Genomic DNA, 57171 nt, shown 5'->3' on the forward strand with positions numbered 1-57171 from the left:
GGTCCGCTGTGGCTGCGCCAGCAGCGCACCGGCGAGTTGGGCGAGCTGATGCTGGCGCATGCCGATGCGATTGAGAATTATTACTCCGGCTATCAGCCGGTCCGCATCGAAGTGGTGGTGGTGCCGTTGCTGATCGCCATCGCCGTGGCCTGGACCGACTGGGTGATCGCACTGATCCTGCTGTTCACCGCGCCGCTGGTGCCATTCTTCATGATGCTGGTCGGCTGGGGCGCAGAAGCGGCCGGCCGTGCGCAGCTGGGTGAACTGGCGCGGATGAGCGGTCACTTCGCCGATCGGATCAAGGGACTTGGCCTCCTGCGTCTTTACGGGCGGGGCGAGGCCGAGCTGGACGGCGTGGCGAGCGCGGCGGAAGGCGTACGCGAGCGCACCCTGAAAGTGCTGCGGATCGCCTTCCTCTCTTCGACGGTGCTGGAGTTCTTCGCCTCGGTCAGCGTCGCGATGGTCGCGCTGTACCTGGGCCTGAGCTATCTCGGCCTGATGTCGCTGCATGCGCAGGTGCCGACGCTGGGCGTGGGCATGTTCTGTCTGCTGTTGGCACCGGAGTTCTACGCGCCGCTGCGGCGATTGGCCGCGCACTATCACGACCGCGCCAATGCGCTGGCCGCCGCGGCGGAAGTGGAGCGCCTGCTCGGCGAACTGCCTGCCGCCGCCGTTGTCGATGACGCACCGCCCGCCACCGCGCGCGTCCCGGAGCTGCTCGAACAGCACGCGCCGCCGGTGGTCGTACGCGACGTGAGCCTGCGTCCGCTCGGTGCGCACCACGATGTGGTGCAGCACCTTTCGTTCCAGATCGAGCCGGGGCAACGCGTGGCGCTGGTCGGCCCCAGTGGCAGCGGCAAGAGCACGTTGCTGGAAGCACTGGCCGGATGGTTGCCACCCCGCGAGGGCAGCATCGTGCTGCGCCCGGGGCTGGACGTGGGCTATGCCGGGCAGCGCCCGTATCTGTTCCACGGCACCATCGCCGACAACCTGCGCCTGGCCGCGCCCGGCGCGACCGATGCGCATCTGCGCGCCGTGGCTGAAGCCGCTCAGGTGATGCGCTTCGCGGCCGCACTGCCGCAGGGTCTGGACACGGTGATCGGTGAGCGCGGCTTCGGCTTGTCCGGCGGCGAGGCGCGCCGCATTGGTCTGGCCCGGCTGCTGCTGCGCGATCCGCACCTGCTGCTGCTCGACGAGCCGACCGCCTTCCTCGATCCCGATACCGAAGCCGATCTGCTGCGCACCCTGGCGGCATTCGCACGCGGGCGCAGCGTGGTGATCGCCACCCACAGCGAGACCGCGATGCGCTGGGCCGACACCCGCCTGACCCTGACCGCCGGCGGCGCGCGCCTGGCCTCGGAGGTGACGCCATGAAAGCCGCCCACATCGATTCGCTGAAAGGTGTGTTCGCCCGGCATCGCGGCCGCCTGCTGCTGACCGTGCTGCTGCTGTGGACCACGATGCTGGCCGGCACCGCGTTGCTCGGGCTGTCCGGTGGGTTCCTGACCGCCGCCGCCTTGGCTGGGGCGGCCGGGCTCGGCAATGGCTTCAACTTCTTCTCGCCCTCGGCGGGCATCCGCGGACTGACCATGGCGCGGATCGTGTCGCGCTACTTCGAAAAACTGGTTGGCCACGATGTCACCCTGCGCATCGCGCGTGATCTGCGCGTGTGGTTCTTCCGTCGCGCGCTGCCGCTGGCACCGGCGCGCCTGGCAGGGGTGCGCACCGGTGAGCTGCTGGCGCGGCTGATGTCGGATATCGGCGAGGTCGACGGCCTGCTGGTGCGCGCGATCGGCCCGCTGCTGGCGCTCGGTGGCATCTCGCTGGTCGCGGTGGTGTCGGCCGGTATCATCTATCTGCCCGCGGCCGGTCTGCTGGCGGTGCTCGCCCTGCTGATCGGCATCGGCGTGCCGTGGTTGACCGTGCGCGGCGCAGCCGACCAGGAACGCGACCGCGCGCTGCACCGCGCGCAGCTGCGCACCCAGTCGTTCGAAGGGCTGGAAGGCGCGGCCGATCTCGCCGCGCTGCAGGCCCGCGAGCATTGGAACCAGCGCGTGCTGGTGGCGGCCAAGCAGCTGAAGTCGCGTGACAAACGTCGCCGCTGGCGGCTGATCAGTGGCAACGCACTGCATGGCCTGTGCGCTGCCGGTGGCCTGGTCGGGATGCTGTGGCTGGCACTGCATGCCTTCGAAAGCGGCCGTGTGGATGCCGCGCTGGCCGCTGCGCTGGTGTTCCTGAGCGTTGCACTGCTGGAGCTGTGGGCCGGCATCGGTCTGGCCTGGCAGTCGTGGTTGTCGGGCCGCGTGGCCGCGGTGCGGCTGGAGGCCATCGTGGATCAGGCGCCGGGCGTGGTGGAAGCCGACGCGCCCGTGGCCGTGCCGTCGGTGCCCGCGACGCTGCGGTTCGATCAGGTGGTGTTCCGCTGGCCCGGCCAGGCGCGCGTGCTGCTGGACCAGGTGCAGTTGCAGCTCGCCCCGGGCGAACGGATCGCGATCCGCGGCGACAGCGGCAGCGGCAAGACCACGCTCTCATCGCTGCTGCTGCGGCTATGGGATCCGGAGGCCGGCAGCGTGCGTTACGGTGATACCGATATCCGCCGCTTCGCCCAGGCCGACTGGCATCGCCAGATCGCCTGGCTGCCGCAGAATGCGCCCGTGTTCGCCGGCACCGTGGCCGACAACCTGCGGCTCGGCGATGTGCAGGCCAGCGACGCGCGCTTGTGGCAGGTGCTCGCGGAGGTTCGTCTGCACGCGTGGGCCGAGCAGATCGGCGGCTTGTCGGCGTGGGTCGGCGAGAACGGCGCGACCATGTCGGCCGGACAGGCACGGCGCCTGGCGCTGGCGCGCGCGCTGCTGCGTGACGCACCGATCCTGGTGCTGGACGAGCCGACCGAAGGCCTGGATGTGGATACCGCGCATGCGTTGTTGCATGACATGGTGGATGCGCTGGGAAATCGCAGTCTGTTGATGATCACCCACGACGAACTGCCGGACGGCATCGTGCATCGCAGTCATCGTCTGCGCGATGGGACGCTGGAAGGGTAACGGCGGACGCCATCCATGCCTGGCGAGGAAAGCCATCCATGCATGGCGTGGATCTACCCGAGGAGGCTGCCGTCGTGGATCAGCCATCCCAGGGCCACGAGGTTGATCGCCACTGTCGTCCAGAACACCTGCTGGAAGGAGGCTTTGCGGTTCTTGTGCCGCAACATCGCCTGGGCCATCAGCGCACCCGGCCAGCCACCCAGCAGGGCAAGGCCCTGCAAAGTGCTTTCCGGTGTCCGCTGACGATCGTGCTGCGCCGCGGATTTGTCATGCCAGTACCAGGCAAACGTGACCACGCTCAGGGCCAGGTAGATGCCCGGCACCCATGACGGCCAACGTTGCCACATCGCCACGGCAATGATGCCGGCAAGGAACACCAGCGCGATGGCCGTGCGTGGCAATCGATCCGGCCCCGCGCCGCGCGCTGCGGCCCGCGCGCCAGCATGTGCGCCAGAATGTGCGCCAGGACGTGCGCCATCACGGGCCAGCGCAAACCGCACTGCAGTCGCATTGCGGCGCCCCTGCGCATCGGTCTGCACGTCATAGGTGATCACATCGCCCAGCGCCGGCCGCCGATCGCGCGCGGAAAACGCACGGATGTGGACGAAACAGCGCTCGCCACCGCCATGGGGCTGCACGAAGCCGAAGCCGCGCGCGTCGTTCCACTCGCTGATCTTTCCTTGAAGGCGCATGCTCGAACTCAGAGTGAGGACAGGAAGCCGCTGACCGCCGGGCCAAACCGGGCGAAGTCGACCAGGAAGGCATCGTGGCCCTGCGGTGAATCCAGCCCGATGAACTGTGCGTCGGCGCCACCGGCGCGCAGGCCATCGGCGATCTGCTGTTGCTGCTGTACCGGGAACAGGATGTCGGTGTTCGCGCCGATCGCCAGCGCCTTGTCCACCTGGATTTTCGCCAGCCCGGCCATGACGTCGCCGTCGGCGTATTCGGCCAGGTCGAACCAGTCCATCGAGCGGCTCAGGTACAGATAGCAGTTGGGATCGAAGAAGCGCACGAAGCGGCGGGCATGGCCTTCCAGGTAGCTTTCCACCTGGAACTCCAGGCCGAACGGATCGTCATCGGCCTGGTCCGAATCCAGGCGCACGCGGCCGAAGCGGCCATCCCATTCCAGTGCGGAGCGGTAGGTGATCACGCCGAGCTTGCGCGCCATGCGCATGCCCGATTCCGGATAGGCCTGGTCGGTGTAGCGACCGCCATTCCACTGCGGGTCGAGCCGGATCGCCTCGCGTTGCAGCGAGCGGATCGCGATGGAGAACGGCAACGCCTGGGCACTGCCGGAAATATTGATATGGCTGCGCGCGATGCCCGGGTGCAGCAACAGCAGCGCCAGCGCGGTCATCCCGCCCATCGAGTTGCCGATCACGCAGGCCAGCTCGGCCACGCCCAATGCGCGCACCACCTCGACCGCTGCGCGTGCGCCATCTTCGATCGACAGTTCGGGGAAGCGCAGGCCGTACAGCTCCCCGGTGGCCGGGTCGATGCTGGCCGGACCGGTCGAGCCCTTGCAGCTGCCCAGCGAGTTCACGCAGATCACGAACCAGCGATCCGTATCGATCGGCTTGCCCGGGCCGACCATCGCCTCCCACCAGCCCGCGGCCGGATTGTCGGCGTTGGCCGCGGCATGCGCGTCCGGCGACAGCCCGGTGACGATCAACACCGCATTGCCGGCGTCCGCGTCGAGCGTGCCCCAGGTCTCGTAGGCGACATGCGCCTCGCGCAGTGCACCGCCGCGCTTGAACGCGAACGGCGAGGGCAGGGCGTGGTAGCGGGTGCCGGGGGGAATGAATTCAGTCATGCGCGCATTTTAGCCGGGCGCCGCGATGGCGCCGTGGTGGTGGGCGGCACGCTGCGTCGCGGCCGCGCACCGGTCATGGGCGATCGAATACCAGGGACACCGGCCCGGCATGGGGCAGGCGCACCCGTACCGGCGCGGTTTCCACATCGTCCGGCTGGCGGTTGGCTTGGCCCGAGCGCGACAGCCGTGCCACTACCTCGACCTCCTGCAGCTGCGACAGCGTGCTGGTCGGCATCGGGCTGTCGCCATCGCCGAGCGTGACCAGCAGGGGCAGCCGGCTGGCCGGATGCTTCTGCACCGCGACCGGCATCGGCGGGCCGTCCGGCGCGCGTGCGATCACGAAGACGGTCGCGTTGGCCCAGGCCGGATCCATCGCGGTTCCGGGCGCGAAGCGCACCTGCACGGCGAGGGCGTGGTCGCCCGCCGCGGCAGGGGCAGGCGTTTCCAGCCGCGGCGGCAGACCAGCAGCGCCACGTGCGATGGCGATCTGCTCGCGCAACGCACGCGCCGCGCCGGGTTCCAGCGTCGGCAGCAGGGCTTCCCAGGCCTTCGCGGCCTCGGCGTCCTGGCCGCGTTGGCGCAGGGCGATGCCGATCAGCCAGCCGGCCCGCTCGCTCTCCGGCGCCAGCGCGTTCGCATGACGCAGCCATTGCAGGGCCTGGTCATCGAACTGTTTGCCCGGCGCGGCCTGCGCGCGCGCCTGCGCCGCTTCGACCAGGATGCCGGGATCGTCCGGCGCGAGCCGCACCGCGCGGTCGAACGCGGCCATGGCCTCGGCCAGCTTGCCCAGTGCCAGCTGCGAGCGGCCGAGCAGGGCCCAGCCATCGGCGCGTTGTGGGTCTTTCGCCAGCGCCTGTTGCAGCGCCTGCACGCCATCTTCCAGCGTGGCCGGCTCGTCGCTGGTCGCGGTCCGCTCGGCCGCATCCGGCGTGCCGACCAGCAGGTACAGCGCGCCACCGGCTAACCCCAGCGCCAGCATGGCGATCACGAAGGGGCGGTGCGAACCGCCTGCACGCAGCGGCCGCAGTACGAGTGCAGCAAGGGCGGCCGCGAACACCGCGGCACTCAGGGCCATCCAAAGGCTCACCAGCGTTCCTCGCTCTTGTCCATCGGTTGGATCCCGTGGCTGCGACGGCGCACCACCCAGATCAGCACGCCCGCGCCGATCAGCAGCGCCACCGGCGGGCCGAACCAGAGCAGTGCGTTGCGGGCCTCCATCGGCGGCCGGTACAGCACGAACTCGCCATAGCGGTCGACCAGGAACTGCTTGATCTGTGCATCGCTGTTGCCCTGCTGCATCAGTACCAGCACTTCACGGCGCAGGTCGTGCGCGATCTGTGCATTGGAATCGGCCAGCGACTGGTTCTGGCATTGCACGCAGCGCAGCTCGGCGGCCAACGCATGGAAGCGGGCTTCCTCGGCGGCATCGCGGTACTGCAACGGGGTCGGGTCGGAGACGGTCTGCGCCATGACCGGCGAGGCCAATGCCAGCGCCAGCGCCAGCGCGATCAGCGCCACGCCGACCCGGCGGGTCATCCGGTTACGGCGAGGCCGGCAGCTGCGGCTGGGCATTGGCATGGGCACGCTCCACCTTTTCCAGTTCCGGAATCAGCTGGGTATCGATGACGCGCTGGCTGAGCGCGCCGCTGTACTTCCAGCGCACCACGCCACTGGCGTCGACCAGGAAGGTCTCCGGCGCGGCGGTGACGCCCCAGTCGATCGCGGTGCGGCCTTCGATGTCGCTGAGCACCAGCACGAACGGATTGCCCAGCTGTTCCAGCCAGCGCAGCGCATCGGCCGGCTCGTCCTTCCAGTTGTAGCCGATCACGCGCACGCGCTTGGTTTCGGCGAACCTGGTCAGGATCGGGTGTTCGTCGCGGCAGGCCGCGCACCAGCTGCCCCATACATTGAGCACATAGGGCGCGCCGCGCAGTTCAGTACTGCTGACCTTGATCTGCGGATCGTGCAGCACCGGCAGCTCGAAGGCCGGTGCGGCCTTGCCGATCAGCGCCGAGGGCAGCACGTCGCGGTCCGGCGCGCCGGATTTCATCACCCCGTAGATCATCAGCCCCAGCAGCCCGAAGAAGAACAGCACCCCGATGACAATGGCCACGGGCGGCAGCGGACGGGAGGCAGGGCGGGGATCGGACACGGGGAACTCCTAGGGACGACGGAAACGACGATCGGCGGCGGTGACGAAGCCACCCAGTGCCATCAGCAGCGCGCCCAGCCAGATCCAGCGGACGAACGGTTTGATGTGCACGCGCACGGCCCATGCATTGTTGCCCAGCGACTCGCCGAGTGCCACGTAAACATCGCCGTTGAGGCGGGCGTGGATGCCGGCCTCCGTCATCACCTGTCCGCCACTGGCGTACAGGCGTTTTTCCGGATGCAGCAGGGCCAGTTCACGGTCGTGCTGGAGCACGCGCAGGTGGCCGCGATCGGCGACGTAGTTCGGGCCCTGTTGATGGTCCACGCCTTCGAAGCGCACTTCATACGTGCCCACCACCAGCGACTGTCCCGGTGCGAGCGCGACTTCGCGCTGCACGTTCAAGGCTTCGACCAGCAGCGCACCGGCCAGGAACACGGCCACGCCACCATGGGCGAGCAGCATGCCGACCATCTCGGCGGTGAACCTGCCGTTGCCGCGCAGGCGGGTCCAGACGAAGCGCCCGGTACCGAACGCGACCCAGGCCGCCCCGGTGACGCCGGCGGCGGTCTTCAGTGCCCCCTGGGGCGCCATGAAGTAAGCGATCACACCGAGCAGCAGGGCCAGCCCGGCCCACGGCGCGAGCATCGCCACGCGGCGCGAGGCCTGGTCGCGCTGCCAGTTGACCAGCGGCCCGAACGGCAACAGCGCCACCAGCGGCGCCATCAGCACCACGAACAACGTGCCGAAGTAGGGCGGCCCGACCGAGACCTTGCCCAGCCCGAGCGCGTCGGCCAGCAACGGATACAGCGTGCCGAGCAGGACCATGCCGCAAGCGGCGGCGAGCAGCAGGTTGTTGGCCAGCAGCAGGGTTTCGCGCGAGGTCGGCAGGAAGCCGCGGCGCGGATCCTCGCTGGTCAGCGCGCCGGCCCGCAGCGCATACAGCAGCAGTGCGCCACCGATGACCAGGGCCAGGAAGATCAGGATGAAGGTGCCGCGCGAGGGATCGGCGGCAAACGAATGCACGCTGGTCAGCACGCCCGAGCGCACCAGGAAGGTGCCGAGCAGTGACAGCGCGAACGCCGCGATCGCCAGCAGCAGCGTCCAGCTGGCGAAGCTGCCGCGCTTTTCAGTGACGGCCTGCGAGTGGATCAGCGCCGCGCCGGCCAGCCACGGCATGAAGCTGGCGTTCTCGACCGGATCCCAGAACCACCAGCCGCCCCAGCCCAGTTCGTAGTACGCCCACCAGCTGCCCAGCGCGATGCCGAGGGTCAGGAAGCCCCAGGCCACGTTGGTCCACGGCCGCGTCCAGCGCAGCCAGCGCGCATCCACGCGGCCTTCCAGCAGGGCGGCGATCGCGAATGCGAACGGCACCGCAAAGCCCACGTACCCGATGTACAGCATCGGCGGATGGATGATCAGCCCGGGATCCTGCAGCAGCGGGTTGAGGTCGCGTCCTTCCAGCGGCGCCGGGATCAGCCGCGCGAACGGATTGGAGGTGAAGATCAGGAAGGCGAGGAAGCCGATGCTGATGATGCCGAGCACCCCGAGCACGCGCGCGGAGACGACGGCGGGCAGGCGCTTGGACCACCGTGCCACCGCGCCGCACCATACCGCCAGCACCAGCGCCCACAACAGCAGCGAGCCTTCGTGCGCGCCCCAGACCGCGGAATAGCGGTACGCCAGTGGCAGCAGCGAGTTCGAATTCTCCGCGACATAGCGCACCGAGAAATCCTGGGTCACGAAGGCCACCGTCAATACGCCGAACGCGCCCAGCAGCAGTGCCAGCTGGGCGTAGGCGGCCGGACGTGCCACCGCCATCCACGTGGCGCGGTCGCGATGGGCACCCCACAGCGGCAGCACCGTCTGCAGCAGTGCCATCAGCAGGGCGGTGACCAGCAGGATCTGCCCCAGTTCCGGCAGCACTCAGTACGTCTCCGGTGCCGGCACGGGCACATCGTGTTTGGTATGTGCCTGGCCCATCTTGTCGGCCACTTCCTTGGGCATGTAGGTCTCGTCGTGCTTGGCCAGCACTTCCTCGGCGACGAAGCGGCCATCCTGCAGGCGTCCGGTGGCGACAACGGCGGTGCCCTCGGCGAACAGGTCCGGCAGGATCCGCGAGGTGATCACCGGCAGCGTGGCGTCACCATCGGTGACCACGAAGTGCGCATCCAGCGAACCGGGCGCGCGCTGCAGTGAACCTTTGACCACCATGCCGCCGAGGCGGAACCGGGCGTGATCGCCGGCATCGCCGCGCAGCACTTCGGAAGGGGTGTAGAGGTAGGCGATATTGCGCTGCAGGGCCATCGCCACCAGCGCGGTCGCCAGGCCGGAGGCGAGCACCAGCAGCATCACCCAGAGCAGGCGGCGACGCCGGACCGGATTCATCGGGTCAGCTCCGGCGCCACTGGCGGCGTGCTGCCCGCCGCCGCGCGGGCCTGTTGGCGCTGCTGGCGGCGTGCAGCCAGGCGGCGTGCCCAGCGCAGCCGCAGCCAGGAGCCGATGGCATCACTGCCCAGCACCAGCACGAACACCGCATAGGCGGCGATCACATAGGGAAGGTGGGTCATGCGCGGTTGTCCTCCAGGGGCGCGCGGGTCCCTGCGGCGACCCAGGCCTTGCCTGCCTCGCGCAGAAGGTTGTCGGCGCGGGCCTTGGCCAGCAGCGAGCCGGCGAACCACAGCTTGGTACCGATCACCATCAGCCACAGGGGCAGCGCCATGCTGGCATCCAGGGTGGAGTCGCCGAACAGGCGGATGGTCTGGCCCTGGTGCAGGCTGCCCCACCATTCCACCGAATAGCGGATCACCGGCAGCAGGCTCACCCCGACGATGGACAGCAGGCCGGCCGCGCGCGCGGCGCTGCGGCGGTCCTCGATGGCGTAATACAGGCCGATCACACCCAGGTACAGGAGCAGCAGGATCAGTTCGGTGGTCATGCGCGGGTCCCAGTCCCACCAGGTGCCCCAGGTCGGCTTGCCCCAGATGCTGCCGGTGAGCAGGGTGATCAGGGTGAAGCCGGCGCCGAGCGGGGCGCAGGCCATCGCCAGGATTTCGCAGGTCTTGATCCGCCAGATCAGCGCGATTGCCGCGTACAGCGCCATCAGTGCGAACACGAACAGGCTCATCCACGCGCTGGGCACGTGGATGTAGAGGATGCGGAAGCTGTCCAGCTGCTTGGAATCGGCCGGCACCACCGCCAGCGCCTGCCAGATGCCGACCAGCAGCACCGGCACCGCCGCCAGGTAGAACACACGCGACCAGCGCGCGGCAAAGCGGTCGAAGGTAGGCGGCGAACCGAGTTGGTGGAACCAGCGGACGATCGGGTGCATGCGGCAGTGGCTATCCAACGAAGGGCGACGATGGAACGGACGTGGAGTGGCTCGGCAACGGGTGACGCAGATGCAGGTGACGCTCACAACGCAGCTCACGCCACCGACAGTACGCCATACCGCTCAACTCAGCGAGATGCGGATCGCGGCGGCCGTGGCCAGCGGGGCCAGCACCAGCGCAATCACCAGCCCGGCGCCCAGCATCAGCAGCGCGCCGATCGGATCCTGGCCGCGGGCGACCGCCGCCACGCTGCCTGCGCCGAACACCAGCACCGGCACGTACAGCGGCAGCGCCAGCAGCGCCACGAGAATACCAGAGCGCCGGATGCCGACCGTCAGCGCGGCGACCACCCCGCCGATCAGGCTCAGCAACGGGGTGCCCAGCAGCAACGATGCCAGCAACATCGGCAACTGGTCATGCGGCAGATGCAGCATTTCCGCCAGCAGCGGCGACATCACGATCAGCGGCAGGGCGGTGGTGGCCCAGTGCACCAGCACTCGCACCAGCACCAGCCAGGCCAGCGGCACAGGGGCCAGCAACCATTGCTCCAGCGAGCCGTCTTCGGCATCGCTGCGGAACAGGGAGTCCATCGCCAGCTGGCCGGCCAGCAGCACCGCCAGCCACATCACCGCCGCGGCCACGCGTGCCATCGCCTCCGGATCGCGGCCCAGCGCCAGCGCGAACAGCACCACCACCAGCAGCGCGAACAGCAGCGGCTGCAGGGCATCGCCACGGCGCCGCCAGAGCAGGCGCATGTCACGGGCGACCAGCGCCCGTGCGGTCTGCCACAGGCCCGGTTCGGTACCCGGCGCGATCATGCCGCCACGCCCAGGGTCAGCAGGCGCGTGCGCACCGGCGGGGCGGCATAGGCACCGTGGGTGGTGACAAGCGCAGCGCCGCCGCTGCGCAGGTGCGCGGAAATCATGCGGTTCACCAGATTGATGCCCTCTAGGTCGAGATTGGCGTAGGGCTCGTCGAGCAGCCACAGCGGCGCGGGCGAGAGCCAGATGCGGGCCAGTGCCAAGCGGCGCTTCTGGCCGGCCGACAGCTGCCGCACCAGCGTGTCCTCATACCCGGCCAGGCCGACGATCGCCAGCGCATTGCCGGGCATCTGGCGGGCGCGGCGACCGTGCAGGCCACACAGGAAATGCAGGTTCTCCAGCGTGTCCAGGTCAGGCTTCAACGCGGGCAGGTGGCTCAGATAGGCCACGTAATTCGCCCGTTCCTTGTGCCCGGCGCGCTTGCCATCGATCTCGACGTGCCCGCTCTCGGCACGCAGCAGGCCGGCCAGCACCCGCAGCAGGGTGGTCTTGCCGGCACCGTTGTCGCCCTGCACCAGCAGGGCTTCCCCGGCATCGACATGCAGGTCCAGGGGGCCGAAGACGGGTTCGTCGTTGCGACTGAAGCCAAGGCCATGCGCGGCCAGCAACGGAGGGGCGTTCAAAGGGCTCAGGCTTCACACCGGGAGGAGTGTTCATTGTATCGGGGACGGGCGGCGTCGTGCCGGCCCGCGGCCGGCACGACCGTCATGGCTTCGGGGGATTTCGTACACTTCGTCATCTACCCCCTCGATCCTGCCTGCCGATGCCACCGCAAACCAAGCTGCCCAAGGTGGGCACCACCATCTTCACCGTGATGTCCCAGCTCGCCGCCGAACATGGCGCGGTCAACCTGGGCCAGGGGTTTCCGGATTTCTCCGCACCGCAGCGGCTGATCGATGAAACCATTGCCGCGATGCAGGGCGGGCTCAACCAGTACCCGCCGATGACCGGCGTGGCGCCGCTGCGCCAGGCCATCGCGCAGAAGTCGCTGGATCTGTACGGCGCGCAGGTGGATCCGGATGCCGAGATCACCGTCACCAGTGGCGCCACCGAGGCGATCTTCAACGCCATCCACGCCGTGGTCCGCCCGGGCGAGGAAGTGATCGTGCTCGACCCGGCCTACGACTGCTACGAGCCGGCGATCGACCTGGCCGGCGCACGTGCCGTGCACGTGCCGCTGGACCCGCAGACCTTCGCGGTCGACTGGGACCGCGTGCGTGCCGCGATCACCCCGCGGACCCGGCTGTTGATGGTCAACACGCCGCACAACCCGTCCGGCGCAATGCTGACCGCTGACGACATGCAGGCGTTGGCCGATGTGCTGCGCGGCACCGACATCTACCTGATTTCCGATGAGGTGTACGAGCACATCATCTATGACGGCCGCCGCCACGAATCCTCGCTGCGCCATCCGGAGCTGCGCGAGCGCGCGTTCGTGATTTCCAGCTTCGGCAAGACCTACCACTGCACCGGCTGGAAGATCGGCTACGCGATCGCGCCGCCGGCGATGACCGCCGAGTTCCGCAAGGTGCACCAGTACAACACCTTCACCAGCTTTGGTCCGGCGCAGTACGGCTTCGCCGCGATGATCCGCGACGAGCCCGAACACCATCTGGAACTGGGCGCGTTCTACCAGGCCAAGCGCGACCGCTTCCGTGAGCAGCTGCTGACCACGCGCCTGCAGCCGCTGCCGGTGCCGGGCGGTTACTTCCAGCTGGTGGATTACTCGGCCATCAGCGATCTGCCCGACCACGAATTCGTGAAATGGCTGACGATCGAGAAGGGCGTGGCAGCGATCCCGCTGTCGCCGTTTTATGAGACCGCGCCCGCCGGCCAGCGCCTGGTCCGCCTGTGCTTCGCCAAGAACGACGCCACGATGGACGCGGCGATCGAACGTCTGCGGGCCCTGTGATGCGCGCCGCGACCGATCTGCAGGACCTGCGCGTTTCCCTGGTCCAGGGCGACACCCGCTGGCACGACCCGGCGGGCAACCGCGCGCATTACGGCGCACTGCTGGCGCCGTTGGCCGGACAGACCGATCTGGTGATCCTGCCGGAGACCTTCACCAGTGGCTTCTCCAACGACGCCATCGACAAGGCAGAAGGCATGGACGGCCCGACCGTGGCCTGGATCCGCGAGCAGGCCGTGCGCCTGGGCGCGGCGGTCACCGGCAGCGTGCAGCTGCGGGTGGGCGAGGGCGTCTACAACCGGCTGCTGTGGGCCACCCCGGAGGGCGAGCTGCGGTATTACGACAAGCGCCACCTGTTCCGTTACGGTGGCGAGCACGAGCGTTATGCCGCTGGCAGCGAGCGCCTGAGCGTGGAGTGGAAGGGGTGGCGGATCAATCCGCAGGTCTGTTACGACCTGCGTTTCCCGGTGTTCTGCCGCAACCGCTACAACGTGGAGCGCGCCGACCAGCTGGATTTCGATCTGCAGATTTTCGTGGCCAACTGGCCGTCGGCACGCGCCTATGCGTGGAAGACTCTGCTGCGCGCGCGCGCGATCGAGAACCTCTGCTATGTGGCGGCGGTGAACCGGATCGGTGTCGACGGCAACGACCTGCATTACGCCGGCGACAGCGCGGTGATCGATTTCCTCGGCCAGCCGCAGGTGGAAGTGCGCGAAACCGAGCAGGTGGTCACCACCACGATCTCGGCCGCGGCACTCGCTGCCCACCGCGCGCGCTTCCCGGCGATGCTCGATGCCGACAGTTTCAGCCTGCAGGAACGCAGCTGAAACGGTCGTGCCGGCCGCTGGCCGGCTCTGCACGCTGCTGGCGGTGCGCATTGCCGACCAGCGGCCGGCGCTCATGGGCGTTGCAGGATTGCCTGGAGCCGGCCAGCGGCCGGCACTACGCGGGCCGCTCGGGCTGAACGGACGCAGGATGCATGCGATGCGCATCATCCGCGCCACACGCGCACGCTGCTAGATTCGGCGCGTTCCCACTGCGTACGAGCGGACCTGCATGAAAAAGTTCTCCCTGGCATTGATCGCACTGGCCGGCATCTCGGCCGTCCCGGCCGCGCAGGCTGCCGGCAACATTGATTGCGAGCTGCACTACAACCTGGCGGGCTGGTCGGTGCTGTACAAGACCGCCTCCGGCACCGGCACCATCCAGTGCGACAACGGCGCGCGCATTCCGGTCAAGATCACCGCCAAGGGCGGCGGCCTCACCGTAGGCAAGTCCAAGATCGTCGACGGCAAGGGCAAGTTCTCCGGCGCCTACTCGGTCAACGACCTGATCGGTTCCTATGCCTCCGTCGAAGCGCATGCGGGTGCCGACAAATCCAGCAATGCCCAGGTGATGACCAAGGGCGATATCTCGCTCGCCTTGGCGGGCACCGGCAAGGGCTGGGACCTGGGCGTGGGTGTGGGCCGCTTCACCATCGAACGACGCTGAGGGGTAGAGCCACGCCACGCGTGGCTGCACCACCGTCTCCGGCATGACGCGCAGCCACCCCATGACGCGTAGCCACCCATGGGGTGGCTCTACAGGACCGGGTTGATCGCGGCCCGCGTGGACCCAACGAAAAACCCCGGCCTGAGCCGGGGTTTTTTGATCTCAGCGTATCAGTGATCAGCCGCCGCGCGGGCCGCCACCACGGTGACCGCCGCCACCCGGGCCGCGATTGCCACCGGGACGACCACCCGGGCCACCGGGACCGCGAGCACCGGGGCCACCCGGGCCACGGTTGCCGCCCGGACCACCCGGACCGCGGTTGCCACCGGGACCGCCGGGGCCGCGCGCACTGGCGCCACCCGGACCCCGTGCACCGGGGCCACCCGGACCACGGTTGCCACCCGGACCACCCGGACCGCGGTTGCCCGCCGGACGCGCGCTGCCGTACGGGCTGGCGCCCGGATTGGCGTGATCGGACGGGAAGCTCGGGGCATTGCCCGGATGGCCGTACGGATGGCGGGACGGACCCTGGCCACCCTGGGCACCGCGGTTGCCACCGCCGCCCGGACCGGCCGGACGGCCCTGGCCGCCGTAACCGCCGCGGCTTTCGCCACCGCCGGCATAGCCGCCGCGACCTTCAGCGCCGCCGCCGTAGCTGCCGCGCCCCGGGCCGCCTGCGCCACCCGGACCCTTCGGCTTGCCATACGGACGGCCCTGGCCGCCGGCACCGGCGCCGGCACCCGGACCACGCGCGCCGGGACCACGGGCAGCGCCCGGGCCGGCATTGCGGTGGCCGCTCGGGCCGGTGCTGACACCGTCCGGCACGTACCAGCTGCGGAACGCGGCCGGGTTGCCTTCCGGAAGCGCGCGGTTGCCCTTGTCCGGGCGGGCCTTGAACGGGCGCTGCGACTGCTTGGCAGCGGCTTCGCCGCTGACCGTCAGGCCACCCTTGAAGCCGCCACCCTTGCCACCGCGGCCACGGCCGCGCTCTTCGCGCACGTTGTCGAAACGACGCAGTTCGCGGCCTTCATCGGCCGAGTTGTGGCCGTTGACGTAGGCGTTGCCTCGGCCGCCGTCGCGCGAGACGCGCACGGTGGTCTTGGCGGCACGACGCTGGCCGATCACCGGCTGCAGGGTCAGCGCCGACGGCGCGCCTTCTTCCAGCTTCAGTTCGGCGCGCAGGGCTTCGACCTGCTTGGCCGGCAGCTCGACCGACTGGCCGCGCAGCAGTTCGCGCGGCAGGCTGACCTTGCCGTAGCGGGTGCGCTTCAGGCGGCTGACCTGGCAACCCTGCGATTCCCACAGGCGGCGGACTTCGCGGTTGCGGCCTTCCTTGACGACCACGCGGAACCAGTCGTGCGAATCGGTGCCGCCGATGCGTTCGATCTCGTCGAACTTGGCCGGGCCGTCTTCCAGCGCCACGCCGCGGGCGAGGCGGTCGACGATGCTGTCCGGCACTTTCTCTTCGCCTTCCGGTGCACGCACGCGCACGACGTACTCGCGCTCGACCTCGTAGGAGGGGTGCATCATCGCGTTGGCCAGCTCACCGTCGGTGGTCGCCAGCAGCAGGCCGGTGGTGTTGATGTCCAGGCGGCCGATCGCGATCCAGCGCGCGCCCTTGAGGGCAGGCAGCGCTTCGAACACGGTCGGGCGACCTTCGGGGTCTTCGCGCGTGGTCACTTCGCCTTCGGGCTTGTTGTAGGCCAGCACGCGGGAGGTTTCGGTCAGTGCGGTGGCGACGAAACCACGGCCGTCCAGCTCGACCTTGTCGCCGCTCTTGATCGACTGGCCGGTCTGCGCGACCTCACCGTTGACCTTGACCAGGCCATCGGCGATGCGCTGTTCGAGCGCGCGGCGCGAACCCAGGCCGGCCTGCGCCAGGACTTTGTGCAGGCGCTCTTCCAGCTTGGGCTGTTCGGAGGCGGTTTCGCGCTTGAGCGAAAGCTTGTTCAACGATGGCTTGCGGGGGGTGTCACTCATTTACTTGGCTCCGGCCGGCAACGGGTGCGTCGGCCTCTGGTTCGGGATCGGCTTCGTCAACAGCCACGGTCGTCTTCGCGACGGCGTTGTTTTCGGTTTCGTTCTGGGGCGCCGCGCGCTCTCCCGGCGCGGTATCGGGTTCGCCATCGCTGGCGGTCGTATCCGCGTCGTCGTCGGCAAGCGACAACGGCGCATGGGATGGGGTGTCGAAGGCGTCCGCATCGGCGGAAGCCTCGTTATTGTCCGGCTCTGCCGGTTGCTCCGCCAGCCGCGCCGAGGCCAGCGCCACGCGGGCAGCCAGGCGGGCGGCAGCAGGGTCCAGCGGGTCGGCCGGGTCGGCCGGTTCTGCAGGGTCCATCGCGTCGGCCAGGTCCGCCGGCGCCGGAGTGGCATCGTCATTGGCTGCGTCGCTGTCCAGCTCGGCATCCGGTGTCGCAGCACCGGCAGCCAGGCGACCGGCCGGTTGACCTTCGTTGTCCAGCGGCAGCTGCGGCTCCAGCTCACCCAGGTCGCGCAGCTCGGACAGCGGCGGCAGTTCGTCCAGGCGCTTGAGCCCGAAATAATCCAGGAAGCCCTTGGTGGTGCCGAACAGCGCCGGCTTGCCGGGCACGTCGCGGTGGCCGATCACGCGGATCCATTCGCGCTCTTCCAGTGCCTGGATGATGTTGCTGCTGACCGCCACGCCGCGCACCTGCTCGATCTCGCCGCGGGTGATCGGCTGGCGGTAGGCGATCAGCGCCAGCGTTTCCAGGGTGGCACGGGTGTAGCGGGTCTTGCGTTCGGTCCACAGCCGGGTGATGTAGCCATGCACTTCGCTGGTGACCTGGAAGCGGAAGCCGGAGGCCACCTCGACCAGTTCCACGCCGCGGTCCTGGCAGCCGTCGCGCAGCAGTTCCAGCGCGCGTTCGATGCTGCCCGGCGGGGCCGGTTCCTCTTCCGGGAACAGGCCCTGCAGCTGCGCCAGCGTCAACGGCTCGCTGGCCGCCAGCAGGGCGCCTTCGACAATACGGTTGATCAGCGGTTGATCCATGCGTGGGTCGGGTGCTCAGTCGGATTCGTTGGCGGCGTCGTTGTCATCGAACTCGCTGTTGAACTGCAGCGGTTCGTTGGTGTTGCCGGCGGCCAGGGACTTGACGTAGATCGGCGCCAGCGGAGCTTCCTGGACGATGTCCAGCAGCTGTTCCTTGGCCAGTTCGAGCAGGGCGAGGAAGGTGACCAGCACCCCCAGCTTGCCTTCTTCGGCGGTGAACAGCGTTTCAAACCGGTAGAACCTGCCGTCTTCCAGACGACCCAGCACATCGCCCATCCGCTGGCGCACGCTCAGCGCCTCGCGTTTGATCGCGTGGCCGGTGAACAGCTCGGCGCGCTTGAGCACGTCGTGCAGCGCCATCAGCATTTCCTTCAGGTCCACCGGCGGCGGCAGCTTGACGGCCGCGCGGTCGGGGACGAAGGCATGGACCACGGTGGTGTCGCGGTCCTGGCGGGGCAGGCTGTCGATGTCCTCGGCGGCCTGCTTGAAACGTTCGTACTCCTGCAGCCGGCGCACCAGCTCGGCACGCGGATCGGCTTCCTCGCCCTCGATGCTGGGCGGCCGCGGCAACAGCATCCGCGATTTCACTTCGGCCAGGATCGCCGCCATCACCAGGTACTCGGCCGCCAGTTCGAAGCGCAGCTCCTGCATGACGTTGATGTACTCGACGTACTGGCGGGTGATCTCGGCGACCGGGATGTCCAGGATGTCGAGGTTCTGCCGGCGGATCAGGTACAGCAGCAGGTCCAGTGGACCCTCGAAGGCATCCAGGATGACTTCCAGCGCGTCCGGCGGGATGTACAGGTCCTGCGGAATCTGCAGGACCGGCTGTCCATGCACCACGGCCAGCGGCATTTCCTGCTGCTGTGGGGCGGGCACTCGGGTTGGCGGGTTCGCGTCGAGCGCGAGTTCGGCAGTCATCAAATAGACGTCAGTATTGCAACGGACCGGTCGCCGCACCATGCCAGCGTCCGGAACGGTGCCGGGCGGCAGGATGGCAAGCCATGACACGCCTGGGTCGGCGCGATTCCACACTTCAAACAGCAAGGCGCGCCGCGATGGGCAGCGACAGAACTACGGGGAGGTCGTCTACGTGTGCTGGTGTGGGGCAGTGGGTCGGTCGTCGGCTGGCGGTGGAGCCGGGTGCCGACGGGGCGCTGCGTCCAGCCACGTGCAATGGACATAAGACTACGGGGTTGCCGCGCCAGTGTCCAGCCAGCCCCGCTAGAATGCCCGGGTTCGATTCAACAAGACCTCGGAGTTGCCCGTGTGGTATGTGATTGAAGGCTATGACGGCACCGATGTGCTGGCCGCCCGTCTGGCATCGCGCCCGGCTCATCTGGCCCGGCTGCAGGCCCTGCAGGATGAAGGTCGGCTGCTGCTGGCCGGCCCGTGCCCGGCCATCGACAGCGAAGACCCCGGCCCGGCCGGCTTCAGCGGCAGCGTGGTCATCGCCGCGTTCGATTCGCTGACCCAGGCCCAGGACTGGGCCGCCGCCGATCCTTATGTAGAGGCGGGCGTCTACGTGCGCGTCCAGGTCCGCCCGTTTCGCAAGGTCCTGCCATGAACCGGGTCGAGCGCATCCGCGAGGCCCTGCAGCAGGCGCTGGATCCCGAGCTGCTGGAGGTCAAGGACGACAGCCACCGCCACGCCGGCCACGAGGGCGCGCGGGACGGCCGCGGCCATTTCAAGGTACACGTGGTCAGCGCGGCCTTCGAAGGAAAGCTGCCGCTGGCGCGCCATCGGGCCGTCTATGCGGCCCTGGGGACGATGATGGAGACCGATATCCACGCGTTGTCCATCCGTGCCGAGACACCGGTCAAAAACCGCTGAAACCCTTGTCCCGCCTTGTCCTGGCCAGTCCCGAAAGGGGCCGCCATGGACAGCTTTTGGTTACCGCCGTACGACATGAGGCTAACGTAGTGTTTACATCCGGGTTTGAAAACGCTTACATTCCGCGCCAAGCCCAGATCTCTAAGCCGTGGAGGGCGGCGAAGTGAACAAGGCAGCGATCACTATCAAAGATGTCGCCCGTGAGGCCCGTGTCTCTGTTGCCACGGTCTCGCGCGCACTCAATGGCCATGAAAATGTTGCCGAGCCCGTGCGCAAGCTGGTGCTGGAGGTAGCGGCGCGACTGCGCTACACCCCGCACGCAGCGGCCCGGAGCCTGAGCAGCCGACGGACCAACACCATTGGCGTGGTGTTGCCCGATCTCTATGGCGAATTCTTCTCCGAACTGATGCGCGGCATCGATGGGGTGGCCCGCGAGCGTCGCCAGCATCTGCTCGTGTCCAGTTACCACGGTGACCAGGAGCAGCAGGGCGCGGCCCTGCGTGCCATGCGCGGTCGTGTCGATGGGTTGCTGGTGCTCTCGCCGTATGCCGAGAGCCCGGGCTTCCTCACCGACAACCTCCCGCAGGCGCTGCCCACGGTGCTGATCAACACCTATCTGCCCGAGCAGGATCATCCGGTGCTGAGCATCGATGACCATGCCGGTGCGATGACGATGACCCGCCACCTGCTGGATGTCGGGCATCGACGCATCGCCTTCATTTCCGGTCCGGACCTCAACTACGACGCCCGTGAGCGCCTGCGCGGTTTCCGCGATGCGCTGGCGGCCTTCGGCGATGCTGCCCAAGGTATCGAGTTGCCCGGTGACTTTGACGAAGCTTCCGGCCATCGCGCCGGACAGGAGTTGCTGGCAGCCGGCACGCTGCCCGATGCGGTGTTCGCCGCCAACGACATGATGGCGCTGGGGTGTCTGTATGCGTTCGCGCAGGCAGGTGTCCGCGTGCCGACCGATGTCGCCTTGGCGGGTTTCGATGACATTCCGCTGGCACGTTTCGTTCACCCGTCGTTGACGACGATGCAGGTGAGTATCGCCGACCTCGGCGATAAGGCCGCGACGCGCCTGTTGCAGTTGATGGATGGCAACAACACAGAAGGGGCCGGCGACAAGCAGACGCTCGTGCCGACCCTGATCGTGCGTGATTCGAGCAAAGCCAGAACCGAGCAGTAGGTCGCGACCGTTGGTCGTGACGCCCTAAAACAACGCACCACATAAAACGACAGGGGCCGCAAAGACGGCCACCACCACCCGGAGAGTTACATGACGTATTCCAATCACCGCAACCGCGCGCCCGCACGCAGTCTGTTGTCCAGCGCGCTGGTCACCTGCCTGATGCTGGGCGCCGCCCCGACCGTGATGGCACAGTCGGCCACCTCGTCGCTGCGCGGCCAGGTCGCCGAGGCTGCCGCCGGCACCGAAGTCACCGCCACCAACGTGGCCAGCGGCACCGTGCGCCGCGCCACCACCCGTGCCGATGGCAGCTACTCGCTGATGGGCCTGGACCCGGGCACCTACAACGTCGTGGCCAATGGCCAGACGCAGAAGGTGACGGTCACCGTGGCCTCGACCGCGACCCTGAACTTCAGCGGCGCGCCGGCCAACGGCAGCACCGCCAACGCCACCAACCTGGACACGGTCAACGTCATTGCGCCGACCCTGCTGCAGGAAGTGCGCACCTCCGAAGTGGGCAAGACCGTCAGCCTGCAGCAGATCCAGACCACCCCGCAGGTGTCGCGCAACTTCCTGGAATTCGCCGACGCGGTTCCGGGCCTGATCTTCACCCGTGATGCCAAGGGCAATACCTCCCTGCGTGGCGGCGCCACCAACTCCGATGGCACCAACGTCTACATCGACGGCGTGGGCCAGAAGAGCTACGTCAAGGGCGGCGGCGTCGCCGGCCAGTCCGGCAGCGCCGGCAACCCGTTCCCGCAGCTGGCGATCGGTGAATACAAGGTCATCAGCGGCAACTACAAGGCCGAGTACGGCCAGGTGTCGAGCGCGGCCGTGACCGCGGCCACCAAGTCCGGTACCAACGAGTTCAAGGGTGAAACCTTCTACCGTTACACCAACGAAGACATGCGCGCCAAGACCCCGGCCGAGCGTCAGGCTGGCCAGACGAAAGAGGCATCGGCCGAGAAGGAATACGGTTTTGCATTGGGTGGCCCGATCATCCAGGACAAGGCCCACTTCTTCGTGACCTATGAAGCCAAGCGCTTCGACCTGCCGGTCACCATCGCGCCGGACGGCGCGGTGAGCAGTGCCGCCGGCCTGCTGCCGGCCGACGGCGCCGCAGGCCTCGGCCCGGCCAGCCAGCCGTTCCAGCAGGATCTGATCTTCGGCAAGATCGACTTCGAGCCGACCGACAACGATCGCATCGAGCTGACCTTCCAGGACCGTGATGAAACCCAGTCGCAGTTCAGTGGCCAGACCGCGCCGGAAGCCGGCCGCGAAGTGGTCAACACCGACCGTCGTTACGCCCTGCGCTGGAACCACAGCGGCGAGCGTTACTACAACGAGCTGATGGTCACCCACGAAGATTCGTTCAACAACCCGACCCCGCTGACCCTGGCCAACGGCATCACCTACACCGCACCGGACGGCACCGAAGACCGCACCGTGGTGAAGATCGGTGGCGCATCGGCGCTGGATTCGCAGGTGAAGGGCCAGAAGGGCTGGTCGATCGAAGACAACCTGACCCTGGACGGCATCGAGTGGCAGGGTGACCACACGATCAAGATGGGTGCCAAGTACAAGCAGATCGACCTGTACGCATCCGATGCCGCGCAGATCAATCCGACCTTCACCTACAGCCTGGGTGATCCGGACTTCCCGTCTTCCATTCCGTACAAGGCGCAGTTCGTCAAGCCGGTGACCGGCGTGTCGGGCGTGTCGGGCGAAGTGCGCTCGAAGTCCAAGCAGATCGGCCTCTTCATCCAGGACGATTGGCAGGTCAACGACCATCTGCAGCTGAACCTTGGCCTGCGTTGGGACTACGAGAAGACCCCGTCCTACCTGGACTTCGTGACCCCGCAGCAGGTGGTCGACGCGATCTACTCGCAGGATCCGCGTGCGGCCGCTGGCCAGACCTACGCCGATTCGCTGGCACTGGGTGGCCTGAACATCGGCGACTACATCAGCAACGGCCACAACCGCAAGGCGTTCAAGGATGCCTGGCAGCCGCGCCTGGGCTTCTCGTATGACCTCAACGCCGACGAGCAGCACGTGTTCCACGGTGGTGCCGGTCGTTCGTATGACCGCGATCTGTTCGACAACCTGCAGCTGGAAACCACCAAGCTGGCCCTGCCGCAGCCGACCATCTACTTCCGCAACCCGGGCACCGGCACCTGCATCGACGGCCAGGCCGCCTGCTATGACTGGAACCCGAACCTGCTCAACGGCATCGGCAACCTGCAGGCCCTGGTCGGTTCGACCAGCAATGCCGGTCTGGAAGTCGACCTGCTGAACAACAACCTCAAGGTGCCGTACTCGGATCAGTTCAGCTTCGGCATGAGCAACCAGGTCGGTGACTGGCTGACCGATGCGACCATTTCCCGCACCCTGAGCTACGACGGCTTCGCCTTCACCCTGGGCAACCGTTACCCGACCGGCCAGTTCTTCGATGACCCGCGCCTGTGTGGCGGCACCGACCCGGGCCTGAGCCAGGCCTGGAGCTGCAACGTGCCGGGCTTCGGCAGCCTGATCATCGGCCAGCAGGGCATCAAGACCCGTGCGACCCAGGTCCTGCTGTCGGCGCAGAAGCCGTTCACCCAGGAAAGCGGCTGGGGCACCTCGGTGGCCTACACCTGGACCACCGCGCGCCACAACCGTGACATCAACGAGAAGTACGCGTTTGACCGCGGCCTGATCGAAGACTATCCGACCATCCGCTCCAACGGCGCGCCGCGCCACCGCCTGGTGGTCACCGGTTCGTACGCGGGCTTCTGGGGCATCACCTTCGGTGGCAAGGTCACCCTGGCCACCCCGACCGCCGTCAACGACTGGTACCCGGTGCCGCAGGCCAGTGGCTACAACCTGCCGACCCCGCAGGCAGCTGTGCCCAACGCCAATGGCAAGTTCCTGGTGGGTGGCAAGATCTTCGGCTACCGTTCGGTCGATCTGCAGGCGACGAAGACGTTCAAGATGCCGGGCGAGACCGAGCTGTACGCGCGCATCGACATCATCAACGTGTTCAACTTCGACAACTTCTCCACCTACAACTACGTGAAGACCAACGGCAAGCTGCAGGCCAGCTACAACGAGACCGGCGACATCATCGGTACTCCGCGTCAGGTCAAGGCCGAAGTCGGCTTCCGCTTCTGATGCAGCAACGGCCCCGTCCTCGGACGGGGCCGGTTTCATGGCAATGGCTGGCCCTCGGGCCAGTCCATTGTCCAGGCCGGTGCCACGGAGGGTGGCAGCGGCCTGGGCAATGACCCGCCGCTTTCGACCACGCATGCGTGGTTTTTTAAAGCGGCGTTCTGTAAACGATTTCAGGTCATTGGACGTTATGCTTCCCAGTCACGAACACCGCACAAGGAGTTGGCCCATGCAGGCACGCCACCTGTTGACCGCTGCGACGATCAGTCTCGCCGCCGCTGCCTGTCAGCCGCAGGCCCAGCAGGAGCCGGCCAAGCCGAAGCCGCCCGTGATTCTGGTCGAGGCGGATGTGCCGCCGCGGCCGATGAAGCCGGAGCTGCCGCCGCTGTTCGACGATATCGAACGCCGCACCTTCCAGTTCTTCTGGGATACCACCAACGAGGTCAACGGGCTCAGCCCGGACCGTTACCCGTCGCGTCCGTTCGCCAGCATCGCTTCGGTGGGTTACGCGCTGACCGCCTATCCGATCGGCATCGAGAACGGCTGGGTCAGCCGCAACCAGGCGATCGACCGCACCCTGCTGACGCTGAAGTTCTTCCGCGACCTGCCGATGGGCCCGCAGCGCACCGGCAAGGGCGGCTACAAAGGCTTCTACTACCACTTCCTGGACATGCAGGAAGGCCGCCGCTACGACAGCTGGGTGGAACTCTCCAGCGTGGATACCGCGCTGCTGATGATGGGCGTGCTGTTCGCGCAGTCCTATTACGACGGTGACGACGCGCGCGAAAAAGAGATCCGCGAGATCGCCGACACGCTGTACAAGCGCGTGGACTGGCCGTGGCTGCAGCAGCGTGCGCCGCTGATCTCGATGGGCTGGTTCCCCGAGAGCGGCTTCATCGATCACGACTGGATGGGCTACAACGAGGCGATGATGGTCTACATCCTCGCGCTCGGCTCGCCGACCCATCCGGTCAGCCCGGACGCCTGGACGGTCTGGACGCGTACCTACGACAACGACTGGGGCGTCTACCAGGGCCAGGAATACCTGTCCTTCGGTCCGCTGTTCGGCCATCAGTACACGCATGTGTGGGTCGACTTCCGCGACATCCAGGATGCCTACATGCGCGAGCGGGGCAGCACCTACTTCCTCAACAGCCGCTCGGCGGCCCTGGCGCAGCGCGAATACGCGATCGCCAACCCGATGAACTGGAAGGATTACGGCCAGAACGTGTGGGGCCTCACCGCCAGCGACGGCCCGCAGAACACCACCCAGGAATACCGCGGCGAGCAGCGCCAGTTCCGCCATTACTCTTCGCGCGGCGCCGGCCTGCGCGAGAACTTCGATGACGGCACCATCGCGCCGACCGCGGCGATCTCCTCGATCGTGTTCGCCCCGGAAGAGGTGATCCCGGCGGCGGTGGAGATGCACAAGCGCTACGGCGACTACATCTATTCCAGTTACGGCTTCCTGGATTCGTTCAATCCCAGCTTCAACTACGACATCCCGATCAAGACCGGTCGCCTGGTCCCGGATCGCGGCTGGGTGGCCAGTGATTACATCGGCATCGACCAGGGCCCGATCCTGACCATGATCGCCAACTACCGGAATGATTTCGTCTGGGATGTGATGAAGAAGAATCCGCACATCCGCAAGGGCCTGGAACGCGCCGGCTTCACCGGTGGCTGGCTGACGCCGGAAGGCGAGGACCAGCCGATGGAACTGCAGAAAGATGAAAAGGCCGCCTCGGCGCGCTCGGTCGGCATCGCCGAATCGCGCGCGGCAGCAGCCCAGGAACAGAAGAACAATTCCAATTCGAACCGCAACCAGCAGCAGGGGAAGTAAGCAGTGCCATCGTCGTCGCGCCCGAAGCTGGGGTTGAGTCTGTTGCTGCTGATCGTCGGCAGCCTGTTGTTGAGTGCCTGCCGGAAGGAACCGGAAGGAGTGACCGTGCGTTTCTGGGCGATGGGTCGCGAGGCTGAAGTCGTCACCGGTCTGGTTCGCGAGTTCGAGGCCGAAAACCCGGGCATCCATGTCGATGTGCAGAACATCCCCTGGACGGCCGCGCATGAAAAGCTGCTGACCGCGTTCGCCGCAGAAGGGCTGCCGGACGTGTGCCAGCTGGGCAATACCTGGATTCCCGAATTCGCCGAACTCAACACCCTGACGCCGCTGCAGCCCTACGTGGCGCAGTCGAAGGTGGTGGACCCGGCCGATTACTTCCAGGGTATCTGGGATACCAACGTGATCCATGGCGAGCTGGTCGGCGTGCCGTGGTACGTGGATACGCGCCTGCTGTACTACCGCAAGGACCTGCTGGCCAAGGCCGGCTATGACCACCCGCCGCGCAGCTGGGACGAGTGGAACGACATGATGGCGGCGATCAAGAAGATGCAGGGTCCGAACCGCTACGCGGTGCTGATGCCGATCAACGAGTTCGAGCAGCAGCTGTCCTTCGCCCTGCAGCAGCCCGATCCGCTGCTGCGCGATGAGGACACCCGCGGCAACTTCAGCAGCCCGGGCTTCCGCAGGACGCTGGGCTTCTACGAGAACATGTTCGCGCAGGGCTGGGCCCCGCGCATGTCCGAGACGCAGATCTCCAACGTCTGGGACGAGTTCTTCCGGGGCTTCAATGTGTTCTACGTGTCCGGCCCCTGGAACATCCGCGAGTTCAAGAAACTGCAGCCCAAGGAGCTGGAAGGGCAGTGGGGCACGGCCGCGCTGCCGGGTCCGGATGGCCCGGGTGCGGGCATCGCCGGCGGGACCAGCCTGGTGATCTTCCGCGATTCGAAGCAGAAGGAAGCCTCGTGGAAGCTGATCGAGTTCCTGTCGCGCCCGGCGATCCAGGAGCGCTTCCATTCGATCATCGGCGATCTGCCGCCGCGGCGCAGCACCTGGGAGTATCCCTCGCTGGCCAACGATCCACTGGCGCAGCCGTTCCGCGACCAGCTCGAGCGGGTCAAGCCGACCCCGAAGGTGCTGGAGTGGGAGCGGATCGCCCAGGAAATGCGGATTACCACCGAACAGGTGGTGCGTGGTGGCCTTGACCAGGATCAAGCAGTGAAAGAGCTGGATGCACGCGTGGACAAGGTCCTCGCCAAACGCCGCTGGATGCATGAGCAGCACCGCCAGGAATCCTCCGGGGTGAGCGACAGGCAGCACTCCAGTGCCGTGGCCACGGAGGCGGCACCATGAAGCAGCGTTCGCTTGCCGGCTGGATGTTCGCCGGTCCGGCCATCCTGGTCATCGCCGTGTTCTTCGGCCTGCCGGTGTTCTCGGCGCTGGCCCTGAGCATCACCGATTTCGACCTGTATGCATTGTCCGATGGGGACAATCTGCGCTTTGTCGGCCTGGGCAATTACATCGATCTGCTGCAGACCCCGATGTTCTGGAAGTCGCTGTGGAACACGACGTATTTCGTGATCGTCGGCGTACCGCTGTCGATCGCGGTGTCGCTGGGCGCGGCGATCCTGCTCAACGCTCCGGCCGCACGCTTCAAGGCGCTGTTCCGCACCGCGCTGTTCGCCCCGGTGGTGACCACCCTGGTGGCGGTGGCGGTGATCTGGCGCTACCTGTTCCATACCAGCTACGGCCTGGTGAACTATGGCCTGGGCCATCTGGGCATCAGCCCGATCGATTGGCTCGGCGACCCGAACTGGGCGATGCCGACCATCATGCTGTTCGCGGTGTGGAAGAACTTCGGCTACAACATGGTGATCTTCCTGGCCGGCCTGCAGGCGATCCCGCATGACCTGTACGAGGCCGCCCGCATTGATGGCGCCTCGCGCTGGAAGCAGTTCCTGCACATCACCCTGCCGATGCTCGGCCCGGTGCTGCTGGTGGTCGGCGTGATCACCGTGTCCGGCTACTTCCAGCTGTTCGCCGAGCCTTACGTGATGACGCGTGGCGACCCACTGCAGAGCACCGTCAGCGTGCTGTACTTCATGTTTGAAGAAGGCTTCAAGTGGTGGAACCTGGGCCGCGCCTCCGCGGTGGCGTTCCTGCTGTTCCTGATCATCCTGGGCGTCACCAGCATCATGCTGCGTTTCGGCCGCAAGAGGCAGTTGGTATGAGTCGTGAAATCGGTCAATCGCGCTGGCATGCCTGGTGGGTCAATGGCGGCCTGCTGGTGCTCGCGGTCCTGAGCCTGGCGCCGTTGCTGTGGATGCTGTCGGTGTCGTTCATGCCGACCGGCGAGGCGGCGCATTTCCCGCCCCCGCTGCTGCCGTCCTCGCTGACGACCGCGAACTACCATGAGTTGTTCGCGCGTACCGGCATGGCCAACAACTTCGTCAACAGCCTGATGGTCTCGCTGGCGATCACCTTCGGCTCGCTGCTGCTCAACACCATGGCCGGCTATGCCTTCGCCAAGCTGCGCTTCGCCGGCCGCGAGCGCATCTTCCAGCTGCTGCTGGCCGCGCTGGTGATCCCGGCGCAGGTGGCGATGCTGCCGCTGTTCCTGCTGATGAAGCAGCTGGGCCTGGTCAACAACTTCGGTGGCGTGATCGTGCCGGCGCTGGCGACGGTGTTCGGTATCTTCCTGGTCCGCCAGTACGCCCGTTCGATCCCGGACGAGCTGCTTGAAGCGGCCCGCATCGACGGGGCAGGGGAGCTGCGGATCTTCTTCCAGATCGTGCTGCCGATGCTCAAGCCGGTGCTGGTGACCCTGTCGATCTTCACCTTCATGGCCGCCTGGAACGATTTCATGTGGCCGTTGATCGTGTTGACCGATCAGGAGCACTACACTCTCCCGGTGGCCCTGGCCACGCTCTCGCGCGAGCACATCATGGACGTTGAAATGATGATGGCCGGCGCGGTGGTCACGGTGGTTCCGGTGCTGCTGCTGTTCCTGGCATTGCAGCGTTATTACATCCAAGGTCTGTTGCTGGGGAGTGTCAAAGGGTGAAGCATGCCGTCGTCGCGGTGGGTCTGGGTCTGGTCTGGTCACTGGCGGCCTCGGCCGCACCGCCGGCGACGCCGGTGTTGCCGGCACCCAAGGTGCTGGACAGCTTCGACGACATGAGTCCGTGGAAGCTGGTCGTCTCCGACCAGGTCAGCGGTTCGCTGCGCAGCGTCGCCGGCAGTGGCGGCGGCCGCGCGCTCTGCCTGGACTACGACTTCCACAACGTCTCCGGCTACGTCGGCATCCGACGCGAGCTGGGCATCCAGTACCCGGAGAACTACCAGTTCGGCTTCCAGCTGCGCGGTGATTCCCCCGCCAACGATCTGCAGTTCAAACTGATCGACGCCAGTGGCGACAACGTGTGGTGGGTCAACCGGCCCGGCTACGCGTTCCCCAAGGCGTGGACGCCGGTGCAGTACCGCAAGCGCCAGATCGACAAGGCCTGGGGCCCGGAGACGGACAAGACGCTCAAGCGCAGCGCTGCGATGGAGTTCACGATCTACAGCAAGGTGGGCGGCAAGGGCACGGTCTGTTTCGACCGGCTCACGCTGCAGGGACTGCCGCCGGCCGATACCTCCTCGCTGAGCCCGTCGGTGATCGCCGATACCGCCACCGCGCTGCAGAACCGCATCGTCGATGGCAAGCCGGACACGGTGTGGATCAGCGGCGGCGTGGCCGAACAGACGATCAGCCTGGACCTGCACAAGGTGCGCGAGTTCGGTGGGGCGGTGATCGAATGGCTGCCCGGGCTGGAGGCCACGCGCTACGTGGTGCGTTCCTCGGCCGACGGTCGCGCCTGGAACACGGTGCGCGAGGTGACCGCCGGCGGCGGTGGCCGTGACTGGCTGGCCCTGCCCGATACCGAAGCGCGCTACCTGCGCTTCGACCTGAAAGGCGGCCCGAGCTGGCGCTACGGCATCCGCGACATCACGCTGAAACCGCTCGAGTTCGCCGCGACCCCGAATGATTTCGTCCGCTCGGTCGGCGCGGAGCTGCCGCGCGGCTCGGTGCCGCGCGGTTTCACCGGTGAACAGCCGTACTGGACGCTGCTCGGCCTGGATGGCGGCCGCGAGCAGGCCTTGATCGGTGAAGACGGCGCGCTGGAAGTGGCCAAATCCAGCTTCAGCGTCGAGCCGTTCGTGCTGGTCGACAACAAGCTGCTGAGCTGGGCCGACGTCACCACCCGCCAGTCGCTGCAGGACGACTACCTGCCGATCGCCAACGTCGGCTGGACCCACGACAAGGCCGGCCTGCAGGTAACCGGCTTCGTGCAGGGCACGCCGGACAACGCGCAGCTGGTCGGGCGCTACACCCTGCGCAACCCGGACAAGGTCGCCCACGAGTACACGCTGGCCCTGGCCGTGCGCCCCTGGCAGGTGAATCCGCCGACCCAGTTCCTCAACACCGTCGGCGGCGTCAGCCGGATCGACAACCTGTCGTTCGACCCGACCCACGTGGATGTCAACGGCAAGCCGCGCCTTTACCCGGCGCAGGCACCCGATGCCGCCTTCGCCACCGCCTTCGACAGCAAGCTCGATGTGGTCCACCTGGCCAGCGGCAAGCTGCCGGGCACCACAGAGGTCAAGGACGGCACCGGCCTGGCCTCGGGCGCACTGCTCTACCGCTGGAAGCTGGAGCCGGGCCAGAGCCGCGAGGTGGCCATCGTGCTGCCGCAGACCGGCAACTGGACCATGCCCTCGGCCTTCGACGCGGCCAAGGCGCAGCAGCAGGTCGCCTCGATGTGGCGGACCAAGCTGGACCAGGTGACGCTGCAGGTTCCCGCCGCCGGCAAGCCGCTGGCCGACACGCTGCGCACTTCGCTGGCGCACATGCTGATCTCGCGCATCGGGCCCAGCCTGCAGCCGGGCACGCGCTCGTATTCGCGCAGCTGGATCCGCGATGGCGCGATGATTTCCGAAGGCCTGCTGCGCATGGGCCGCAGCGATGCGGTGCGCCAGTACGTGAACTGGTATGCGCCGTATCAATTCGACAACGGCAAGGTGCCGTGCTGCGTGGATTCGCGCGGCAGCGACCCGGTGCCGGAGAACGACAGCCACGGCGAGTTGATCTTCAACATCGCCGAGTACTGGCGCTACACCGGCGACACCACCTTCCTGGAGGTGATGTGGCCGCATGTGCAGGGCGCCTACCAGTACATGGAGCAGCTGCGCCTGAGCGAGCGCACCGAGGAGAACCGCGCCCGCAACCCGGCCTTCTACGGGATGATGCCGGTCTCGATCAGCCACGAAGGCTATTCGGCCAAGCCGATGCATTCGTACTGGGACAACTTCTGGTCGCTGCGGGGCTACAAGGATGCGGCGATCATCGCCAGCACGCTGGGCAAGGCGGAGGCGATGCAGATCAGCGAATCGCGCGACCAGTTCCGTGACGACCTGCAGGCCTCGCTGCTGGCCGCGACCGCACAGCACAGGATCGACTATCTGCCGGGCTCGGCCGAGCTCGGCGATTTCGATGCAACCTCGACCACCATCGCGCTGGCGCCGGCCGGTGAGCAGGGTCGCCTGCCCCAGCCTTACTTGAACAACACCTTCGAGCGGTACTGGAAAGAGTTCGAAGCGCGTCGGGATGGCAAGCGCGAGTGGAAGGACTACACCCCCTACGAGTGGCGCAACGTGGCCGCCTTCGTACGCCTGGGCTGGCGTGACCGCGCCTGGCAGGCGACCGAGTTCTTCTTCAAGGACCGCGCGCCGCAGCCCTGGAACCAGTGGGCCGAAGTGGTCTCGCGCACGCCGCGCAAACCGTTCTTCCTGGGCGACCTGCCGCATGCGTGGGTGGCCTCGGACTTCGTGCGCTCGGCCTTGGACATGTTCGCGTACAACCGCGACATCGACGACAGCCTGGTGCTGGCCGCCGGCGTGCCGTCGCGCTGGCTGGAAGGCAAGGGGGTCGGTGTACAAGGCCTGCGCACGCCGAACGGGCAGCTGAACTACGCGCTGGTCCGCAACGACAAGCAGCTCACCCTGACCGTGTCGGCCGGGCTGATTCCGCCGGCCGGCGGCGTGGTGCTGCCGTGGCCGTACAGCGGCGAGCCGGGCGCCACCATCATCAATGGGGAGCCGGCGGAATGGGTGGGGGGCGAGCTGCGCGTGATGCAGGTGCCGGCCAAGGTCGAGATCGAGATTCCGGCGTCGGTACGCCGGGCAGAGCGCAAGGCACCGTAATGCGGCAGATGACGAAGATGATGGGCGGCCTGATGGCCGCCGCGCTGGCGTTGGCGTTGGCGCCACTGCCTGCGTGGGCGCAGGCCACCGGGGCAGGGCAGGAGATGACCATGGTCACCTTCAACCTGCACCACGACCGCGAAGACTGGCCGGCCCGCCGCCAGGTGATCCTGCGCGAACTGCAGGCACTCAAGCCTGACGCGATCGCGCTGCAGGAAGTGATCCAGAAGCCCCACGTGCGCAACCAGGCCGCGTGGCTGGCGCGCAAGCTCGGCTACGACTACCAGTTCGTCTCCACCGATCCGCCGGGGCGTTTCAAGCGCTACGGCAATGCCCTGCTGACCCGTCGCCCGGTGTTGTCGCGCAACGACCACCTGCTGGCACCGATCAACGACTACCGCACCGTGGCGCATCTGCGCATCGATGTGGACGGCCGCCCGGTGAATGTCTACGCCACGCACTTGAACGAGCGATCGGATGCGGCAGGCAGCCGCATCCGCGGCGAGCAGGTCGCGGACCTGCTGGCGTTCATCGCGCAGACCGCGGGCGACGCACCGGTGGTGGTGGCCGGTGACTTCAATGCGCTGGTGGATGCCGGTGACCTGAGCGAGCTGCGTAATCATTACGGCGACAGCTACGGCAGCGTGCACGTCAACAACGAACTGGCCCAGGTCAGTACGCTCAACCGGCACTACTACGAAGCACCCTCGCGCATCGACCACATTTTCTTCCAGCAGGACAGGTTGCTCGCCCGCGAGGCGAAGATCCTGTTCGACCAGCCGTATGCCGATGGCCGCTGGGCCTCGGATCATTACGGTGTGTGGACCCGCCTGCAGTTTGCGCCGGGCACCGGAAACGCCGGGGCGACGACGCCCTGAGGCACGCGCTGCGTCGTCGGTGACGGCGTAGCGCGCGAATGGTCGCATCCACGCATGGCGTGGATCTACCCTTGATGGGTCCGATGCGGAATCCACGCATGGCGTGGGTCCATCCTTGATGCGTCCGATGGCATGGGTAGATCCACGCCATGCGTGGATGCTCTCAGCGCCGCCATCATGACCGCCGTCTGACGCACGCCGCTTGCTGCGCCATTCAATACCCCAAACGCAGACAGCGGCCCGAAGGCCGCTGTCTGTTTGTTGCGTCACTCACCCAGGTCAGGGCGTGTCGTTCTTTTCCTGCTTTTCCTGGTCAGCCTTGTCGCCTTCGTCGGCCTGCGGGGCATCGGTCGGGATGTCCTCGCGGGCTTCGGCCTGCGCAGCCTGTTCGGCAGCGTTGGTGGCGGCCGGGGTTTCGCTGACGGCCGAACCGAACAGCTGACCGTTGTGCACGACCGGGCCGGCCGAGGCCGATTCGGTACGGGCCTGCGGGGCTGCCGACTGTGCCGGGGCCTGGGTCGCGTCGACGGCATCCAGCATGCTGGTCTGCACCGGCGCGGCGGTCGGCTCCTTCACTTCCTGCGCAGCGGTCTCAATGACCGGAGCGGCCGGAGCAGCCACCGGAGCCGGAGCCGCCGGAGCAGCGACCGGGGCCGGAGCCACCGGAGCAGTGACCGGGGCCGAAGCCGCCGGAGCAGCGGCCGGAGCCGGAGCCGCCGGAGCAGCGACCGGAGCCGGAGCCACCGGAGCAGCAACCGGAGCCGGCGCCACCGGAGCAGCGACCGGAGCCGGCGCCGCTGGAGCAGCTGCCGGGGCCGGAGCCGCCTGAGCAGCTACCGGAGCCGGAGCAGCTACCGGGGCCGAAACCACCGGAGCAGCCACCGGCTCAACCGGACGCGCAGCTTCCACCGGCGCGGCCGGCTGAGCAGCAATCGGACTCGGCCTCGGGCTTTCCACGAACGGCACCGGGTCGTTGTAGGAGGCCGGCGCTTTCTCGGTGATCGGCTCGACTGCCGGGGCAGACGCCTTCTCAACGACCGGGGTCGGAGCCTTCTCGGCAACCGGTGCAGCCACCGGGGCCGGGGTCGGCTCGGCGTGACCGGCGGTCACGACCGGGCTGCTGACCACGGCGACCGGCGCCGCGGCAGCGACGGCCGCCACGGGAGCCGGGCGCGGGGCCTGGACCGGTGCGGGCGCAGCGGCCGGCGCGTTGCCGGATTCGTCGTCGAACTCGAACTCGGGCTGAGGCTGACCGTTGTTGGCCACCTGACGCTCGGCCGGGGCAGCGGTGCCGCCGTCCTGATCGCCGTCCTGGTCGTCGCCATCGTCATCCAGACCGTTGTCGTCACCGTTCAGGCCATCGCTGCCGGCAGCCTGCTCGCCGTTGCCACGACGACGGCGACGGCCACCGCGACGACCACGACGACGGCGCGAGGCGCCTTCACCGGTACCGTCTTCGGCATTGGCCGGCGCGTCACCCTGTTCGATGGCGTCGGTGTCGCTCAGCTGTGCATCCTCGGCCGGGGCGGCCTTGGCCGTTTCCTGGACGTGGGCGGCCGGCGCGGCGGCATCGGTGGCCACCACGGCCGCCGCAGCGATCACGGCGGCGTCGGCAGCGACCGGTGCAGTGCTGGTCGGCTTGGGTGCATCGGCCTGCGGCTGGCGCGCGGGCTTTTCGCTCACGGCCGGCTTCTCACCCTCGTTCTGCTGCGGCTTGGCCTGGCCGTTCTGGCCCTGCTTCTGCTTCAGCTTCGGCTGCTGCTGGTCATTGCGCGGTTCATTGCGCGGCTTGGCCGGCTGCTGCTCGTTGCGCGGCTTGCCCTGGCCGGGTGCCTGCACCTGCGCGGCGTTGCCATTGGCCGGTGCGGCGGCGGTGTCCTGGCGGCGCTCGTCGCGACGCTCGCCCTTCGGGCCGCGTTCGCCACGCTCACCACGGTCCTTGCCACGGCCCTGTGCCTGCGCATTGCCGTTGCCACTCCGTTCGCCACGCTCATCGCGACGTCCATTGCGGTCCTTGCCGGTGCGATCCTTGTTGCGACCGTTGCGGTTGCCGTCCTGGCCCGGGCGGTTGCTCGGCTGCGGTGCGGCGGCCGGGGCCGGCTCGCCACCGAAGATGCGCTTCAGCCAACCCACCACGCCGGTTGCAGCCGGGGCGGCAACGGGGGCGGCGACCGGGGCCGGTGCGGCTTCCGGTTCCGGGGCTTCGCGCACCGGGGCCGGCTGGCTGTGCTTGACCTGGGTCACCACCGGGGCGACCGGGATGTTCAGCTGGGCCTTGGTCAGCGCGTGCACCGGCAGCTTGCGCGGGGTGCCGCGCTGGTAGCTCGGCTTGCCGCTTTCTTCGCCCAGCTCGTTCTCGCGCAGGCGGGTCACTTCGTAATGCGGGGTGTGCAGCTGCTCATCGGCGACGATCACGATCGGTGCGTCATGGCGCTGTTCGATCTCACGCAGCGCACTGCGCTTTTCGTTGAGCAGGTAGTTGGCGATCTCGACCGGGGCCTGGACCAGCACCTGCCCGGTGTTCTCCTTCATCGCATGCTCTTCAGCCACACGGATGATGGACAGCGACAGCGACTCGACGCTGCGCATGCGGCCATGGCCGTCGCAACGCGGGCAGACGATCTGGCTGGATTCGCCCAGGCTCGGACGCAGGCGCTGGCGGCTCATTTCCATCAGGCCGAAGCGCGAGATGCGGCCCAGCTGCACGCGCGCACGGTCGTACTTGAGTGCGTTCTGCAGGCGGTTCTCGACTTCGCGCTGGTGCTTGTTGGAGGCCATGTCGATGAAATCGATGACCACCAGGCCGCCCAGGTCGCGCAGGCGCAGCTGGCGTGCCACTTCGTCGGCTGCTTCCAGGTTGGTCTGGAAAGCGGTGTCCTCGATGTCGCTGCCCTTGGTGGCGCGCGAGGAGTTGACGTCGATAGCGGTCAGCGCTTCGGTCTGGTCGACCACGATCGAGCCGCCGGACGGCAGGCGGACGTTGCGTTCATACGCGCCTTCGATCTGCGATTCGATCTGGAAGCGGTTGAACAGCGGGATGTCGTCCTTGTAGTGCTTGAGTTTGCGCAGGGTCTGCGGCATCACCTGCTGCATGAATTCCTGGGCGGTCTCGTACAGCTCTTCGGTGTCCACCAGGATCTCGCCGACATCGGCGCGCAGGTAGTCACGCAGGGCGCGCACGATCAGGCGCGATTCCTGGTAGATCAGGAACGAGGCCGGCTTGGTCAGCGCCGCTTCGGCGATCGACTTCCAGACCTGCAGCAGGTAGTCCAGATCCCACTGCAGCTCTTCGGCATCGCGGCCGACGCCGGCGGTGCGGATGATCACGCCCATGTCGTCGGGGATGTTCAGCTTGTCCAGCGCTTCTTTCAGCGCGGCGCGGTCTTCGCCCTCGATGCGACGCGAGACGCCACCGGCGCTCGGCGAGTTCGGCATCAGGACCATGTAGCGGCCGGCCAGCGAGATGAACGTGGTCAGGGCAGCGCCCTTGTTGCCGCGCTCTTCCTTGTCCACCTGGACCACGACTTCCTGGCCCTCGCGCAGCAGCTCGCGGATGCCGGCCTTGTTGTGGTCGACGCCCGCCTGGAAGTAATCGCGGGAGATTTCCTTCAGCGGCAGGAAGCCATGGCGCTCGCCGCCGTATTCGACGAAAGCGGCCTCCAGCGAAGGCTCAAGGCGCGTGATGCGGCCCTTGTAGATGTTCGACTTCTTCTGTTCCTTGGACGGCTGTTCGATGTCGATGTCGTACAGCGTCTGGCCATCCACGATGGCTACCCGCAGCTCTTCAGCCTGCGTGGCATTGATCAGCATTCGCTTCATTCTTGCGTTCCTCGCGCGCTGCTACCGCGCGGAACGCCATGGGGTTTCGCTTCTGGTCACGCTTCACCGCCCATCGCGCATGCGCGGGGAGGGCAGTTTGGGTTTCCAGCGCTACGACACCACGGCAGGCCGCGGGAGCGCTTCATTTTGTTTTGGTTTGGGTGTTACTGGGCCGGAGGCAGCTTTCAGCCAGGCTGGAGCGCCACAGGGACATGTTCAGCGCGAATGCGTGTCAGACATCCGGCGATGGCCGGGACCGCCGGTGAGCCGCTAACATGGCCGCCCCGGGGGCGGTGGCTGCGCACTGTGCCGGAATCGAGGGAAGTCGGGCTTCTGGCCCAGAGCAACTTCCAACGAAATCAATCCCTTATCTCGCCCGCCGAGTGTAACAGAATAAAAGGCCAATGACCGTTACCGAGCCCACCCCCAAAGCCGCTGAAGCCATGACCAGCGTACGTATCATCACTGTCCCGGCCGACCGCGCCGGGCAACGCCTGGACAACTTCCTGCTCGGCCAGCTCAAGGGTGCACCGCGCAGCCTGATCTACAAGCTCGTCCGCAGTGGCCAGGTCCGCGTCAACGGCGGCCGCGCCAAGGCCGAGCGCAAGCTCGAGGGCGGCGACGAAGTGCGGGTTCCACCCGTCCGTCTCAACGAGGAGGGCGACAAAGCGGGCCCGCCCGCCGCGTTCATGAAACGACTGGAAGATGCCATCGTGTTCGAAGACGATCGGCTGCTGGCGCTGAACAAGCCGTCGGGCGTGGCCAGCCACGGCGGCAGCGGCATCAGCTTCGGCGCGATCGAAACCCTGCGCGCGCTGCGCCCGGGCAAGACCCTGGAGCTGGTCCATCGGCTGGACCGCGACACCTCGGGCCTGCTGATCGTGGCCAAGAAGCGCTCGGCCCTGAGCGAGCTGCAGGCGCTGCTGCGGGAAGACCATGGCGCCGGCATCCGCAAGCGCTACCTGACCCTGCTGGCGGGCCGCATGCCCGATGGCACCATGACCGTGGACGCCCCGCTGCACGTGGGCCTGCGCCAGGGCGGCGAGCGCCATGTCCAGGTCAACCCGATCGGCAAGGAGTCGATCAGCCACTTCAAGGTGCTGGAGCGCAAGGGCGGGCATTCGTACTGCGAGGTGCGGATCGAAACCGGCCGCACCCACCAGATCCGCGTTCACGCCCAGCATCTGGGGCATCCGGTGGCCGGTGACGACAAGTACGGCGATCCGGACGTCAACAAGCGGCTTCGTGAGCAGATCGGGCTGAAGCGCCTGTTCCTGCACGCGGCCTCGCTGGAGTTCGCGCTGGACGCGGGCAAGACGCCGTACCTGATCAATGCACCGCTGGCCGAGGAGCTGGTCGAGGTGTTGAACCGGTTGAAATAGTGTCGGCGTAGGCCGCAGCGACGGGGTAGGTGCCGACCGTTGGTCGGTACGCGCCCACGCCAATCACCCCAGGCCGGCATGACCAACGGTCATGCCCTACCGCTTCCCGCCCACACGGGCCAGCGTCACCACTTGAACAGCACCAGGCTGATCGCCAGGCTGCCCATGCCGGCCACCAGGCCGTAGACGGTCTCGTGGCCCTTGGCGTAGCGCTTGGCCGCGGGCAGGAGTTCGTCCAGGGCCAGGAACACCATCACGCCCGAAATGATCCCGAACACCCAGCCGAAGGTGGCGTGGTTGAGCACCCCGGACAACAGGACATAGCCGATGGCCGCGCCGATCGGTTCGGCGAGGCCGGACAGCAGGCTGGCGCCGAACGCGTAGAACTTGTTCTGCGTGGCGAAGTACACCGGCACCGCGATCGCGATGCCCTCGGGGATGTTGTGGATGGCGATGGCGAAGGCCAGTGGCATGCCCACCGACGGGCTCTCCAGCGTGGCGAAGAACGTCGCCAGGCCCTCCGGGAAATTGTGCGCGGTGATCGCCACGGCGGTCAGCAGGCCGACCCGTTTGATGTAGGCCTTGTTGTTGTCGCGGAACAGCGGATCCTGCTTGTCCAGGCTCTCGTGCGGGTTCGGGATCAGGTGGTCGATCACCACGATCAGCAGCACGCCGACCAGGAAGGCCGCAGTGCCGTAGGCGAAGCCCAGCCGGGCGTCATAGGCCTGGGTGAACGAGTCGATCGCCTTGTTGAGGATCTCGGTCAGCGAGACGAAGACCATCGCGCCGCCGGCGAAGGCCAACCCGAACGCCAGCAGGCGCGGGTTGGGCCGGCGTGAGAACAGCACCATCAGGCTGCCCAGCGCGGTGGCCAGGCCAGCGGCCAGGGTCACCGCCAGGGCGATCCATACGTTTTCACTGGAAATATCAGGCATCCGCCAACGCGTCCTTGTACGAGAAAAGTGCGCCATGCGGTCCCCGCCTCCCCGCCGGACCGCTGAAATGCGGTGCTGCGAGGGGGCGGTGTTCACCGGGCGCGTGGCGACGCGTCGATCCGACGGGCGCCTTAACGATCCATGATGCGCGGTTTGCGGCGGCTGACCTCAACAACGCGGCGATCAGCCGCCGCGACGCAGCCGTTCTTCGACCGCGAAGCACTGGTCGGGCTTGGGCTGCGGCGGATTGAAGCTGACCGGCACCTGGATCGTGGTCGAGACCGTCTGCCCGGCGCGGGTAGCGGCCTTGAACTGCCAGGCCTGCACGGCTTTCTGTGCCTGCTCGTCGAGCTGGGCGTTGCCGCTGCCGCTGGCGAGCTGGACCTGGCTGGGCTGGCCGTCGGCCGCGATGGTCACCTTGAAGGTGCTGGTGCCGCCGATCCCCTGGCAGGCCAGTTCGATCGGGTACTCCGGTGGCGGCGTCTTGACCGCCGCGACCTCGGTGGGGGCGGCGACCGGGGCGGCCGGTTCGGCGGGCGTCTTGTTGCAGCCCGCCAGAGCGACCAGGGCAAGGCTGGACAGTGCGATGTACGGCAGTTTCATGGGCTTACTCCGTCAGGGCCGAGGCTTTCGCCGCGCAGATGAAGTCGTTCTCGCTCAGGCCACCCACGTCATGGGTGGAGAAGCGCACCACGGCGCGGTCGTAATGCACGCCCAGGTCCGGGTGGTGGTCTTCGCGATGGGCCACCCAGGCGAGCGCGTTCACGAAGGCCATGGTGCCGTGGTAGTTGTCGAAGCGGAAGGTACGGGTCAGCGCCTGGCCGGCCTCGGCCAGCTCCCAGCCCGGGACCTGGGCCAGCAGCTCGGTGACCCGGGCGGCGCCGAGCTTGTGGTCGCTGCCTTTGCGCGGCACGCAATGGGCTTGGGCCAGCGGAATCAGGTCGGCCATGGGTTCCTCCACATCTGGATGACTGAACAATGCGCGGTCGGGTGTATAAACCGAATGAGCGCATAACAAGGGATTGGCTAGAATAGCCCGATGATCCAGATATCCGACACTGCCCAATCCTATTTCCGCAAACTGATCGAGCGTGAGGCCGTGCCCGGCATGGGCGTGCGCCTGACCGCCGTCGATGCGGGCACCCCGCGCGCCGATGCCCGCCTGGAGTTCGCCGATCCCAGCGAACTGCTCGGTGATGAGTGGGCGGTGGACTGCGATGGCTTCACCCTCTACGTGGCCGCCACCAGCGTGGCCTGGGTCGATGGCGCCGAGATCGATTTCGTCACCAATGCGACCGGCAGCCAGCAGCTGACCATCAAGGCGCCCAAGATCAAGGGCGAGGCGCCGACGGAAGGTTCCTCGCTGGTCGAACGCGTGCGCTGGGTGGTGGAGAACGAAGTCAATCCCCAGCTGGCCTCGCATGGCGGCAAGGTCGCGGTGCAGGAAGTCTCGGCCGAGGGCGTGGTGCTGCTGCGCTTCGGTGGCGGCTGCCAGGGCTGCGGCATGGCCGACGTCACGCTCAAGCAGGGCATCGAAAAGACGCTGATGGGCCGCGTGCCCGGCATCACCGCGGTGCGCGACGCGACCGACCACGACAGTGGCGACGCGCCGTACATTCCCCGCGGCACGGCTGCCTGATCGCACTGCGTGCCACTGCGCCGGGCTGACGACATCCTCGATTGGCTGCTGGCTCGCCAGCCGGACAAGCGCATTCTCGAAAAAACCACGGGCCTCCCTTACGGGTGGGGCCTGTGGCTGCGTGGGTTGTCGCCGCTGCCGCGGCCGTTCCGCGCCAGCGAGGTGCTGGCCGAGCTGGCCCAGCGCGCGCCTGTTCCGCACGGCGGACGCCTGCCGGCGCTGAGTTTCGCCCAGGCAATGCGTCGCCTGCTCTGGCAGGGCTGGGATCCGGCGCCGCGCGACCAGCGCTGGATGCGCTGGACCTCGGCGGTGATCAGCGCATTGCTGCATCTGATGTTCGCCCTGTTGCTGCTGTGGGTCGCCTTGATCCGGCCGCCGAGCGAACCGGAGCAGGGCGGCGAGAGCGGGCGCGTGCAGGTGGCCTTCGTGGGCCGCGGCACCCCGCAACAGGAGGAAGGCGGCCAGCCGGCCGCCGAACCGGCGACCGCGGAAGCCGCCCGTGCTGCAGCGGCCGACAGCGCCCAGGCGGTGGCTTCGGCCGGTGCCGACGCGCGTGAGCCGTCTGCCTCGGCGCCGCAGCCCGTCGCCGCGCCTGCACCGCCCAGTGAACCGCAGCTGGCGCCTCCCGCGCCGTCGACGCCCGCGGTGGAGCAGCCTGTGCAGGCGACCGAGGTCGCCCAGGCCACGACTGATTTCGTGGTGCCGCCGACCAGCGTGCCGCGCACCGAAGTGCGTGTGGTGCCACGCGACCCGCAGGACATCGCCGTGCGCGAGCGCACCGTGGTGACCGTGGAAGCACCGACGCCGCGCAGCACCGTACCCACGCTGCGCCCGGCCGAACCGCAACTGCGGACACCCGACGTCACCGTCCAGGAGCGCCAGGTCACCGTGGTCGAAGCACCCGCTCCGGCCGTTACGGTGCCCGGCCCGCGGGTGGATGCCACGCTCCCGCAACGCGAACTGCAGGTGCGTGAGCGCGAGATCCGGCCAGTGACCGCACCTGCGGTGACGGTGGCGACGCTGCCCGCGCGCGAGGTCACCGTGCCGGGCCGATCACCGGAGGTCGCCGTGCGCGAACGCGCGGTGCCCAATGCCGCGCCACGCCCGGAACCCCCTTCGCCGACCGCGGCAAGCAGTACCGCGACGGCCCCGGCAGCGTCCCGTGCCAATACCGCCGCCAGTCCTGCCGCCAGCGCGTCGAGCACCAGCGCGGCCAATGCGACGCGTGCGCCGGCCCGGCAGACGGCAGCAGCGCCGGGCAGCTGGGCCACGCCGAACCGCGCGGACGACTGGGGTGCGGCCAACCATCCGCAGGATGCCGATCTCAATGGCCGGGCCGTGAGTGCGACCCAGGGCAACGGCGGCAGCCTGTTCAAGGCCGATGGCAGTGTGCGCGTCCCGGCCCAGGCCGGCGCCGGCAATACCGAGCGCGGCGCGCCCGGTGGCGACAAGGACGGCTGGAGCAAGGAGCGCATCGCGCAGTCCGGCACCTGGCTCAAGCGCCCGCCGTACGACTACACCCCGACCTCGTTCGACAAGTACTGGGCACCCAACGAATCGCTGCTGGCCGAATGGGTCCGCAAGGGCATCAAGTCGGTCGAGATCCCGATCCCGGGCACGAGCTCGTCGATCTCGTGCGTGATTTCCGTCCTGCAGTTCGGCGGTGGTTGCGGCCTGAGTGATCCGAACATGCAGGACCAGCCCGCCATCGCGCGGCCGCCGCCGGACATCCCGTTCAAGAAAGACCTGCAGGAAGACAACGGCAGCCGCTGAGGCGCGGCCTCGGCGGCGGGTAGAGCCACGCCATGCGTGGCTGCGAGGCGCCGTGACACCCGGCCGGAATGCAGCCACGCATGGCGTGGCTCTACCGGATGCTGGGCGTTACGGTGCGGCGTCCGCGTCCAGTTCCACGTCCGCATCCTGCAATGCGACGAAGGCCCAGAACGGCACGTTGCTGTCGCTCCAGTAGCGGCTGGCTTCGTCGAGCACCTCCAGCAGCGTGTCGAACTCCGCGCCGGCCTCGCTGCGCAGGGCATCGGCATCACTGAAGAACAGCGCGTAGCCGTTGGCCGGCAGCCACGCCAGGTCACGCAGGTTGTCGGTCAGCGCATCCCAGTTGCCGCCGAAGCCGGTCGGGAAGTCCAGGCGCGCGGCCAGTCGCATCAGCAGCGTGCGCTTGTCCTGGCAGCCGGCCAGGTCGATCTGGATCACGCGCAGGCCGGCATCGCGCATCGCCGCCGACAAGGGGGCGACATCGTCATTGCCGATCGCATAGATGCCGGCGTTGTTGATGTCGTGCAGGCCCAACTCGAATCCGTCATGCGTCATTGCCAGCTCCCGGCAGGTGGAACGTCGAAACTGCGGAACGTTTCATAGTGATCATCGGTATAGAACCAGCCAGTAGGGGGTGTGCCGCCGGTGACGATGCGCCGCGCGCCGCGATTGCCGGCGCCGGGCGTGTCCACCGTGTATTCGTGGTAGTAGCCGCGCGGTCGCTGCGGCAGGCGTTGTTCGCGGTTGCTGAAAATGCTGCCGTCCTGCCGGTGCGGGAACGGGCCGCCGCGCTGGATCAACGCGATGGTGTCGCGCGCTTCGGCGGGCAGGAACGGAGGCAGCGGATCGCGCGCCGCCTTGGGCGCCGCTGTCGATGACGCCGCTGCACCGGCGGCCGACGCACTGTCCGGCTGGGTCAGCGACGGGGCGAACTGCGGCGCGGGCGGGCGCTGGGCCAGCTTGATGGCGGCCAGGCCACCGACCAGCAGCACGATGGCGATCAACAACAGCAGCGGCTTGCGCATGAGGGGCCAGGGGCGATGGGCGAGGGGACTACTCTACTGCGATCATCGACCTGCACGGTGAGGCCCAGCCGAACAGGCGTGCTGCACTGTGATGGATGCCGTGCCGCCTGCGTGTGCCGTCACTTTCGCGTAACGATCCCGACACGCGATCGACCGCGCAGGACGAAGTTTCCTTTACATGGCCCTTGGTAAGCTTGTCGGCCATCCCCATCATCGACACCGCAACGCCCGGTCTTTGCCGGGCGAGTGAGCTACCAGGAGAACCACATGGCCTATACCCTCCCCAAGCTGTCTTACGCCTACGACGCGCTCGAGCCGCATATCGACGCAGCGACGATGGAAATCCACCACACCAAGCATCACCAGACGTACATCAACAACGTCAACGCAGCGCTGGAAGGTACCGAGTTCGCCGACCTGCCGGTGGAAGAGCTGGTCAAGAAGACCAAGTCGCTGCCGGAGAACCTGCAGGGCGTCGTGCGCAACAACGGCGGCGGCCACGCCAACCACACCCTGTTCTGGACCGTGATGTCGCCCAACGGCGGCGGCGCTCCGGTGGGCGATGTGGCCAAGGCCATCGATTCGCAGCTGGGCGGCCTCGAGAAGTTCAAGGAAGCCTTCACCAAGGCGGCCCTGACCCGCTTCGGCAGCGGCTGGGCCTGGCTGAGCGTCACCCCCGACAAGAAGGTCGTGGTGGAAAGCAGCGCCAACCAGGACAGCCCGCTGATGGACGGCAACACGCCGATCCTGGCGCTGGACGTGTGGGAACACGCGTACTACCTGAAGTACCAGAACCGTCGCCCGGAATACATCGGCGCGTTCTTCAACGTCGTCGACTGGAATGAAGTCGAGCGTCGTTACCAGGAAGCCATTGCCTGATCGGCACGGTCACCTGACACACGAACGGCCAGGCAGCGATGCCTGGCCGTTTTTCGTTGGGACGCCGCCCGGCTCAGGGCGCGCCGGTGCTCTCCGGGGTCTGCAGGCGCAGGGTGGCCATCGTGCCCAGGCGCATCGCCGTGGCGTCACCTTCGCTGGCCGGCAGCTTGATGCTGTCCTGGCGAATGCCGCCGAAGTGCTTGACCTGGAACAGCACATCCAGCCCGTGGCCCCGTGCCGCGCCGGCCAACGAGGGTGGGTCCACGCGTTCGCCCGGGTTCTTGCGGGCCGGCTGGAAGCCCGGCGTGCTGCCCACCAGTTCGGTGATCTCGGCCGAAAAATCGCCCGCGATCAGCGAGGGCAGGCCGTCGGCGGTCGCGCCGATCCAGGTCATCAGGTCGCTGGTCTGGTGTCGGCGGATCTGTGCATCGTCCGGCTCCGGCCGCAGCCGGGCGACATAGATGTTGATCAATTCTTCGCGCAGCTTGACCCGCAGCATGCCCGCCGCGCTGAACTGCCCGGGCGGATGCAGCAGGGTGACCGCGTCATCGGTCACGGGCAGCCGGGTGAGCATGGCACTGCCGTGCCGCAGCGGCTGGCTGGGCGGGTCGGCGGTGACGAAATCGCAGCTGTAGCGCAGCCGGCTGGCCAGCCAGCAGGCCGGGTTGCGGCCCTGGGTCTGCTGTACACGCTGCACCGCGATCACGTCCGGCTGCATCGATTCGAGCAGCTGCAGCACCTGGTCACGGCGTTGCTGCCACTGCGCATCGTCCAGGGTCGGCAGCTCCAGCGTCGCGATCTTCAGTGAAGGCAGGGCGTCTTCGGCCTGGCGCGCATGTGCCAGGGCGGCGGGGGCTGTCATCAACAGCAGCAGGATCCAGCCTGGCCAACGTCGGGTCCCACCGGTGATGTGCGTGCGCATAACGATAAGTTTACGCTTCCGCCGTCGACGATCCGTGACATGGGCCCACCCGGGCGGCGGTCGCTGATCGGCCTGCCATGTCCGGCAGCGGCTGTCATGCAGCTGTGCAGCGTGCGCTGGGGTAGGGCGTTCCGGTAATCTTGGTCCTTTCGTGTTCGCAGGACAGCCCCACAGGATGAGCAATATCGCAGCCGCCAGCGCCGGCAAAGGCAAGATGCCGCGCCAGATTCCCTACATCATCGGCAATGAGGCCTGCGAACGCTTCAGCTTCTACGGGATGCGCAACATCCTGGTGCAGTTCCTGATCACCTCGCTGCTGCTGCAGGAGATCACCGCCGATGGCCGCGCCGGCGAGGCGAAGGACATCATGCACAGCTTCATGATCGGCGTGTATTTCTTCCCGCTGCTCGGCGGCTGGCTGGCCGACAAATTCTTCGGCAAGTACCACACCATCCTGTGGTTCAGCCTGATCTACTGCGCCGGCCACGCCTGCCTGGCCATCTTCGAAGACAGTCGCCAGGGCTTCTTCGTCGGCCTGGGCCTTATCGCGCTGGGCGCCGGTGGCATCAAGCCGCTGGTCGCTTCGTTCATGGGCGACCAGTTCGACCAGAGCAACAAGCACCTGGCCAAGGTCGTCTTCGATGCCTTCTACTGGATCATCAACTTCGGCTCGCTGTTCGCCTCGCTGCTGATTCCGCTGGCACTGAAGAACCTCGGCCCGGCGTGGGCGTTCGGCATCCCGGGCATCCTGATGTTCGTGGCGACCTTCGTGTTCTGGATGGGCCGCAAGCGCTATGTGCTGGTGCCGCTGCCGCCGAAGGACCCACATTCGTTCGGCAATGTCGTGCGCACCGCGCTGTCGGCGCAGGTGCCGGGCAAGGGCCGTCCGGGCCGTACGCTGGCGATCCTCGGCGCGGTGCTGGCGGTGGCCTCGATGGGGCTGGTCGGCAGCCTGGGCATCGTGATCTGCCTGTGCATCGCGCTGGTCCTGCTGCTGGCCGGTATCGGTGGCGGTACCTGGATGCAGCTGGACCGCGCCCGTGCGGTGCACCCGGCCGAAGCGGTCGAGGGCGTGCGCTCGGTGCTGCGCGTGCTGGTGATTTTCGCGCTGACCACCCCGTTCTTCTCGCTGTTCGACCAGAAGGCCTCGACCTGGGTCCTGCAGGGCCAGCAGATGGCCATGCCGAGCTGGTTCACCGCCTCGCAGATGCAGGCGCTGAACCCGTTGCTGGTGATGATCCTGATCCCGTTCAACAACCTGGTGCTGTACCCGATGCTGCGCCGCTTCGGCTTCGAGCCCACCGCGCTGCGCCGCATGACCGCCGGTATCGCCTTCAGCGGCCTGGCCTGGATCGTGGTCGGCGGCATCCAGGTGATGATGGACGGCGGCAACGTCATGTCGATCTTCTGGCAGATGCTGCCGTACGCGCTGCTGACCTTCGGTGAGGTGCTGGTTTCGGCCACCGGCCTGGAGTTCGCCTACAGCCAGGCGCCGCAGGCGATGAAGGGCGTGGTGATGAGCTTCTGGAACCTGACCACCACCATCGGCAACCTGTGGGTGCTGCTGTCCAACGCGGCGGTGCGCAACGATACGGTGACCCACCAGATCGCCAGTACGGGATTGAGCGAGGCGGCGTTCCTGATGTTCTTCTTCGCCGGCTTCGCATTCCTGGCGGCGTTGGCCTTCGGTTGGTACGCCAAGCGCTATCGTATGGTCGACAACTACCGCACCGCCTGAGCCTGACATGACCCCAGTCAACCTGCTGTTGATCGCCATCACCGTCATCGTGTCGTGGATGGCGTTCAAGAACCGCGCGCTGGCCGACCGCCTGATCCTGTGGCCGCCCGCGGTGGATCGCAACCGTCAGTACGACCGGCTGATCACGTACGGGTTCATCCACGCCGATCTGTCGCACCTGGCGTTCAACATGATCACGCTGTTCTTCTTCGGCGGCTTCATCGAACAGGTGATGCTGCAGTTGAGCGGCAGCTATCTGACCTATCCGGCGTTCTACCTGGGCGCCTTGCTGGTCTCGATCCTGCCGAGCTACCTGAAGAACCAGAAGAACCCGAACTACCTCAGCCTGGGGGCGTCCGGTGCGGTCTCGGCGGTGCTGTTCGCCTTCATCCTGATCAAGCCGTGGTCGATCATCCTGGTGCTGTTCATTCCGGCCCCGGCGATCATCTATGCGGTGTTCTACGTGGGCTACAGCATCTGGATGGACCGCCGCGGTGGCGATCGCATCAACCACAGCGCGCACCTGGCCGGTGCAGCCTTCGGCGTGCTGTTCATGCTGGCCATGCAGCCGAGCATCTTCAGCCACTTCCTGCGTGAGCTGAGCAACCCGACCTTCAGCCTCGGCGGTTGAGTAGGGGGCGTACCGACCAACGGTCGGTACCTACCTTTCGACCGACGGTGGGTCGATGCGTCGTCGCGCCGGGGGGGGGGTAGCTCACGACCGGTTGGGGTGGGCCCGGGCACAGGGGGTGTGCCACGACACCGTCAGGGGGGCGTCTTGGCGGCCAGCCCCTAGGTGCGGAGCAGCCGGGGCTAGACCGGGTGGTTGATCTGGTCGAATTCCCAGCCCTGGGTCTGGCCGTTCACGGCCAGCTGGAACAGGCCTTCGAGCAGGGAGCTGTCGGCATCGCCGTGGGCGGCGGGGGCAGGTGCGGTGTTGTCCATGCGGACCTCCGGAGAGCGGGTGCGTACAGGCAGGTCTTCGCAAAAGCCATGCCAGCTTTCACGCCCTGTCCGAATCCGATATCGGCTTGAGCCGCCCAGGCTTTAGGGCGGCAAGTGACGCGCCGCGTCGCTGCTTGCCCCTGTTCAGGCTTCACGCGATCATGGCGGCCGGCTGCGCACTATCGCTGCAGTCGCCGCAGGAGACACCGCTCATGGCTTCGGTCACGCCGCCCGGACTGGCTTACGAGGTGGAGCACGATCTGGCCAATCACCGGTTCCAGGCCCGGGTCAAAGGGCATCTGGCACTGCTGGATTACCAGATCAAGCGCAAGCGGATGGTCATCACCCACACGGAGGTGCCCGAGCCGATCGCCGGGCGCGGGGTCGCGGGCGAACTGACCAAGGTGGCGCTGCGCTACGCGCGCGACAACAAGTTCAAGGTCGTGCCGGCCTGCGCATACGCCGAGGCGTTCCTGCAGCGGCATGAGGAGTACGACGACCTGCTGGTCCGATGAGGGCAGCGGGTCATGCTTCAGGGATGGCTGATCATGATGGTGGGTTACAACAAGGGGATTTCAGGATGAACATCGCAGGAAACCGTCGCGCGCTGCGCGCCAGCGCGCTGGCCTTGGCTATGGGCGTGGTGCTGGTGGCAGGCTGCAAGCGCGACGGCGACACACAGGCCCCGGCGACGCCGGCCGATACCGCTGCCGAACCGGCCGCGCCCGTGGCGGCCCCCGAGGCGCCGCTCGAGCTGCGCGACGTGATCGAAACCTCGCCGCAGGCGGTGGTCGGGATCACCTATCCGCCGGACATCGCCCGTTATCCGGGTCTGGCCAAGGCGCTGGGGGGCTACGCCGACAGTGCGCGGGCAGAGCTGCAGCAGGCGCTGGACGGGTTGGGCAACGACAAGCCGACCATGCCCTATGAGCTGTCGCTGACCTTCGAGAAGGTCCTGGAAACGCCGCAGCTGGTGGTGGTGACCGCCGATGGCAGCCGCTACACCGGTGGCGCCCATGGCGAGCCGCTGGTGGCACGTTTCGTGTGGCTGCCGGAACAGCAGCAGATGCTCACCGCCGACAAGCTGGTGGCGGACGCCAAGGGATGGAAGGCGATCAGCGATTACGTGGCCGATCAGCTGCGCGAGCGCGTGGCGACCCGGTTGAGTACCGATGAGATGGAGCCGGCGCAGATGCAGGAATCGCTGCGCAATGCGAGCCGGATGATCGCCGACGGCACCGGGCCGAGCGCGGACAACTTCAGCCAGTTCCAGCCGCTGACCGGTTCCGACGGGCGTATCTCTGCGATACGCTTCGTGTTCCCGCCCTACCAGGTAGGGCCGTACTCGGACGGCACGCAGACCGTGGACGTCCCGGCCGCCGTGCTGGTGCCGCACGTGGGTCAGGATGTCGCGGGGTTGTTCGCCCGGGGTTGATCGACGGAGGCGATGTGGACGCTGGGCTGCAACGACGGGTCACAGGGTTGCTGCATGAGGCGGGGGTCACCGTTGACGGTGACCAGCCGCAGGACATCACGGTGCACGACCCGCGCTTCTACGCGCGGGTCATGGCCCAGGGCTCGCTGGGCCTGGGCGAGAGTTACATGGACGGGCACTGGGATGCCCGCGCGCTGGACGACTTCCTCTTTCATCTGATGCAGGCGCATCTGGACGAGCGCGTGCACGGCTGGCGCGACCTGGCCGATGCGCTGAAGGCGCGGGTGTTCAACCTGCAGGCCGGGGCGGGCAGTTTCGAGGTCGGCCGGCGTCATTACGATCTGGGCAATGATCTGTATGAGGCGATGCTGGGCCAGCGGCTGGTCTACAGCTGCGGTTACTGGCGTGAGGCCACGGACCTGGATGCGGCCCAGGAGGCCAAGCTCGATCTGATCTGCCGCAAGCTGGGGCTGCGCCCCGGGCAACGGATTCTCGATATCGGCTGTGGGTGGGGCGAGGCGCTGAAGTTCGCGGCGGAGCGCTATGGCGTGTCCGGCGTGGGGGTGACGATCTCGCAGGAGCAGGCGGAGTATGCGCGGCAGTTGTGCGCGGGCCTGCCGATCGAGATCCGGCTGCAGGACTACCACGACGTGGAGGAATCGTTCGACGCGATCCTGTCGGTGGGCATGTTCGAGCATGTGGGCGACAAGAACTACCGCGGCTACTTCGAGATGGCGCGGCGCTGCCTGCGACCGGAGGGTCTGTTCCTGCTGCATTCGATCGGGAGCAATCTGTCGCGGCATCGCACCGATCCGTGGATCGCGAAGTACATCTTCCCGAACTCCATGCTGCCTTCGGCGGCACAGGTCACCGAGGCGCTGGAAGGGCTGTTCGTGCTCGAGGATTGGCACAACTTCGGCACGGATTACGATCGGACACTGCAGGCGTGGCGGGCCAACATCGAAGCGGCGTGGCCGCGGCTGGATGCGCAGCGCTATGACGAACGGTTCCGCCGGATGTGGCGGTTCTACCTGGCCGGGTCGATGGCGAGTTTCCGCTGCCGGCATGCGCAGTTGTGGCAGTTGGTGCTGTCGCCGAACGGCGTGCCTGGGGGGTTTGTGGCGCCGCGTTGAGTGAGCCATGAAAAACGCCCGGCAGTGCCGGGCGTTTTCCGTACAGCGCGTCGTTGGAACGGACGCTTACTTCTTGCCGTCACCCGAGGTCAGGCCGCGCTTCTCGAGCAGGGGCTCGATCTGCGGCTCATGCCCGGCGAAATTGCGGAACAGTTCCATCGCATCGACACTGCCGCCCTTGGACAGCAGGGTCTGGCGGAAGTGATCGCCGTTCTTGCGGCTCAGGCCACCGTTCTCGCGGAACCACTTCTGGGTGTTGGCGTCCAGCACTTCCGACCAGATGTAGGCGTAGTAGCCGGCCGAGTAGCCGCCCATGATGTGGCTGAAGTATGGGGTCTTGTAACGCGGCGGGACCGGCGCGTAGAAGATGCCGTCCTTGGCCAGGGCCTCGGCTTCGAACTTCATGACGTCCTTGGCGGCCGGCACCTGGTCCGGGCCGATCTGGTGCCAGCGCTGGTCGAGCATGGCCGCACCGAGGTATTCGGTGGTGGCGAAGCCCTGGTTGAACTTGGCGGCGGCGACGACCTTGTCGAGCAGGGCCTGCGGCATGGCCGTGCCGTTCTGGTAATGCTTGGCGTAGTTCTTCAGGATGACCGGATCATCGGCCCACATCTCGTTGACCTGCGAGGGGAACTCGACGAAGTCGCGCGGCACCGAGGTGCCCGAGAAGTAGGGGTACTTCACGTTCGAGAACATGCCGTGCAGGGCGTGGCCGAATTCGTGGAAGGTGGTGGTGACTTCATCCCAGGTCAGCAGGGTCGGCTTGCCGGCCGGCGGCTTGGGGATGTTGAGGTGGTTGGCGACCACCGGCTTGAAGCCGGTCAGTTCCGACTGCGACACGTAGGAGTTCATCCACGCACCGCCGCGCTTGGAGGCGCGTGCATACGGGTCGAAGATGAAGATCGCCAGCTGGCTGCCGTCGGCATCGAACACGTCGTAGACGGTGACGTCCTCGTGGTAGACCGGCAGGTCGGTGCGCTGCTTGAAGGTCAGGCCGAACTCGAGCTGGGCGGCGTGGAAGACGCCGTTCTCGAGCACGTTCTTCATTTCGAAGTACGGCTTGAGCTGGGATTCGTCGAAGTTGTACTTGGCCTGGCGCACCTTCTCGCTGTAGAAGGCCCAGTCCCACGCTTCCAGCTTGAAGGTCGGCTTGCCGGCGGCCTTCTGCTCCTTGTCGATCATCGTCTGCAGATCGGCGGCTTCGCGCTTGGCGTTCGCCACTGCGGCCGGGGCCAGCTGGCCGAGCATCGCGTTGACGGCTTCGGGCGTCTTGGCGGTCTGGTTGGTGAGGTTGTAGGCGGCGAAGTTCGCAAAGCCCATCAGCTTGGCCTTGTCGGCACGCAGCTGCATGATGCGCGAGACCAGGGCGGTGTTGTCGTACTCGCCGCCGCGGCTGCCGCGGGTCACCGAGGCTTCGTAGATCTTCTGGCGCAGCGCGCGGTTGGCCAGGTTGGTCAGCGGCGGCTGGCCGGTGGTGTTGAGCAGGGTGATGACGTACTTGCCGTCCTGGCCACGGGCCTTGGCAGCTTCGGCGGCGGCGGAGATCTGTTCCTGCGAGAGGCCGTCCAGTTCCTTGACGTCGTCGACGGTGATCGCCGAAGCGTTCACTTCGGCCAGCACGTTCTGGCTGAACTTGGTGCCCAGGTTGGCCAGTTCGGCGTTCATTTCCTTGAGCTTGGTCTTGTCCGCTTCGGACAGCTTGGCGCCGGCGCGGACGTAGTTCTCGTAGTACTTCTCGACCAGGCGCACGCCTTCGGCGTCGAGGCCGAGCTGGGTGCGGGTGTCGTACAGGGTCTGGATGCGGGCGAACAGCTTGCCGTTCAGCGCGATGGCGTCGCTGTGCGCGGCGAAGCGCGCGGAGTAATCGGCCTGCAGCTTCTTGCGTGCGTCGTTGGTGTCGGCGCCGACCAGGCTGAAGAACACGGTGGTGGCACGATCCAGGGTGTCACCGCTCTTTTCCAGGGCGATGAGGGTGTTGTCGAAGGTCGGCTTGGCCTTGTTGTTGGCGATCGCCTCGACTTCCTTCAGCTGCTGGGCCATGCCGGCGTCGAAGGCGGGAGCGAAGTCGCTGTCCTTGATCTTGTCGAACTGCGGGAAGTGCAGCGGCAGCGGGCTGTCGGCGAAGAACGGGTTGGCCTGCTGGGCGGCAGTCGCGGTCGCTGCCGGGGTGGCGGCGGTGGCGGAATAGGCGGGCAGGGCAAGGCCGAGGGTCACGGCGACGGCGAGGGCAAGACGGGTGGTCAAGGGGAAATCTCCGGTCAGACAAGTCTTTGAGGGTAACCCGAGCCGTTGCGGAGGGGCTTGTGTCGAAAGGCATGTTTTGGCTGGACCACGGCCGGGGCGTTGCGAAAGGGCGCGGTCACTGCAACAGCAACAGCAATAGCGGCGGTGGGCTGCTGCGAGGCGCGGGGCGGGTGGGGGCCGGCGCCTCGAAAAGCGGCGTGCGGCCCAGATTGGGAGCGGTAGTGCCGGCCGCTGGCCGGCTCCCCAGCCGTGCAGGACAAGTCCAGCAGGCGAGCTAAGATGAGGTCTTTCCACCGGAACCCCTGCCATGACCACTGCCTTCGATTTCCCGTTCGTGGATCTGTCCGGTCAGCCGCAGGCGTTGGTGCAGTACCGGGGCAAGGTGTTGCTGCTGGTCAATGTGGCCAGCAAGTGCGGGTTCACGCCGCAGTACGAGGGGCTGGAAGCGCTGTGGCGGGAGTTCGGGCCGCGGGGGCTGGTGGTGATCGGGTTTCCCTGCGATCAGTTCGGGCACCAGGAGCCGGGCGATGCGGCGCAGATCGGGGAATTCTGTTCGCTGACCTACGGGGTCAGTTTCCCGATGTCGGACAAGGTCGAGGTCAACGGCGACGGCGCCGATCCGCTGTGGCAGTGGCTCAAGCGCGAGAAGGCCGGGGTGCTGGGGACGCGCGGGATCAAGTGGAACTTCAGCAAGTTCCTGATTGGCCGCGAGGGGCAGGTGCTGGAGCGGTATGCGCCGACCGACACGCCGGCATCGCTGCGCGGGGATATCGAGGCCGCGCTGGGTTGACGGCGTCGCCCGGCCAGGGCCACGGCGACGGGTAGAGCCGGCCGCTGGCCGGCTCCTCGTGTTGCATCAACTTTGGCGGGGTCCAGCCACGCATGGCGTGGCTCCACCTTATTTTTCGACGAACGCGCGCTCGAACACGTAATGGCCGGGGGTTCCGATGCGCGGCGAGGTCTGGAAGCCGCGGCTGTCCAGCACGGTGCGCAGGTCGGCCAGCATCTGCGGGCTGCCGCAGATCATGGCGCGGTCGTTTTCCGGGTCCAGCGGCGGCAGGCCGAGGGTTTTCTGCATCTCGCCGCTTTCCATCAGCGAGGTCAGGCGGCCCTGGTTCGGGAAGGTTTCGCGGGTCACGGCCGGGTAGTAGAGCAGCTTGTCGCCGATCATCTCACCGAGGAATTCGTGCTCGCGCAGTTCCTTCTCGAACAGGTCGCGGTAGGCCAGGTCCTTTTCGTAGCGCACGCCGTGGGTGAGGATCACCTTGTCGAAACGCTCGTAGGTTTCCGGATCCTTGATCACCGACAGCCACGGCGCCAGGCCGGTGCCGGTGCCGAGCAGGTACAGGTGCTTGCCCGGGTGCAGGTCGCTGATCAACAGCGTGCCGGTGGGCTTCTTGCCGACCAGTACCTTGTCGCCCGGCTGGATGTGCTGCAGGCGCGAGGTCAGCGGGCCGTCCTGGACCTTGATGCTGAAGAACTCCAGGTTCTCTTCCCAGTTGGCACTGGCGATGGAGTACGCGCGCAGCAGCGGCCGCGCTTCGGTTTCCAGGCCGATCATCACGAACTGGCCGTTCTCGAAGCGGAAGCCGCTGTCGCGGGTCGTGGTGAAGCTGAAGTAGGCGTCGGTCCAGTGGCGGACCTCAAGCACCGTTTCGGCGCCAAAAGCGGAAGACATGGGGGTGGGGTTCTGGTCGGTTTCGTCGGGTCTAGTTTATCTCAAATGAGATAAATTCTCATTGACTGGCCGGACAGGCCCGTCAGGCGGGGGTTTCAGCGGTAGCCGGCCGCCTGCAGCTCGAACAGTTCGGCATAACGGCCGCCCTGGGTCATGAGTTCGGCGTGGGTGCCGCTGGCCTCGATACGGCCGCCGGCGAGCACCAGGATGCGGTCGGCCATGCGCACCGAGGAAAAGCGGTGCGAGATCAGCACGGCGGTGCGGTTGTCGGACAGTTCCTTGAAGCGCTGGAACACCTCGAACTCGCTGCGCGCATCCAGTGCGGCGGTTGGTTCGTCCAGGATCATGACCTGCGCATCGCGCATGTAGGCACGCGCGATCGCGATCTTCTGCCACTGCCCGCCGGACAGGTCCACGCCCATCTTGAAGCGGCGGCCAATCAGCTGGTCGTAACCACCGGGCAGGCCGGCGATGACCTCGTCGGCCATGCCGCGGCGGGCGGCATCGCGGATGCGGGCGTCGTCCGTCATCGCCTCGACCAGGCCGACGCCGATGTTCTCGCCGGCGCTGAGGTTGTAGCGCACGAAGTCCTGGAAGATCACGCCCATGTTGGCGCGCAGGTCATCCAGGTCGTAATCGCGCAGGTCGCGGCCATCGAGCAGGATGCGGCCTTCGTCGGGGTCGTACAGACGGGCCAGCAGCTTGACCAGGGTGGTTTTGCCGGCACCGTTCTCGCCGACCAGGGCCAGCACTTCGCCGGCGCGCAGTTCGAAATCCAGGTGGCGCACTGCCCAGCTTTCGGCATCGGGATAGCGGAAGCCGACGTTCTCGAACACGAAGCCGTCGATGATCGGCTGCGGGATGGCGACCGCGTCCGGGCGCGAATGGATCTCGGGTTGGATCTGGAAGAACGAGAACAGATCGTCCAGATACAACGCCTGCCCGGCGACCTGCGAAAACCCGATCAGCAGGCCTTCGAGCAGTTGGCGCAGGCGCAGGAAACTGCCGGCGAGGAAGGTCAGGTCGCCGATCGAGAAATCACCGCGCACGGTGCGCCACGCGATGTAGGCGTAGGCCGCGTAATAGCCCAGCGTCCCCAGTGCGGCCAGCAGCGTGCCCCAGATCGCGCGCTTGCGGGCCAGCGCGCGGTTGGCGAGATAGAACTTCTCGGCCAGCAATTTGTAGCGGTCGATCAGGAAGCGATGGAGGTTGAAGATCTTCACCTCCTTGGCGGTTTCCACGCTGGCCCCGATCTGGCGCAGGTATTCCAGCTGCCGGCGCTCCGGCGTCCACTGGAAGTTGAGGCTGTAGCCGGCGGCGTTGAAATGCGATTCGCCGATGAACGCCGGGATCAGCGCGACCGCGAGCAGCAGGATCAACCACGGCGCGTACACGATCAGGCCGACCGCCAGGCTGGCCACGGTGATGCTGTCCTGCACCTGGCCGAACAGCTGGCTCATCAGGTTCATGCGGCCCATGGTCTGGCGCCGTGCGCGGTCCAGCTTGTCCTGCAGGTCGGGGTCTTCGAAGTCCTCCAGATCCAGCTCGGCCGCGTGTTCCATCAGGCGCACGCTGGTGACGTTGGTGAACAGCTCCGACAGCAGCGTATCGGCGTAGCTGACCATGCGGCCGAGCAGGTCCGAGGCCATCGCCAGGCCGAACTCGAGTGCGAGCAGCCCGAGCAGCGGGTTCAGCAGCCCGCTGGAGAGGGCCTCGCCGAACGGCGGGAAACCCGCATCGTGCTGGCTGAGCAGCACCGCCGCATCGATGATCAGTTTGCCGACATAGAGCATCGCCACCGGCAGCAAGGCACGGATCACGCGCAGGCCCAGACTGGCCAGGGTCAGCCCGGGGCTGGTCTGCCAGACCTGGCGCAGGAACGGGGGCAGGTTGCGCATCGCATTGACGCGCTCGCGCAGGCTGGGGTTCTTCTGGCCGGGTGCACCGGCAGCGGGGGAGGCGGGCATGGACGGTATTGTGCGCGCCGTGGCCGTGGTTGATGCATGAATTCAGTGCATGCGCAGATTGCAGACGCGGACGCACCGCAGAACGGTAGAGCCGGCGCACCGAAGCCGGTAGTGCCGGCCGCTGGCCGGCTCCAGGTCGCATCCAGCATCGTGCGGAGCCGGCCAGCGGCCGGCACTACCCGGTAAAGCACGAAGATCTCTTGGGGCCGGCCAGCGGCCGGCACGACCCGACCCTTACGGCAGCGGCGGCAGCAAACCGGCGCCGAGACGGTTCCAGGCGTTGATCACCGCGATGCCCATGCTCAGGTCGCTGATGCCCTTCTCGTCGAAGTGCGGCGCCAGCGCCTCGTAGGCGGCGTCGGAGGGGGCCGCACTGCTCAACCGGGTCAGCGCTTCGGCCCAGCCCAGCGCGGCGCGCTCGCGCGCATCGAAGAAGCGGCTTTCGTGCCAGGCCGGCAGCGTATCCAGCTTGCGTGGTTCGATCCCGCCCTTGCGCAGGGTGGTGCCGTGCATGTCCATGCAGTAACCGCAGCCATTGATCTGCGAGACACGCAGGAACACCAGTTCCATCAGCACCGGATCGATCGAGCTGTCGTGCACGGCCTTGCTGGTGGCCAGCAGGCCCTTGAAGGCTTCGGCGGCAAGGCGGGTGTAGGGAACACGGGGGGAAGCAGACATGACGGACTCCATGACGGCCGCAGCGGCCGTCTTCATCAGGAGGACGTGCCAGCGTCGCGCGCTGTGACAAGGGCCGTGAGTTTTTCCGGATTGAGCACGCTGAGCACGCGCACGATGCGCCCTGCATCGACCGTGATCATCGTGACCGAGTGCAGCTGGTCGCCGGCGAAACGCAGGATCGCCGGCTCGCCGTTGACCTGGCCGAGCCGGGCCGGATGCTGCCCGTTGCGGCGCGCGATCGCCCAGTACAGCTGTGCGATGCGCTCGGCCCCCAGCAGGGGAC

52 protein-coding genes (2 of these 52 running past the window's edge) are annotated in these 57171 nt (G+C 67.3%); 25 read left to right on the forward strand and 27 right to left on the reverse strand.

The genetic code is table 11. From position 1 onward, the window contains the following. Positions 1-1374, forward strand: partial view of a thiol reductant ABC exporter subunit CydD gene (gene cydD / locus ABE434_RS06030; protein WP_346478181.1) — the 3' portion only. The gene continues 357 nt to the left of window position 1, outside the view; only the last 1374 of its 1731 coding nucleotides appear in the window; its start codon lies beyond the left edge, outside the window; it ends in the stop codon at positions 1372-1374. Then, entirely contained in the window at positions 1371-3044 is a 1674-nt protein-coding gene (gene cydC / locus ABE434_RS06035) for a thiol reductant ABC exporter subunit CydC (protein WP_346478182.1), read from the forward strand. The genes cydD and cydC overlap by 4 nt, the downstream gene beginning before the upstream one ends. Before the next feature lie 53 nt (positions 3045-3097). Here the strand turns inward: cydC and ABE434_RS06040 are convergent, their stop codons facing one another. The 11 genes from ABE434_RS06040 to ccmA all read right to left on the reverse strand — a co-directional run bounded on the left by ABE434_RS06040 (position 3098) and on the right by ccmA (position 11782). After that, entirely contained in the window at positions 3098-3736 is a 639-nt protein-coding gene (locus tag ABE434_RS06040; RefSeq protein ID WP_346478183.1) for a cold shock and DUF1294 domain-containing protein, read from the reverse strand. A gap of 8 nt (positions 3737-3744) precedes the next feature. Further along, positions 3745-4857: a homoserine O-acetyltransferase gene (locus tag ABE434_RS06045; protein WP_346478184.1), complete on the reverse strand. Its 1113-nt coding sequence runs from the start codon at positions 4855-4857 to the stop codon at positions 3745-3747. Positions 4858-4930: 73 nt separating this feature from the next. Continuing rightward, positions 4931-5947, reverse strand: coding sequence for a tetratricopeptide repeat protein (locus ABE434_RS06050; protein WP_346478227.1), 1017 nt, complete (start codon positions 5945-5947; stop codon positions 4931-4933). Further along, a complete protein-coding gene (locus ABE434_RS06055) occupies positions 5941-6327 on the reverse strand; it encodes a cytochrome c-type biogenesis protein (RefSeq protein WP_346478228.1) in 387 nt (128 codons plus the stop codon). Before ABE434_RS06055 ends, ABE434_RS06050 begins: the two co-directional genes overlap by 7 nt. Positions 6328-6397: 70 nt before the next feature. Then, positions 6398-7009: a DsbE family thiol:disulfide interchange protein gene (locus ABE434_RS06060; protein WP_346478185.1), complete on the reverse strand. Its 612-nt coding sequence runs from the start codon at positions 7007-7009 to the stop codon at positions 6398-6400. Between the two features lie 9 nt (positions 7010-7018). Further along, positions 7019-8932, reverse strand: a complete 1914-nt coding sequence (locus ABE434_RS06065; RefSeq protein WP_346478186.1) for a heme lyase CcmF/NrfE family subunit — start codon at positions 8930-8932, stop codon at positions 7019-7021. Beyond that, positions 8933-9394 carry a cytochrome c maturation protein CcmE gene (gene ccmE / locus ABE434_RS06070; RefSeq protein ID WP_123730743.1) on the reverse strand — a complete coding sequence of 154 codons (462 nt, stop codon included), beginning with the start codon at positions 9392-9394 and terminating at the stop codon, positions 8933-8935. Then, positions 9391-9576 carry a heme exporter protein CcmD gene (ccmD, locus tag ABE434_RS06075; protein ID WP_346478187.1) on the reverse strand — a complete coding sequence of 62 codons (186 nt, stop codon included), beginning with the start codon at positions 9574-9576 and terminating at the stop codon, positions 9391-9393. Before ccmD ends, ccmE begins: the two co-directional genes overlap by 4 nt. After that, positions 9573-10337, reverse strand: a complete 765-nt coding sequence (ccmC, locus tag ABE434_RS06080) for a heme ABC transporter permease CcmC (RefSeq protein WP_346478188.1) — start codon at positions 10335-10337, stop codon at positions 9573-9575. Before ccmC ends, ccmD begins: the two co-directional genes overlap by 4 nt. Positions 10338-10460: 123 nt before the next feature. Then, entirely contained in the window at positions 10461-11156 is a 696-nt protein-coding gene (ccmB, locus tag ABE434_RS06085; RefSeq protein WP_346478189.1) for a heme exporter protein CcmB, read from the reverse strand. Beyond that, positions 11153-11782, reverse strand: a complete 630-nt coding sequence (gene ccmA / locus ABE434_RS06090) for a heme ABC exporter ATP-binding protein CcmA (protein WP_346478190.1) — start codon at positions 11780-11782, stop codon at positions 11153-11155. Before ccmA ends, ccmB begins: the two co-directional genes overlap by 4 nt. A 140-nt stretch (positions 11783-11922) precedes the next feature. On the opposite strand from ccmA, the gene ABE434_RS06095 reads away from it, so the two are divergent. The 3 genes from ABE434_RS06095 to ABE434_RS06105 all read left to right on the forward strand — a co-directional run bounded on the left by ABE434_RS06095 (position 11923) and on the right by ABE434_RS06105 (position 14559). Further along, the gene (locus tag ABE434_RS06095) at positions 11923-13071 is read left to right on the forward strand and encodes a pyridoxal phosphate-dependent aminotransferase (protein WP_346478191.1); all 1149 of its coding nucleotides are present in this window, start codon (positions 11923-11925) and stop codon (positions 13069-13071) included. A gap of 17 nt (positions 13072-13088) precedes the next feature. After that, entirely contained in the window at positions 13089-13895 is an 807-nt protein-coding gene (locus tag ABE434_RS06100; RefSeq protein ID WP_346478229.1) for an amidohydrolase, read from the forward strand. A gap of 229 nt (positions 13896-14124) precedes the next feature. Next, positions 14125-14559 (forward strand): hypothetical protein, encoded by a 435-nt coding sequence (locus tag ABE434_RS06105; RefSeq protein ID WP_346478192.1) that lies wholly within the window; start codon positions 14125-14127, stop codon positions 14557-14559. 177 nt (positions 14560-14736) lie between these two features. On the opposite strand, the gene ABE434_RS06110 is transcribed toward ABE434_RS06105, so the two are convergent. Genes ABE434_RS06110 through ABE434_RS06120 form a run of 3 tightly spaced genes read right to left on the reverse strand, consistent with a single transcriptional unit; the run spans position 14737 to position 18616 of the window. Next, positions 14737-16539: a pseudouridine synthase gene (locus ABE434_RS06110; RefSeq protein ID WP_176989441.1), complete on the reverse strand. Its 1803-nt coding sequence runs from the start codon at positions 16537-16539 to the stop codon at positions 14737-14739. Beyond that, positions 16532-17569 carry an SMC-Scp complex subunit ScpB gene (gene scpB / locus ABE434_RS06115; protein WP_346478193.1) on the reverse strand — a complete coding sequence of 346 codons (1038 nt, stop codon included), beginning with the start codon at positions 17567-17569 and terminating at the stop codon, positions 16532-16534. The genes ABE434_RS06110 and scpB overlap by 8 nt, the downstream gene beginning before the upstream one ends. 15 nt (positions 17570-17584) lie before the next feature. Then, positions 17585-18616 carry a ScpA family protein gene (locus ABE434_RS06120; RefSeq protein WP_176989443.1) on the reverse strand — a complete coding sequence of 344 codons (1032 nt, stop codon included), beginning with the start codon at positions 18614-18616 and terminating at the stop codon, positions 17585-17587. Positions 18617-18836: 220 nt separating this feature from the next. On the opposite strand from ABE434_RS06120, the gene ABE434_RS06125 reads away from it, so the two are divergent. The 10 genes from ABE434_RS06125 to ABE434_RS06170 all read left to right on the forward strand — a co-directional run bounded on the left by ABE434_RS06125 (position 18837) and on the right by ABE434_RS06170 (position 32696). Continuing rightward, entirely contained in the window at positions 18837-19136 is a 300-nt protein-coding gene (locus tag ABE434_RS06125) for a YciI family protein (RefSeq protein WP_088434706.1), read from the forward strand. Continuing rightward, positions 19133-19402, forward strand: coding sequence for a BolA family protein (locus tag ABE434_RS06130; RefSeq protein WP_070470362.1), 270 nt, complete (start codon positions 19133-19135; stop codon positions 19400-19402). Before ABE434_RS06125 ends, ABE434_RS06130 begins: the two co-directional genes overlap by 4 nt. Positions 19403-19550: 148 nt before the next feature. Beyond that, the gene (locus ABE434_RS06135; RefSeq protein ID WP_346478194.1) at positions 19551-20588 is read left to right on the forward strand and encodes a LacI family DNA-binding transcriptional regulator; all 1038 of its coding nucleotides are present in this window, start codon (positions 19551-19553) and stop codon (positions 20586-20588) included. 90 nt (positions 20589-20678) lie between these two features. After that, complete coding sequence (locus ABE434_RS06140) at positions 20679-23738, forward strand: TonB-dependent receptor (RefSeq protein ID WP_346478195.1); 3060 nt, start codon at positions 20679-20681, stop codon at positions 23736-23738. A gap of 226 nt (positions 23739-23964) precedes the next feature. Continuing rightward, positions 23965-25578: a glucoamylase family protein gene (locus ABE434_RS06145; protein ID WP_176989446.1), complete on the forward strand. Its 1614-nt coding sequence runs from the start codon at positions 23965-23967 to the stop codon at positions 25576-25578. Between the two features lie 33 nt (positions 25579-25611). Continuing rightward, positions 25612-26928: a sugar ABC transporter substrate-binding protein gene (locus ABE434_RS06150; RefSeq protein WP_346478196.1), complete on the forward strand. Its 1317-nt coding sequence runs from the start codon at positions 25612-25614 to the stop codon at positions 26926-26928. Beyond that, a complete protein-coding gene (locus ABE434_RS06155) occupies positions 26925-27806 on the forward strand; it encodes a sugar ABC transporter permease (RefSeq protein ID WP_176989447.1) in 882 nt (293 codons plus the stop codon). The genes ABE434_RS06150 and ABE434_RS06155 overlap by 4 nt, the downstream gene beginning before the upstream one ends. After that, positions 27803-28639 (forward strand): carbohydrate ABC transporter permease, encoded by an 837-nt coding sequence (locus ABE434_RS06160; RefSeq protein ID WP_176989448.1) that lies wholly within the window; start codon positions 27803-27805, stop codon positions 28637-28639. Before ABE434_RS06155 ends, ABE434_RS06160 begins: the two co-directional genes overlap by 4 nt. Further along, positions 28636-31818, forward strand: coding sequence for a discoidin domain-containing protein (locus tag ABE434_RS06165; RefSeq protein WP_346478197.1), 3183 nt, complete (start codon positions 28636-28638; stop codon positions 31816-31818). Before ABE434_RS06160 ends, ABE434_RS06165 begins: the two co-directional genes overlap by 4 nt. Before the next feature lie 17 nt (positions 31819-31835). Next, complete coding sequence (locus ABE434_RS06170; protein WP_346478230.1) at positions 31836-32696, forward strand: endonuclease/exonuclease/phosphatase family protein; 861 nt, start codon at positions 31836-31838, stop codon at positions 32694-32696. Positions 32697-32975: 279 nt separating this feature from the next. On the opposite strand, the gene ABE434_RS06175 is transcribed toward ABE434_RS06170, so the two are convergent. After that, positions 32976-36515, reverse strand: coding sequence for an Rne/Rng family ribonuclease (locus ABE434_RS06175; protein ID WP_346478198.1), 3540 nt, complete (start codon positions 36513-36515; stop codon positions 32976-32978). A 443-nt stretch (positions 36516-36958) separates the two neighbouring features. On the opposite strand from ABE434_RS06175, the gene ABE434_RS06180 reads away from it, so the two are divergent. After that, a complete protein-coding gene (locus ABE434_RS06180) occupies positions 36959-37897 on the forward strand; it encodes an RluA family pseudouridine synthase (protein ID WP_019182886.1) in 939 nt (312 codons plus the stop codon). 125 nt (positions 37898-38022) lie between these two features. Here the strand turns inward: ABE434_RS06180 and zupT are convergent, their stop codons facing one another. From zupT to ABE434_RS06195, 3 genes are all read right to left on the reverse strand, one after another. Continuing rightward, entirely contained in the window at positions 38023-38832 is an 810-nt protein-coding gene (zupT, locus tag ABE434_RS06185; RefSeq protein WP_176989452.1) for a zinc transporter ZupT, read from the reverse strand. 183 nt (positions 38833-39015) lie between these two features. After that, entirely contained in the window at positions 39016-39435 is a 420-nt protein-coding gene (locus tag ABE434_RS06190) for an energy transducer TonB (RefSeq protein WP_179458505.1), read from the reverse strand. 4 nt (positions 39436-39439) lie between these two features. Then, a complete protein-coding gene (locus tag ABE434_RS06195; RefSeq protein WP_176989454.1) occupies positions 39440-39781 on the reverse strand; it encodes a 4a-hydroxytetrahydrobiopterin dehydratase in 342 nt (113 codons plus the stop codon). A gap of 90 nt (positions 39782-39871) precedes the next feature. Here ABE434_RS06195 and ABE434_RS06200 point away from each other — a divergent pair, with 90 nt between their 5' ends. Together ABE434_RS06200 and ABE434_RS06205 are read left to right on the forward strand one after the other, a co-directional pair. Next, a complete protein-coding gene (locus tag ABE434_RS06200; protein ID WP_176989455.1) occupies positions 39872-40471 on the forward strand; it encodes an NfuA family Fe-S biogenesis protein in 600 nt (199 codons plus the stop codon). Between the two features lie 9 nt (positions 40472-40480). Further along, the gene (locus ABE434_RS06205; RefSeq protein WP_346478199.1) at positions 40481-42244 is read left to right on the forward strand and encodes a hypothetical protein; all 1764 of its coding nucleotides are present in this window, start codon (positions 40481-40483) and stop codon (positions 42242-42244) included. A 108-nt stretch (positions 42245-42352) separates the two neighbouring features. On the opposite strand, the gene ABE434_RS06210 is transcribed toward ABE434_RS06205, so the two are convergent. Together ABE434_RS06210 and ABE434_RS06215 are read right to left on the reverse strand one after the other, a co-directional pair. After that, a complete protein-coding gene (locus ABE434_RS06210; protein ID WP_176989457.1) occupies positions 42353-42799 on the reverse strand; it encodes a barstar family protein in 447 nt (148 codons plus the stop codon). Next, positions 42796-43269, reverse strand: coding sequence for a ribonuclease domain-containing protein (locus tag ABE434_RS06215; RefSeq protein WP_346478200.1), 474 nt, complete (start codon positions 43267-43269; stop codon positions 42796-42798). Before ABE434_RS06215 ends, ABE434_RS06210 begins: the two co-directional genes overlap by 4 nt. A 267-nt stretch (positions 43270-43536) precedes the next feature. Between ABE434_RS06215 and ABE434_RS06220 the strand changes: the two genes are divergently transcribed. Next, positions 43537-44148: a superoxide dismutase gene (locus ABE434_RS06220; protein WP_123730769.1), complete on the forward strand. Its 612-nt coding sequence runs from the start codon at positions 43537-43539 to the stop codon at positions 44146-44148. A gap of 73 nt (positions 44149-44221) precedes the next feature. Here the strand turns inward: ABE434_RS06220 and ABE434_RS06225 are convergent, their stop codons facing one another. Next, positions 44222-45010, reverse strand: a complete 789-nt coding sequence (locus tag ABE434_RS06225; RefSeq protein WP_241696496.1) for an endonuclease/exonuclease/phosphatase family protein — start codon at positions 45008-45010, stop codon at positions 44222-44224. 235 nt (positions 45011-45245) lie between these two features. Between ABE434_RS06225 and ABE434_RS06230 the strand changes: the two genes are divergently transcribed. Beyond that, positions 45246-46808, forward strand: coding sequence for an oligopeptide:H+ symporter (locus ABE434_RS06230; protein WP_176989460.1), 1563 nt, complete (start codon positions 45246-45248; stop codon positions 46806-46808). Positions 46809-46815: 7 nt separating this feature from the next. After that, positions 46816-47439 (forward strand): rhomboid family intramembrane serine protease, encoded by a 624-nt coding sequence (locus ABE434_RS06235; RefSeq protein ID WP_319212117.1) that lies wholly within the window; start codon positions 46816-46818, stop codon positions 47437-47439. A gap of 182 nt (positions 47440-47621) precedes the next feature. On the opposite strand, the gene ABE434_RS06240 is transcribed toward ABE434_RS06235, so the two are convergent. Continuing rightward, the gene (locus tag ABE434_RS06240; RefSeq protein WP_346478201.1) at positions 47622-47753 is read right to left on the reverse strand and encodes a hypothetical protein; all 132 of its coding nucleotides are present in this window, start codon (positions 47751-47753) and stop codon (positions 47622-47624) included. A gap of 212 nt (positions 47754-47965) precedes the next feature. Between ABE434_RS06240 and ABE434_RS06245 the strand changes: the two genes are divergently transcribed. The 3 genes from ABE434_RS06245 (at position 47966) to cfa (ending at position 50321) form a co-directional block, all read left to right on the forward strand. Then, entirely contained in the window at positions 47966-48268 is a 303-nt protein-coding gene (locus ABE434_RS06245) for a GNAT family N-acetyltransferase (RefSeq protein ID WP_176989462.1), read from the forward strand. A 65-nt stretch (positions 48269-48333) separates the two neighbouring features. Continuing rightward, entirely contained in the window at positions 48334-49188 is an 855-nt protein-coding gene (locus tag ABE434_RS06250; protein WP_346478202.1) for a DUF3298 domain-containing protein, read from the forward strand. A gap of 14 nt (positions 49189-49202) precedes the next feature. Beyond that, positions 49203-50321, forward strand: coding sequence for a cyclopropane fatty acyl phospholipid synthase (cfa, locus tag ABE434_RS06255; protein WP_346478203.1), 1119 nt, complete (start codon positions 49203-49205; stop codon positions 50319-50321). A 66-nt stretch (positions 50322-50387) separates the two neighbouring features. On the opposite strand, the gene ABE434_RS06260 is transcribed toward cfa, so the two are convergent. Continuing rightward, complete coding sequence (locus tag ABE434_RS06260; RefSeq protein WP_346478204.1) at positions 50388-52565, reverse strand: M3 family metallopeptidase; 2178 nt, start codon at positions 52563-52565, stop codon at positions 50388-50390. Between the two features lie 307 nt (positions 52566-52872). Here ABE434_RS06260 and ABE434_RS06265 point away from each other — a divergent pair, with 307 nt between their 5' ends. Beyond that, a complete protein-coding gene (locus ABE434_RS06265; RefSeq protein ID WP_346478205.1) occupies positions 52873-53355 on the forward strand; it encodes a glutathione peroxidase in 483 nt (160 codons plus the stop codon). A gap of 108 nt (positions 53356-53463) precedes the next feature. On the opposite strand, the gene ABE434_RS06270 is transcribed toward ABE434_RS06265, so the two are convergent. The 4 genes from ABE434_RS06270 to ABE434_RS06285 all read right to left on the reverse strand — a co-directional run. Further along, the gene (locus ABE434_RS06270) at positions 53464-54243 is read right to left on the reverse strand and encodes a ferredoxin--NADP reductase (RefSeq protein WP_176989467.1); all 780 of its coding nucleotides are present in this window, start codon (positions 54241-54243) and stop codon (positions 53464-53466) included. Between the two features lie 95 nt (positions 54244-54338). After that, positions 54339-56210, reverse strand: coding sequence for an ABC transporter ATP-binding protein (locus tag ABE434_RS06275; protein ID WP_346478206.1), 1872 nt, complete (start codon positions 56208-56210; stop codon positions 54339-54341). A gap of 234 nt (positions 56211-56444) precedes the next feature. After that, entirely contained in the window at positions 56445-56888 is a 444-nt protein-coding gene (locus ABE434_RS06280) for a carboxymuconolactone decarboxylase family protein (protein WP_346478207.1), read from the reverse strand. A 35-nt stretch (positions 56889-56923) separates the two neighbouring features. Further along, a protein-coding gene (locus ABE434_RS06285; protein ID WP_346478208.1) for an RNA polymerase sigma-70 factor crosses the window boundary here: on the reverse strand, positions 56924-57171 show its 3' end. The gene runs 649 nt beyond the window's last position; 248 of the gene's 897 nt are visible here — the last part of the coding sequence; its start codon lies off the right edge, out of view; the stop codon is at positions 56924-56926.

The organism is Stenotrophomonas sp. TWI1183 (assembly GCF_039673115.1).
Taxonomy (GTDB): Bacteria; Pseudomonadota; Gammaproteobacteria; order Xanthomonadales; family Xanthomonadaceae; genus Stenotrophomonas; species Stenotrophomonas maltophilia_AA.

Excerpts from the sequence above, each read along its gene's own strand:
- cydC (WP_346478182.1), top strand. The coding sequence starts at position 1,371 with ATGAAAGCCGCCCACATCGATTCGCTGAAAGGTGTGTTCGCCCGGCAT.
- ABE434_RS06040 (WP_346478183.1), bottom strand. The coding sequence starts at position 3,736 with ATGCGCCTTCAAGGAAAGATCAGCGAGTGGAACGACGCGCGCGGCTTC.
- ABE434_RS06045 (WP_346478184.1), bottom strand. The coding sequence starts at position 4,857 with ATGACTGAATTCATTCCCCCCGGCACCCGCTACCACGCCCTGCCCTCG.
- ABE434_RS06055 (WP_346478228.1), bottom strand. The coding sequence starts at position 6,327 with ATGGCGCAGACCGTCTCCGACCCGACCCCGTTGCAGTACCGCGATGCC.
- ccmE (WP_123730743.1), bottom strand. The coding sequence starts at position 9,394 with ATGAATCCGGTCCGGCGTCGCCGCCTGCTCTGGGTGATGCTGCTGGTG.
- ccmD (WP_346478187.1), bottom strand. The coding sequence starts at position 9,576 with ATGACCCACCTTCCCTATGTGATCGCCGCCTATGCGGTGTTCGTGCTG.
- ccmC (WP_346478188.1), bottom strand. The coding sequence starts at position 10,337 with ATGCACCCGATCGTCCGCTGGTTCCACCAACTCGGTTCGCCGCCTACC.
- ccmB (WP_346478189.1), bottom strand. The coding sequence starts at position 11,156 with ATGATCGCGCCGGGTACCGAACCGGGCCTGTGGCAGACCGCACGGGCG.
- ABE434_RS06095 (WP_346478191.1), top strand. The coding sequence starts at position 11,923 with ATGCCACCGCAAACCAAGCTGCCCAAGGTGGGCACCACCATCTTCACC.
- ABE434_RS06105 (WP_346478192.1), top strand. The coding sequence starts at position 14,125 with ATGAAAAAGTTCTCCCTGGCATTGATCGCACTGGCCGGCATCTCGGCC.
- ABE434_RS06110 (WP_176989441.1), bottom strand. The coding sequence starts at position 16,539 with ATGAGTGACACCCCCCGCAAGCCATCGTTGAACAAGCTTTCGCTCAAG.
- scpB (WP_346478193.1), bottom strand. The coding sequence starts at position 17,569 with ATGGATCAACCGCTGATCAACCGTATTGTCGAAGGCGCCCTGCTGGCG.
- ABE434_RS06130 (WP_070470362.1), top strand. The coding sequence starts at position 19,133 with ATGAACCGGGTCGAGCGCATCCGCGAGGCCCTGCAGCAGGCGCTGGAT.
- ABE434_RS06140 (WP_346478195.1), top strand. The coding sequence starts at position 20,679 with ATGACGTATTCCAATCACCGCAACCGCGCGCCCGCACGCAGTCTGTTG.
- ABE434_RS06145 (WP_176989446.1), top strand. The coding sequence starts at position 23,965 with ATGCAGGCACGCCACCTGTTGACCGCTGCGACGATCAGTCTCGCCGCC.
- ABE434_RS06155 (WP_176989447.1), top strand. The coding sequence starts at position 26,925 with ATGAAGCAGCGTTCGCTTGCCGGCTGGATGTTCGCCGGTCCGGCCATC.
- ABE434_RS06160 (WP_176989448.1), top strand. The coding sequence starts at position 27,803 with ATGAGTCGTGAAATCGGTCAATCGCGCTGGCATGCCTGGTGGGTCAAT.
- ABE434_RS06170 (WP_346478230.1), top strand. The coding sequence starts at position 31,836 with ATGATGGGCGGCCTGATGGCCGCCGCGCTGGCGTTGGCGTTGGCGCCA.
- ABE434_RS06175 (WP_346478198.1), bottom strand. The coding sequence starts at position 36,515 with ATGAAGCGAATGCTGATCAATGCCACGCAGGCTGAAGAGCTGCGGGTA.
- ABE434_RS06180 (WP_019182886.1), top strand. The coding sequence starts at position 36,959 with ATGACCAGCGTACGTATCATCACTGTCCCGGCCGACCGCGCCGGGCAA.
- zupT (WP_176989452.1), bottom strand. The coding sequence starts at position 38,832 with ATGCCTGATATTTCCAGTGAAAACGTATGGATCGCCCTGGCGGTGACC.
- ABE434_RS06190 (WP_179458505.1), bottom strand. The coding sequence starts at position 39,435 with ATGAAACTGCCGTACATCGCACTGTCCAGCCTTGCCCTGGTCGCTCTG.
- ABE434_RS06195 (WP_176989454.1), bottom strand. The coding sequence starts at position 39,781 with ATGGCCGACCTGATTCCGCTGGCCCAAGCCCATTGCGTGCCGCGCAAA.
- ABE434_RS06200 (WP_176989455.1), top strand. The coding sequence starts at position 39,872 with ATGATCCAGATATCCGACACTGCCCAATCCTATTTCCGCAAACTGATC.
- ABE434_RS06210 (WP_176989457.1), bottom strand. The coding sequence starts at position 42,799 with ATGACGCATGACGGATTCGAGTTGGGCCTGCACGACATCAACAACGCC.
- ABE434_RS06215 (WP_346478200.1), bottom strand. The coding sequence starts at position 43,269 with ATGCGCAAGCCGCTGCTGTTGTTGATCGCCATCGTGCTGCTGGTCGGT.
- ABE434_RS06220 (WP_123730769.1), top strand. The coding sequence starts at position 43,537 with ATGGCCTATACCCTCCCCAAGCTGTCTTACGCCTACGACGCGCTCGAG.
- ABE434_RS06225 (WP_241696496.1), bottom strand. The coding sequence starts at position 45,010 with ATGACAGCCCCCGCCGCCCTGGCACATGCGCGCCAGGCCGAAGACGCC.
- ABE434_RS06230 (WP_176989460.1), top strand. The coding sequence starts at position 45,246 with ATGAGCAATATCGCAGCCGCCAGCGCCGGCAAAGGCAAGATGCCGCGC.
- ABE434_RS06235 (WP_319212117.1), top strand. The coding sequence starts at position 46,816 with ATGACCCCAGTCAACCTGCTGTTGATCGCCATCACCGTCATCGTGTCG.
- ABE434_RS06240 (WP_346478201.1), bottom strand. The coding sequence starts at position 47,753 with ATGGACAACACCGCACCTGCCCCCGCCGCCCACGGCGATGCCGACAGC.
- ABE434_RS06245 (WP_176989462.1), top strand. The coding sequence starts at position 47,966 with ATGGCTTCGGTCACGCCGCCCGGACTGGCTTACGAGGTGGAGCACGAT.
- ABE434_RS06250 (WP_346478202.1), top strand. The coding sequence starts at position 48,334 with ATGAACATCGCAGGAAACCGTCGCGCGCTGCGCGCCAGCGCGCTGGCC.
- ABE434_RS06265 (WP_346478205.1), top strand. The coding sequence starts at position 52,873 with ATGACCACTGCCTTCGATTTCCCGTTCGTGGATCTGTCCGGTCAGCCG.
- ABE434_RS06270 (WP_176989467.1), bottom strand. The coding sequence starts at position 54,243 with ATGTCTTCCGCTTTTGGCGCCGAAACGGTGCTTGAGGTCCGCCACTGG.
- ABE434_RS06275 (WP_346478206.1), bottom strand. The coding sequence starts at position 56,210 with ATGCCCGCCTCCCCCGCTGCCGGTGCACCCGGCCAGAAGAACCCCAGC.
- ABE434_RS06280 (WP_346478207.1), bottom strand. The coding sequence starts at position 56,888 with ATGTCTGCTTCCCCCCGTGTTCCCTACACCCGCCTTGCCGCCGAAGCC.